The following is a 46,068-nucleotide window of genomic DNA, read 5'->3' as shown; positions in this document are numbered from 1 at the left end:
CTTCCGCATCGAGCTCGGTGAAGTCGAAGCCGCCCTCCTGCTCAACCCCTCCGTCCATCAGGCCGTCGCCACCGTCCGCACGGAGGCCATGGGCGACAAGCGCCTCGTCGCCTACGTCGTCGCCGACAGTCTGGACGTCGTCGCCCTGCGCGAGTCGCTGAAGCTGCGCCTGCCCGAGCACATGGTGCCGTCCGCCATCGCCGTGCTCGACGCGCTCCCCCTCACGCCCAACGGCAAGGTGGACCGCAACGCGCTGCCCTCGCCTGACGCGTCGCTCTCCGCGCCGGTCCGCGAGTACGTCGCGCCCAGGACCCACGTCGAGGTCCAGCTCGCCACCCTCTGGTCAGAGCTGCTGCACGTCGAGCGCATCGGCATGCACGACGACTTCTTCGAGCTGGGTGGCCACTCCCTGCTCGCCACGCAGGTCGTGTCGCGTGTCCGCGCGGCCTTCGGCGTGGAGCTCGCGCTGAGAGACTTGTTCGTGAAGCCCACGGTCGAAGCGCTCGCGCAGCGCATCGACGCGGCCATCCTCTCCGGTGAGAGCGTCCAGCTCCCGCCGCTGCTCCCCGTGCCTCGCGACAGCGGCGCGCTGCCGTTGTCCTTCGCCCAGCAGCGCCTCTGGTTCCTCGACCGCTTCCAGCCGGACAGCGCCTTCTACAACATCCCCTCCGCGCTCCGGCTCGACACCGCCGTGGATGTCGATGCGCTCACGCGGGCGCTCCAGGAGCTGGTGCGTCGCCACGAGGCGCTGCGCACCAGCTTCCTCACCCGTGAGGATGGCGAGCCCTTCCAGCTCATCCACCCGCGCGTGGAGCTGTCCGTCCCCGTCGTGGACCTGAGTCACCTCCCGGAGTCGGAGCGCGAGGCCAAGGCCCTGGAGCTCGCCACCGCCGAGGCCCAGAAGCCTTTCGACCTGACCCGCGTCCCCCTGCTCCGCACCACGCTGCTCCGGCTCGCCGCGGAGCAACACCTGTTGCTCGTCACGGTGCACCACATCGTGTCGGACGGCTGGTCCAGCGGCATCCTCGCCCGCGAGGTCGGCGCGCTGTACACCGCCTTCAGCCAGGGCCTGCCCTCGCCGCTGACGCCGCTGACCCTCCAATACGCGGACTACGCCGCCTGGCAGCGCGGCTGGCTGCGTGACGATGCGCTCGCCGCGCAGGTGGGCTGGTGGCGCAAGCACCTCGACGGCGTGCCTCACGCGCTGGAGTTGCCCACGGACCGGCCCCGGCCTCCCGTGCAGACGTCGCGTGGCGCAAGCCTTCCGGTGAAGCTGGGCACGGAGCTGACGTCGGCGCTCCATGCGCTGTGCAAGCAGGAGGGCGTCACGCCCTTCATGGCCTTGCTGTCCGCCCTCCACATCCTCCTGGCCCGCTACTCCGGCCAGGACGACATCGTGGTCGGCTCGCCCATCGCCAACCGCCGGCAGTCCGAGCTGGAGAACATCGTCGGCTTCTTCGTCAACACGCTGGCCCTGCGCGCGCGCCTCACGCCGGGGCTGACGTTCCGCACGCTGCTCGCCCAGGTGAAGGAGAGCACGCTCGGCGCCTACGCCCACCAGGATGTGCCCTTCGAGAAGCTGGTGGAGGAGATGAAGCTGGAGCGCGACCTGAGCCGGTCGCCGCTGTTCCAGGTCATGCTCGCCCTCCAGAACACGCCGCGCCACGACACGGGCCGGAGCGCTCGTGACGCCAACGCGCCGCCCTCGATGGACGTCGACAGCGGCACCTCCAAGTACGACCTGTCCCTGCTGCTGGGGGATGGCGGAGACGAAATCGAGGGCCTGCTCGAGTTCAACACCGACCTGTTCGACGTGAGCACGGCGCGGAGGATGGGCGCGCACTGGGTGCGGCTGCTCCAGTCCGCCGTCGCCAACCCGGACCAGTCGCCCTGGAAGCTGTCGCTCCTGAGCCCCGGGGAGGAGCGGCAGCTTCTCGTCGAGTGGAACGACACGTCCCGCAACGCCCACTCGGCCACGACGATGCACGGCCCCGTGGAGGCGCAGGTCGCCCGCACGCCCGACGCCATCGCCATCACCGACGGCCAGCGCGCGCTCACCTACGCGGAGCTGGACGGCCGCGCCAACCAGCTCGCGCACCACCTGGTCGAGCACGGCGTGCCCGCGGGAAGCGCCGTGGGCATCTGCGTGGACAAGAGCCTGGACATGGCCATCGCCGTCCTGGCGACGCTCAAGGTCGGCGCCTTCTACGTGGCGTTGGATCCCACGTATCCGGCGGACCGCCTCGCGTTCATGCTGGAGGACACCGCCGCGCCGGTCATCCTCACGCAGTCACACCTCAGCGGAAGCCTGCCCGCGGACAGCCGCGCGCGTCGCATCCAGTTGGACACCGAGGCCGCCGCCGTGGCCCGCCAGCCCACGCGCTCCCTGGGACGCGACGTGTCGCCCGAGGCGAACGCGTACGTCATCTACACGTCCGGCAGCACGGGCATCCCCAAGGGCATCGTCATGCCCCACCGGGCCCTGAGCTTCATGCTGGCCTGGCAGATTCGTCAGTCGCCTCGCCCGGTCGCCACGACGCTCCAGTTCGCGTCGCTCAACTTCGACGTCTCCATCCAGGAGCTGTTCGCGTCCTGGTGGGTCGGCGCGAAGGTGGTGCTGCCCTCGGACACACTGCGGCGCGACATCCCCGCGCTGCTCGACTTCATGGACCGGCACGGCGTGGAGCGGTTGTTCCTGCCCTTCGTCGCGCTCCAGGCCATGGCGGACTCCGTCTCGCACGGCGCCACGCTGCCGCGCACGCTGAACGAGGTCATCACCGCCGGTGAGCAGCTCCAGGTGAACGCCACGCTGGTGTCGTTCTTCGAGAAGCTGCCGGGCTGCACGCTGGAGAACCAGTACGGCCCCTCCGAGGCCCACGTCGTCTCCGCGTACCGCATGCGCGGCGCCCCCGCCTCGTGGCCGCGCCTGCCTCCCGTCGGCAGCCCGCTGGGCCACACGCAGCTCTTCGTGCTCGACGCGCTCGGCCAGCCCGTCCCCATCGGCGTGGCCGGAGAGGTCTTCGTCGGCGGCAGCCACCTGGCCCACGGCTACCTGGCCCGCCCCGCGCTCACCGCCGCCGCGTTCGTGCCAAACCCGTTCAGTGGCATTCCGGGTGACCGCCTCTACCGCACCGGCGACTCCGCGCGCTGGACGGCGGACGGCAACCTGGAGTTCCTCGGCCGCATCGACTTCCAGGTGAAGGTGCGAGGCTTCCGCGTCGAGTTGGGCGAGGTCGAATCCGTCCTCCGCGCGGCCCCAGGCGTGAGAGACGCCGCCGCCGCCGTGCGCGAGGATGTCCCGGGCGACAAGCGCCTGGTCGCCTACGTCGTCCCCGTGTCTCCGGATGAGGCCCCCGCTTCCGCCACGACGGCGGAGACGCTCCGCGCCTTCATGCTCAAGCGCGTGCCCGAGTACATGGTGCCCTCGGCGTTCCTCACGCTGGAGGCCCTGCCCCTGACGCCCAGCGGCAAGCTGGCCCGCAAGCTCCTGCCCGCGCCCGACGCGGAGAGCCTGCGCGGCGACACCGCGTTCACCGCGCCTCGCACGCCCGTGGAGGAGAAGCTGGCGGAGCTGTTCGCGACGGTGCTGAAGCTCGGCCGCGTCAGCGTCACCGACAACTTCTTCGAGATGGGTGGCCACTCGCTGCTGGCCACCCAGGTGACGTCGCGCATCCGCTCCAGCTTCTCGGTGGAGCTGCCGGTGCGAGACCTCTTCGAGGCGCCCACCGTCGCCGCGCTGGCCCAGCGGGTCGACACCGCCCTGCGCACCGGCGCGACGACGGCGGCACCGCCCATCGAGCGCGCGCCGCGCGACGGCAAGCTGCCCCTGTCGTTCTCACAGCAGCGCGTGTGGTTCCTGGACCAGCTCGAGCCCGGAAGCCCCGCGTTCAACATCCCGTCCTCGATGGTGCTCTCCGGCGAGCTGGACGTGGAGGTGCTGCGTCGCACGCTGGAGGCCGTCGTGCACCGTCACGAGGCCCTGCGCACCACGTTCCGCGCCGAGGCCGACGGCCCCGTGCAGGTCATCCACCCGTCTTCCCCGCTCGAGATGCCCGTCACGGACCTGCGGCACCTCGCGCCCGAGCAGCGGGAGCTGGAAGCCCGACGTCGCGCGGGCGAGCACGCCATGCGGCCGTTCGACCTGAGCACCGGGCCGCTGCTGCGCGCCGAGGTGCTGGTGCTGGAGGACCGGGAGCACCTGCTGCTCATCAACGTCCACCACATCGTCTCCGACGGCTGGTCCATCAGCGTGGTCGTCCGCGAGATGGCGCTCCTGTACGGCGACTTCCAGGCCGGCCGCGCGCCGAGCCTCCCCGAGCTGCCGCTCCAGTACGCGGACTTCTCCACCTGGCAGCGCAAGTGGCTGGAGGGCGCGGAGCTGGACCGCCAGCTCGCATGGTGGCAGCGCCAGCTGGACGGGGCGCCTCAGGACCTGGAGCTGCCCACCGACAGACCGCGCACGCACCTGTCACGGCCTCGCGGCGGCATGGTGCCCCTCGTCATTCCGACCGAGCTGGCGCAGGCCATCGAGACCTTCTGCAACCGTGAAGGCATCACCCCGTTCATGTTCTTCCTGGCGGCGTTCCAGCTCGTGCTGTCGCGCTACTCCGGTCAGGACGACATCTCCGTCGGCTCGCCGGTGGCCGGACGCAACCGCGCCGAGCTGGAGGGCCTGGTCGGCTTCTTCCTCAACACGCTGGTCCTCCGCACGCGCCTGGACGGCGACCCGACGGTGCGCGAGCTGATGACCCGCGTGCGAGAGACGGCGCTCGGCGCCTACTCGCACCAGCACCTGCCCTTCGAGCAGCTGCAGCCCTTGCGGGACCTCCAGCAGTCGCCGCTGTTCCGCGTGATGTTCATCCTCCAGAACACGCCGGAGGCGGCGGCCTCGCTGCCGGGCCTGACGATGCGCCAGGGCCCCGACGAGGGCCACGTCGCCAAGTTCGACATCACGCTCTCCATGGGCCGCACCTCCGCCGGCTTCATGGGTGAGTTCGACTACCAGGCGGACCTCTACGACGCGTCCACCATCGAGCGGATGACCCGGCACTTCCGGGCGCTCGTGGAGCTGTTCGTCGCCGCGCCCGAGCGTCGCCTCTCCTCGCTCACGCTGCTCTCCGGCGAGGAGCGTCAGCGGCAGCTCGTGGCGTGGAACGACACCCGCGCGGACTTCCCCGAGGCCTGCGTGCACACGCTCTTCGAGGCCCAGGTCCGCCGCGCCCCCGACGCGCTGGCCGCCTCCTTCGAGGGCACCCAGCTCACCTACGCGCAGTTGGACGCGCGGGCCAACCAGCTCGCCCACGTGCTGCGCCGTCACGGCGTCGGACCCGAGGTCCGCGTCGCGCTCAGCGTGGAGCGCTCACTGGATGTCGTGGTGGGCCTGCTCGGCATCCTCAAGGCGGGCGGCGCCTGGGTGCCGGTGGATCCGCTGCTGCCGCGCGAGCGCCTGGCCTTCCTGCTCGACGACAGCGGCGCCGCGCTGCTGCTCACGCAGTCCCCGCTCGTGGACCGGTTCCCCGAGCCGCACCGCGCCCGCGCCCTGTGCCTCGACACCGCGCACGAGGCCCTGTCGCAGGAGAGCATCGAGGCTCCCGCCACGGGCGTCACGCCTGGGAACCTCGCCTACCTGCTGTACACCTCCGGCAGCACGGGCCAGCCCAAGGGCACGGCCGTCGAGCACCGGAGCGTGGCCAACCTCGTCACCCACGAGGCCCCGGCCTACGGCATCGGCCCCGGCGAGCGCGTGCTGCAGTTCGCCAACCTCTCCTTCGACCTGTCGGTGGAGGAGATCTTCACCACGCTGACCTCGGGCGCCACGCTGGTGCTCGCGCCGCTGGAGAAGGTGATGCCGGGCGCGCCGCTGCACACGCTGCTGCGCGAGCAGGCGCTCACCGTCATCAGCCTCACGCCCGCGGCCCTGGCCGCCACGCCCGCCGAGGAGCTGCCCGCGCTGAAGACGGTCATCTCCGGCGGCGAGGCGCTGCCCTCGGACGTCGTCGCGCGGTGGGCCCCGGGTCGCCGGTTCCTCAACACCTACGGCCCCACGGAGGCCACCGTCGTGGCCACGCTGGCGCAGGTCGTCGCCGACGACAGCCACCTGCCCTCCATCGGTCGGCCCCTGGCGAACGTGCGGGCCTACGTGCTCGACGCGCGCGGCGAGCCGGTACCCGTGGGCGTCAAGGGCGAGCTGTACCTGGGCGGCGTCGGCGTGGCCCGAGGCTACGCGGGCAGGCCCGCGCTCACCGCCGAGCGCTTCCTCCCGGACCTGTACTCGGGAGTGCCCGGCGCGCGGCTGTACCGCACGGGCGACGTGGTGCGCTGGCGCGACGACGGCACGCTGGAGTTCGTCGGCCGCGTGGACGCGCAGGTGAAGGTGCGTGGCTTCCGCATCGAGCTGGGTGAAGTCGAGGCCGCGCTGGCCCGGCACCCGGCGGTGCGCGAGGCCGTCGTGGTGGCCCGCGAGGACGGCCCTGGCGGCAAGCGCCTCATCGCCTACGCCGTGGCGCGCGAGGGCGTGCCCACGGACGGCGCCACATTGCGCGGGGCGCTGAAGGACGCGCTGCCCGAGTACATGGTGCCCACGGTGGTGATGGTGCTGGAGGCGCTGCCGCTGACCTCGAACGGCAAGGTGGACCGCAAGGCCCTGCCCGCGCCGGACATGAGCAACGTCAGCGGGCGGCCCGACTTCGTGGGGCCTCGCACGCCCACCGAGGCGCGACTGGCGACCATCTGGTGCGCGGTGCTCGAGGTGGAGCGCGTGGGCATCCACGACAACTTCTTCGAGCTGGGCGGACACTCGCTGATGGCGACACAGGCCATCAGCCGGATGCGCGCGGTGTTCGGCGTGGAGCTGCCGCTTCGCGACTTGTTCGACACGCCGGACCTGGCGGCGCTGGCGCAGCGCGTGGACCTGGCGGTGCAGCAGGGCCAGGGCCTGGAGATTCCGCCGCTCGTCCCCGTGCAGCGCACGGGCGAGCAGCCGGTGTCCTTCGCGCAGCAGCGCCTGTGGTTCCTCGACCAGCTCGAGCCGAACAGCGCCTTCTACAACATCCCCGCCACCGTGCGGCTGGAGGGCCCGCTGAACGTGGACGCGATGGGCCGGGCCGTCAACGAGCTGCTCCGTCGGCACGAGTCCCTGCGCACGTCCATCCAGAGCAACAACGGCCAGCCCATCCAGGTCATCCATCCGCACGAGCCGGCGCCCATCAACATGCTGGACTTGAGCGCGCTGGAGCCCGCGGCCCGCGAGGCCGAGGCCCTCCGCGCCGCCACCGAGGAGACGCAGCGTCCGTTCAACCTGACGGACCGCTCGCTGCTCCGCGTCCGCCTGCTGAAGCTCGGCGCCGAGGACCATGTGCTGCTGATGTCCATGCACCACATCGTCTCGGACGGCTGGTCCATGGGCCTGCTCGTCAACGAGCTGGCCTCCGCATACACGTCCTTCGCCAAGGGACTCCCGCTCACGCTGCCGGAGCTGCCGCTCCAGTACGCGGACTACTCCGCCTGGCAGCGCAGCTGGCTCAAGGGCGACGTGCTCGACAGGCAGGTGGCCTGGTGGCGCAAGCACCTGCAAGGCGCGCCCCCGGCGTTGGAGCTGCCCACGGACTTCGCCCGTCCGGCCGTCAGCAGCTTCAAGGGAGACATGGTGGGCTTCACCATGCCGCGCGCGCTCCAGGACGCGGTCCAGACGCTGGCGCGCCGCGAGGGCGCCACGACGTTCATGGTCCTGCTCGCCGCCTTCCAGACGATGCTGTCGCGCTACTCCGGTCAGGACGACATCAGCATCGGCTCGCCCATCGCCGGCCGTCGCCACTCCGACTTGGAGAAGCTCATCGGCTTCTTCGCCAACACGCTCGTGCTGCGCACGCAGCTCTCCGAGCACCAGACGTTCCGCGAGCTGCTCGGGCGCGTGCGTGAGGCGACGCTGGATGCGTACGCGCACCAGGACGTGCCGTTCGAGAAGCTGGTGGAGGAGCTGCAGCCCGAGCGCAGCCTGAACCGCACGCCGCTGTTCCAGGTGCTGTTCGTCCTCCAGAACGTCTACAAGGAGACCTACGAGACGTCGGACCTGCGCATGTCGCCGGTGGAGGCCACCAGCGGCACGGCCAAGTTCGACCTGACGCTCTCCGTGTTCGAGTCGTCGCACGGCCTCACCGGCTACCTGGAGTACGCCTCCGACCTCTTCTCCCGCGCGACGGCGGAGCGGATGGTGGGTGCGCTCCAGCGCCTGCTCGAGAGCGCCGTCGCCCAGCCGGACCAGACGCTGGGCCGGCTGCCGCTGCTGTCGGACGGCGAGCGGCAGCAGGTCGTCGAAGGCTTCAACTCCCTGGTGGACCCGACCTACGTGCCGGGGTTGATGCACCGCTGGGTGGAGGCCCAGGTCGCCCGCACGCCGGACCGCGTGGCCGTGACGGACGGAGTCCAGTCGCTCACGTACGCGCAGCTCGACGCTCGCGCCAACCAGCTCGCCCATCACCTGCTGGCGCTCGGCGTGCCCGTGAATGGCACGGTGGGCCTGTGCCTGGAGCGCGCGAGCCTGGACATGCCCGTCGCCGTCCTGGCCACGCTCAAGGTCGGCGCCGCGTTCCTCCCGTTGGACCCGAGCTACCCGGCGGACCGCCTGGCGCTGATGCTGGAGGACACGGGCGCCCCCGTCGTCCTGGCGCACTCGGCGCTCGTCTCCGCGCTGCCTCCCGGCCTGTCCGCGCGGGTGGTGCGGCTGGAGGAGGAGACGGCCGTCGCCTCGCGGCCCACGCACTCGCCCGACGTGGACATGTCGCCGGAGACGAACTGCTACTTCGTCTACACCTCCGGCAGCACGGGCCGTCCCAAGGGCATCGTCATGTCCCACCGCGCGGTGGGCAACATGCTCTGGTGGTTGATGAAGCGCGCGGTGAAGCCGGACGCGACGACGCTCCAGTTCGCCTCGCTCAACTTCGACGTGTCCTTCCAGGAGCTCTTCGGCACCTGGTGCCTGGGCGGCAAGGTGCTGCTCATCAACGGCTCGCTGCGACAGGACCCGCCCGCCATGCTGCGCTACATGCGCGAGCACCGCGTGGAGCGGCTGTTCCTGCCCTTCGTCGCCCTCCAGGCCATGTGCGACGCGGCGCTCACGGAGAAGGAGCTCCCGCCGCTGGGTGAAATCGTCACCGCCGGCGAGCAGCTCCAGGTGACGCCCGCGCTGCTGGCCTTCTTCGACCGGCTGCCGGAGTGCACGCTGGAGAACCAGTACGGCCCGTCGGAGGCCCACGTCGTCACGGCGTGGCGCGCCCCCGCGGACCGCAAGCGCTGGCCCGCGCTGCCCCCGGTGGGCTCGCCGCTCGCCAACATGCGGATCTACGTGTTGGACCCGCACGGCGAGCCCTGCCCCATCGGCGTCGCGGGCGAGGTCTACGTGGGTGGCGCCAACGTGGCCCACGGCTACCATGGCCGCCCGGACCTGACGTCGGACCGGTTCCTGCCGGACTTCATGGGCGGCGCGCCCGGCTCACGGCTGTACCGCACGGGTGACAAGGCCCGGTGGCTCGTGGACGGCAACCTGGAGTTCTTGGGCCGCCTGGACAGCCAGGTGAAGCTGCGCGGCTTCCGCATCGAGCTGGGCGAGGTGGAAGTGGCCCTGCGCGCGCTGCCCCAGGTGCGCGACGCGGTGGCCATCGTCCGCGAGGACGTCGCGGGAGACCGCCGCCTCGTCGGCTACGTGGTGCTGCCGGCCGACGCGCCGTGGAGCACCGAGGAGGCCCGCCAGGTCCTCCGCGAGAAGGTGCCCGAGTACATGGTGCCGTCCATCTTCATGCGGCTGGAGGCGCTGCCGCTGATGCCCACCGGCAAGGTGGCGCGCGGCGCGCTGCCCGCTCCGGACGAGGAGAGCCTGCGTGGCACCGCGCCGTTCGCCGCGCCTCGCACGCCGCTGGAGGAGCTGCTGGCCGGTGCCTTCGCGGAGGTGCTGCGCACGCCTCGCGTGAGCATCACCGACAACTTCTTCTCGCTCGGTGGCCACTCGCTGCTGGCCACGCAGGTCGTCTCCCGCGTCCGGGTGGCCCTGGGCGTGGAGCTGCCGCTGCGCGCCCTCTTCGAGGCCCCCACCGTCGAGTCGCTCGCCCTGCTGCTCCAGCGCGCCCAGGAGGCGCTGAAGGCCCAGGACGCTCGCGCCAAGCCGGCCCGTCCCGCCACGCCCACCTGGTCGCCGCTCGTCACGCTGCGCCCGGGCACGGATGCGAGCCGCGTGCTCCACGTCGTCCATGGCATGGATGGACAGGTGGATGGCTACGCCGAGCTGGCGAGCCACGCCCCCGAGGGCTGGAGCGTCGTCGGCATCCAGGCCCGTGGCTTGGAGGAAGGCCGCGCGCCGCTGGAGTCCGTGGAGGCCATGGCGACGCTCTACGTGGAGGCCTTGCGTGCCTCCGCGCCGAAGGGGCCGTACCGGCTGGCGGGCCCGGGAATGGGCGCGCTGGTGGCCTGGGAGATGGCGCAGCAGCTCCAGCGAGAGGGCCAGGACGTGGAGCTGCTCCTCATCGAGCCGCTCCCCGCGGAGCCGGATGCCAGCACGGCCGCCACCACGGCGGGCGCCCAGGGCGCGCTGTTCGCGAAGCACCTGGCGACCCAGGCGGGAATCGCGGCGCCGGTGCTGGCCTCGGCGCTCACCTCCAGCAAGGACGCGGAGCCGCTGCTCGCGCACCTGCACGCCGAGGGCGCGAAGACGGGCCTCCTGCCAGAAGCGCTGTCGCTGGCGGAGCTGCGGGTGCGATTCAAGGTCTTCGCCAGCCACCTGCGCGCCGCGCGGCGCTACCTGCCGGAGCCCACCGAGGGCGCCGTGCGGCTGCTGCTCGCGACGGACGCTCCGGAGCGCGACGAGGACGCGCGCGACGGAGGCTGGGGCGAGCTGGCCGAGGGCGGCCTGGAGCTCCATGAAACACCCGGAGACAGCGTCTCCGTGCTGCGCGCACCGCACGTCGCGGGGTGGTTGAAGCGGTTGCTCGACCTGGAAGGTCGGGAATGATGACGGGCCACCTTCACGACGGGGCGGGTGGCCCCTCGCGCACCAATACGCACGGTCGCGGGAAAGTCGGCCTGTCGGAGCAGTGTCCCGGCGAAGGGGCCAGTAGGCATCCGCCTACTTCTGGCGGTATTGACCCCTTTTCCTGGGATGTGAACAAGATGCAGTCAATTTCAGGAGTCACTCACATGGCGGACGAGCGCGAGGACACGACGATCTACAAGGTCGTCGTCAACCACGAGGAGCAGTATTCCATCTGGCCGGCGGACCGGGAGAACGCGCCGGGCTGGAAGGATGCGGGCAAGCAGGGCCTGAAGGCCGAGTGCCTGGAGCACATCAAGCAGGTGTGGACGGACATGCGTCCGCTGAGCCTGCGCAAGAAGATGGAAGAGCAGGCGCTGAAGAACTGATGTGGCGGACGCCCCGCCCGACGGACCCCGGAGAATTCACTGGGGTCCGAGGGCGGGGTTCAAGGTCTCAGAGGTCCGGCGGCGGACGAACCCCCAGATGGCAGGCGCGCAACGCCAGCTGCGTGCGGTTCTCGGCCCCAAGCTTCCGGTAGAGCTGGGTGACGTGCGACTTGACGGTGCGCTCGGCGATCTGCAGATGCGCGGCGATCTTCAAGTTGTCCGCACCACCCGCGACATACGCCAGCACCTCGCGCTCCCGCTGAGTGAGCGCCAGGAGCACGCTCGCGGTGGGCGACGTGACGGGCGGATGTTCGAAGTCATTGCGCAGCAGTTGCACCGGGAAGAGCCGCTCACCTCGCACCAGCGAGTTGATGGCCGAGGACACGGCGGACGTGCCGAGCCCCTTCCGGAAGAGGTAGCCCGAGGCCCCCTCGTCGAAGCACTGGGAGATGACCTCCGGCGCACTCACCGCGGAGAGGAGCAACATGCGCACCTCCAGCCGACGCTTGCGTGCCTCGCGCAACAGGTTGATGCCTTCGGTCACCGAGCAGCCCACGGCCGCTTCACTGTCTCCTTCCACATCCATCACCGCCACTTGAGGCGGATCGGTTCCCAGCCCATCGAGAAAGAGTCGCACGTCCCTGGTCACCGAGGTGACCGCGACACCCTCGCCACGAAGACCATCGGCGAGGCTTTCCCACGCCGCCCATGGTCCTTCGAGAATGGATACACGAATCGCTGATTGATTAGTTGCCATGCGAAGGCCCCCCAGCCGCCATGGCGAAACAACTTGGACTGCAATGTTGACTGCTTCCAACCTCCGGACAGCTCAGGCCAGCGGGAAGAGGCTTCCAGGTCGTGCGTGCACGTCCGCTGAACCACTCCGGGGTCGGTCCATCGATGTAAGACCCGACTCCAGGACTGCTTTCACTTACCTACGACTCGCGGCGTCCTACCGGGCTCCACCTCCGCTGGAGCCAGCTCCAGGTTCAACGCCACGAATACCCTAACACCGGGAAAGCGCAGAGGCGAAGGCGCCCCTGCCGCGAGTGTCAAGTGTGCGCGAATCGGATTGGATTCAGCCATCGCGTCCGTTGGTTCGTCATCGCTGTCGCGTCCATGACAGCCTTTTCCGTCCAGCACCCGATACCCGCCGTCCCCCCTCGTGGGTCCGGGTGTCCACCACGCGACACCCCTCTGGGACCTGATTAGCCAGACAATCCGGCCTCAACAGGTAGGAGATGGTACGGCGGGCGGCGTGTATGCTGGATGGCGGACATGAGTACCGCATCGAGCCCGCACCTCGCAGTGGCCACGCCGGAGCGCGTGGCGCTCTCCCTCCCCGTGACTGGCATCGGCTACCGGTGTCTGGCGTGGCTGGTGGACGCCGGCCTGCTCTTCTTCTTCTGGGTGGTGGCGTACTTCGTCTTCACGCTGCTGGTGTCGGACGTGCTGGGTGTCTTCCAGGGGTTGTCGGGCCTGGGCCAGACGCTGCTGGTGGTGGGCATCTTCGCCACGCAGTGGCTGTACTGGACGCTCAGCGAGGTCTTCTTCCATGGGCAGACACCGGGCAAGCGCGCGCTGCGCATCCGCGTGGTGCGCCTGGATGGCTCACCGGTGGGCCTCTATGAGAGCGCGGTGCGCAACCTGTGCCGCGCGGTGGACTTCCTGCCAGGGGTGTACGCCGCCGGCTGCATCAGCATGCTGCTGACGCCCAGGCACCAGCGCCTGGGAGACCTGCTGGCGGGGACGGTGCTGGTGCGCGAGGAGCGCATCGACCTGGACAAGTACACCGCGCGGCCCCCCGAGTCGGGTGCGCCGGGCGTGCTCGGGCCCAAGGCCACGCGGGCGCTGACGCCGGACGAGGTGGAGCTGGTGCTGGCCTTCCTCGCACGCGCGCCGGGCCTGGAGGCGGACATCCGGCGGAAGATGGGGACGCGGCTGGTGGACAGGCTGGGCGGGCTGACGGACGAGGAGCGGACCGCCGTCCTCGCGTCGGCCGGGTCCACCGAGGCGTTCCTGCGGGCCCACGTCCAGGTGGAGCGCTGAGATGGCCGTCGCCCTGCCGGCCTTCGTCGCCAGCCGCCGCGCGAGCTGGGACTCCCTGGAGGCGCTGCTCACGCGTCAGCGCGAGGGCACCCTGACGCTCGTGGAGCTGCGCACGCTGGACACGCTGTACCGCCGCGCCGCTTCCGACCTGGCGCACGCGCAGACGTTCTACCCGGGCACCGACGCGCACCGCTTCCTCAACCAGCTCTGCGCCCGCGCCTATGCCGCCATCTACCAGCCTCCGAGCGAGCGCTGGGCGTCGGTGAAGGCCTTCTTCCGCCGCGAGTTCCCCCAGGCGCTGCGCCGGGAGCTGCGCTACGTGGGAGCCAGCGCGGGGTTGTTCATCCTGGGCCTGCTGCTGGGCGCGCTGGTGGTGCTGTGGGAGCCCCGGGGCGCGGAGCTGCTCGTGCCCGCGGGCGTCCGCCAGTACGTCTCCCAGGGCCGCATGTGGACGGACGACATCCTGTCGGTGGCCCCGCCCAACTCGGTGTCGTCGGGCATCGCCACCAACAACCTCACCGTCACCATCCTCACCTTCGCCATGGGCCTGTTCTACGGGCTGGGCACGGTGTTCATCCTGGTGAACAACGGCGTGCAGATTGGCGCCATCGCCGCGCTGTGCGCGCGCGAGGGGATGCTGGGGGGGCTGTTGGACTTCATCTCCGCGCACGGCCCGGTGGAGCTGTCCGTCATCGTCATCGCCGGTGGAGCCGGGCTGATGGTGGGCCAGTCGCTCATCGACCCGGGGGAGTTGCCCCGGGGACAGGCGCTGGCCCTGCGCGGGCGGGAGGCCGTGAAGCTGGTGCTGGGGTGCGCGCCCTTCCTCGCCCTCATCGGCGTGGTGGAGGGCTACGTGTCCCCGGGTGACTTGTTCCCCACCTGGGCCAAGGCCGCGCTGGGCCTGGCCCTGGGGGGTCTGTTCTGGGGCTACCTGCTGCGGGCGGGCAGCGCGGAGGCGGAGACGGCGCCGGAGGTCAGGGCCTCCTGACGCTTGCGCTGCTGGTGCCGGAGGATGCGCTCGTAGGCCACGTTCAGCTCGCGCATCTTCTCCGCGGAGCCGCCCCGGTCCGGGTGCCGCTCCAGCGCCAGCGTGTGGTAGCGCGCGCGGACCTTCTCCGGCGAGTCCAGCGGCGACACCCCCAGGAGCTGGTACGGGTCCTGGTCCTCGATGGCGGACAGCCAGCGCTCCAGCCGGTCCTTCACCTCGATGTGGCGCTCATCCTGGGCGGCGGTGTCCTTCACCGGGTGGGTGCGCACCTTCGCGTCCGCCCGGAGCACGTCCGTGTAGGTACTGGAGACCCAGCGGTGGCAGCCAGAACACCGGTAGTAGCGAACCCGGTTCCCCATCTGAAGGGTCATCCGGATGCCGCAGTGGGTGCACTCCACCTCTACGTTCTCCAGGGTCTGCCAGCTCGAAACCGCCGCGTTCATCAGCCCTTGCTCCCGTCAGCAACACGCCTGTAGCAGCGGCAAACTCCCATGTCGGGAGATCGCGTCAAGAAAATCTCCGCCCGCCCGGGGCCCGGCTGCGCCAGAAGCCCGGCTTTCGGGGTAGAACGCGGCCCATGAGCCCCCTGCTCGTCGCCGGACTGCTGCTCGTCGCCGCCGCCCCGGCCCGGACGCCCGCCGCCGGCCGCCCCGCCCCCACGGCCACCAAGGCCGCCCCGGAGCCGTCGTCCGCGGCCTCCGCTCCGGTGCCCTCCGCGGACGACACCGCCCTCCTACGCGCCCTCTTGTGGGCCGCCCGCCCCGCGCCCGAGGAGGTCCGCGCCATCGCCGTGGAGGACCTGGCCCTCCTGGGAGACCCGCGCGCGCTGGACTCGCTGGCCACGCACCTGTGGGACCCCAATCCCCGCACCCAGCAGGCCGTGCTGCGCGCGGTGGCCCTCTTCCAGCACCCGCGCGCGGAGGAGATTCTGGGCAACGTGGTGCGCCACCCCCGAATGCCGGACGCGCTGAAGATTCAAGCCCTCAACGGCCTCGTCTTCCAGCGGACCTCCTCCGCCCGCCGCACCGTGCAGGACGCCGCCGCCGACTCGCGCCTCACCTCGGTGGTGCAGAACGCCGCCCGCGCCGTCGCCGCGCAGTGGGATGCGCCGCCCGCGTCCCGCTGAAGGCCTCGCGCGCCGTCCCCAAGCAGGCGAGCAGGCATGGGCGGCCTCCAGGGAGAGACGACCTCCGGGGCCGATTCCTGGAGAACGCGCCGCCCTGCGCTAGACTGGCGCGCATGAAGATCACTCCGCTCGACATCCGGCAGAAGCGGTTCGACACGGCGCTGCGAGGCTTCTCGCGCCGCGAAGTCGAGGCCTATCTCGAGCTGATCGCCGGTGAGTTCGAGGAAGTGGTGAAGGAGAACATCGCGCTCAAGGAGGAGCTGAAGCGCACGCAGCTCAAGCTCGAGCAGCACCAGGAGCGCGAGCGCACCCTCCAGGAGACGATGGTCACCGCCCAGCGCATCAGCGAGGACCTGCAGTCCGCCGCCAAGAAGGAGGCGGAGATCATCATCGCGGACGCCGAGCACCAGGCCGAGAAGATCGTCCACGGCGCCCACCAGCGGCTGGTGCAGGTGGTGGAGGACATCAACGAGCTGAAGCGCCAGCGCACCCAGTTCGAGTCCCAGGTGCGCTCGGTGCTGGACGCGCACCAGAAGCTGCTGGAGACCTTCAAGGCCCCCACCTTCGCGGACCGCGACTACGCGCGCGTCGAGGACAACGTGGCCTACCTGTCCCAGAAGAAGGCCAACGGCAACGAGTAGCCCATGGCCGCGCCCTGGCTGAAGTCCCTGCCGGACGGCGTGGAGCTGGCCCTGCTCATCCAGCCCCGCGCCTCGCGCACCCGCGTCGTCGGCGAACACGACGGGCTGTTGAAAATCCAGCTCGCCGCGCCTCCCGTGGATGGGGAGGCCAACGCCGCCCTCCTCGAGTTTCTCGGCAAGCAGCTCGGGGTGCCCCGGCGACAGGTGACGCTCGTCGCCGGTGACGCATCGCGACGAAAACGCGTTCACGTGGTGGGGGTTGATGCGGCGCGGGCCGAGGCTGTTATGTCTGGGGGATAGCGAGGCCCCCGCATGCGCCACCTGGTCGTCCTGCTCCTGTTGCTGCTGGCCATGCCTCGGGCGTGGGCCCAGGGCCTGGGTGAAGGCTCTGGTTCCCATCCCCACGGCGGCGAAGCCCTGGTGGACAACGTGGTGCTCGTCCCCCACTCGCGGCCCCCCATCGCCTCTGGAGAGCTGGCGACGAAGCGCTTCCGAATCCTCCACACGGCGGCGGCCAACGTGGCGGCGAAGGAGCTGGCGGGGCAGATTGAGTCCGTGCGGGACGGCTTCGGCAACATCCTGGGGCGCGACTGGCCCGGGGTGACGGAGATTCGCCTGGGCGTGGGCCGCGAGGAGTTCGAGGCGCTGGCGCTCCCTGGCGGCCGGCCTCCGGGCTGGGCCGTGGCGCTGGCCTACCCCGCGCATCAAATCATCCTGCTGGACGCGCTCAGCCTGCACGCGCCGGACGGCCAGCAGACGCTGCGGCATGAGCTGGCGCACGTGGCGCTCGGGCAGCTCGCCCGAGGCTGGCCCCGCTGGTTCCAGGAGGGCGTCGCGCAGAACGTGACGGGAGAGCGCTTCTCCATCACCCACTACTCCGCCCTCTTCCGCGCGGTGACGCAGGAGCGCGTCTTCCACTTCGAGGACCTGTCCTCCGACTGGCCGGACCTGCCCGCCGACGTGGAGATCGCCTACGCCCAGAGCGCCGCCTTCGTCGCGCACCTGTCCACCCGCTACGGCCCCCAGGCCATGGGCCTGCTCATCGACGGCGTGCGCGCCGGAGAGCCCTTCGAGACGGCGTTCGGCAAGGCCTTCCACACCTCGCTGGACGTGGAGGAGGCCGGCTGGCGCGACGGCCTGGCGGCGCGCTACGGCTGGCTGCCGCTCACCACCAGCTCCGCCCTGCTGTGGCTGACGGCCTCCGTGTTGTGCGTGGCCGCGTACGCCCGTCGCCGCCAGCAGAAGGCCACGCGGCTGGCGGAGATGACGGCCCAGGAGGCCGCGGACGAGGCCGCCCTGCGGTTGATGATGGTGGCCCAGCAGCAGGCGGCCGAGTCCGTCACGCCCATGGCCGGCCCCGCGCCGCACCAGGAGCTGTACTGGCCCGGCCCCGCCCCTTCCGAGCCGGAGCCCGAGCACCCGGAGGCGCCGCCCCACGCGGAGTCAGCGTCGGGTGAGTTCTCCGTGGGCCCCGAGCACGAGAGCGAGCAGCCGGCCGGCGCGGACGACGCGCTGAAAGCCCGCACCGCCAAGCCCACGCTGCACTGAGACAAAGGCCCGGCCCGGGGCCCTGTCTGGACCTGCGGACAGGTCTACAAGCCGAACCCCGAAGTTTTTACCTTCCCCCGCCACGGCGCGCGCGAGTGCGTCCTCCAAGTGGCTGATTTCCCAGGGGACTCAGTTCCTCAGCCGCTGGCAACAGCCTTGCTATAGCCCCCGGTGCGATGCGGAAGGCACCGGAAATGACTGAGCGAGGACGTAAGGCAGCCGGGCTGGCGCGGTTCTTCCGCCAGCAGCCGGACCGTATCGCGGCGCTGTGGCGCCGGATGCGGATGACGACTCACGAAGCGGCGGACGGCACCCAGACTCCCCTGAGTCAGTTGGACGGACTGGTGGAGCCCTTCGTCAGGGAGCTGGGCGTGATGCTGGAGGGGGACGACACGAGCCCCTGGAGCCGTACGAAAGCGGTGCTGCGCCTGTCGCCGGAGCGTGGCGCGCGGGCCCTGCACGAAGAGTTCTCGGCGCTGCGGCGCTGCCTGGTGGACGCCGCGGAGGTGCTCGGCGGTGGAGAGTCGGAGAAGGAGCGCATCAACCGCGCCGTGGACGAGGCCGTCGACTCGGCGGTGGCGCTGCTCCAGCGACTGAGGGATTCGAGAGTCGAGGGGCCGAGGGTGCCCTTCGGAGGTTTGGTGGTCGAGTACTTCGAGCGCCCGTCACGCGTCAGACACGTGCCGCCGGGCTCGAGGGATGGACGTACCGCGATGCATTGAGGGTGGTCGGTTTTGCCGACCCGTCCGGCTTGACGCTCCAATTCCTGGGGGCGTCCGAGGCCGGCGGGAGGGAGCGTGCCAGGGGTGGGGACCTCATGGCGCGCCTTTGGGGTGGCGTGCTCCCACTGGGGAGTGGTGAGCGCTCATCGCGAGCTGCTGGCAAGACGCGTGGATGGGGGTCCGCGCGACTCGCCGGTCGGACGGGTCGGCATTGTTTGTGGGGGTGGTAGCGAAAAACGAGCGGGTCCGCGGGGGGAGCGTCTACGGGGGTGGGCGCTCCTCCCGCGTTGTTTTTCAGTGGGCGTCCGACCAGCTCCGCCCCGCGCCGACATCCACCTTGAGCGGCACCTTCAGCGTGGCCACGCCCGCCATGCCGCGCGCCACCAGCGCCTTCACCTGCTCCACTTCCGCGTCCGGCGCCTCCAGCAGGAGTTCGTCGTGGACCTGCAGCAGCATCACCGTGCGCAGGCCCTGCGCGCGCAGGTCCGCGTCCACCACCAGCATCGCCTTCTTGATGAGGTCCGCGGCGGTGCCTTGAATCGGCATGTTGATGGCGGCGCGCTCGGCGGCCTGGGCCACGCCCCGGTTCTTCGAGTTCAGGTCCGCCATGTACCGCCTGCGGCCGTAGAGCGTCTCCACGTAGCCCGTCTTGCGCGCCGTGTTGACGGTCTCATCGAGGTAGCGGCGGATGCCGGCGTAGCGGATGAAGTAGCGCTCGATGATGTCGCGCGCTGTCTCCTGGGGAATGCCCAGCCGCGTGGCCAGGCCGTGGGGCGACAGGCCGTAGGCGATGCCGAAGTTCACCATCTTCGCCACCCGGCGCTGCTCGCGGTCCACCTGGTCCGGCGCCACGCCAAAGACTTCCGCGGCGGTGCGACTGTGGACGTCCTCGTCATTGCGGAACGCCTCCACGAGCACCGGGTCGTCCGCGATATGGGCCAAGAGGCGCAGCTCCACCTGGCTGTAGTCGGCGCTGACCAGCTGGTGGCCCGGGGCGGCCACGAAGGCGCGGCGAATCTCCCGGCCCAGCTCCGTGCGCACGGGGATGTTCTGGAGGTTGGGGTCCGTGGACGACAGGCGCCCGGTGGCCGTGGCCGCCTGGTGGTACGTGGTGTGGATGCGCCCGTCGGGGGCCACCAGCGTGGGCAGCGTGTCCAGGTAGGTGCTCTTGAGCTTGGACAGGCTGCGGTACTCGATGATGGCGCCAGGCAGCGGGTGGTCCTCGGCCAGCTTCTCCAGCACCTCCTGGTCCGCGGACGGGCCTGTCTTGCCGCGCTTGATGATGGGCAGGTTCAGCTCGGTGAAGAGCACCTGGACCAGCTGCGGGTTGGAGCCGATGTTGAACTCGCGGCCCGCGTGCTTGTAGACCTCCTTCACCTGCGCTTCGACGGCGGCGTCCACCTTCACGGAGATGCGCGCCAGCTCCACCGTGTCCAGGCTCACGCCCCGCTGCTCCATCCGCGCGAGGATGGGCAACAGCGGCAGCTCCAGCTCCTTCGCGAGCTGCGCCAGCTTCGCCTCCTCCAGCTCCTTCCACAGCTCCGGCGCCAGCCTGCGCGCCGCCTCCGCGCGCACCGCGAAGCCCGACGCCACCTCCTCCGGCGAGTGGTCCGCCAGCGCCCTGTCCTTCTTGCCCCGCTTGCCCTCGGCCGCCGCGGGGAGCGCGGGCAGCTCCGTGGCCAGCCGCTCGCGCGCCAGGTCCGCCAGCGCATGCTCGCGGCGTGACGGGTTGAGCAGGTAGCTCAACAGCTCCACGTCGTCGTGCGCGCCGGCCAGGGTGAGGCCCTCGTTGGCCAGCACCAGCGTGAGGGCCTTGAGGTCATGCCCGCCCTTCTTCACCGCCGGGTCCTCCAGCACGCTCTTGAACGCGGCGGTGAAGGACTCGGGCTTCACCTGCGTGGCGCCCAGCACCGCGTGGCGCAGCGGCACGTAGCGGGTGCTCGCGTCCGGCAGCGCCACGCCCAGGCCCACCAGCTTCGACGCGAAGGGCATGCCCTCGTACGCCGGAATCAGGCTGACCGAGCCCGCCGCGCGCACGGCCTCCGCCAGCGCCAGCAGCTCCGCGTCGGTGCCCACCAGCGTGGTGGTGACGGCCAGGGGCGCGGGCCGCTCCTTCGCGGGCTCGGAGGAGGAGGACTCGGACGCGCCCTGCTGGGGCAGGTCCTTGAGCAGCGCGTAGAACTCCAGCTCCGTGAAGAGCTCGCGCGCCTTCGCGGAGTCCACTTCCTTGCGGGTCAGCTCCGCCACGCGCACGTCGAGCGGCAGGTCCGTCTTGAAGGTCACCAGCCGCCGAGCGAGCAGCAGGCTCTCCCGGTGCGAGGCGAGGTTCTCCCGAATCTTGGGCTTCTTCACCTCGTCCAGCCGGGCCAGGAGCGTGTCCACGTCGCCGAACTGCTGGATGAGCTCCGTGGCCGTCTTGGGGCCGATGCCCGGCACCTTGGCCACGTTGTCCACCGCGTCGCCGATGAGCGCCAGGTAGTCGCGCATCTGACGGGGCTCGATTCCCAGCCGCTCCTTCACGTCCTCGGGCCGGGTGTGCACGTCCTTCATCGGGTCGAAGAGGCGCACGTCCTCGTCGACAATCTGGATGAAGTCCTTGTCCCCGGTGACGACCTGGACGCAGAAGCCCTCGGCCTTCGCCTTGTGGGCCAGCGTGCCGATGACGTCGTCCGCCTCCCAGCCCGCGAACTCCAGCACCGGCAGGTTGAGCGCCTCCACCACGCGGCGGATGAGCGCGAACTGCGGCACCAGGTCCTCGGGCGGGCCCTCGCGGTGGGCCTTGTAGTTGGGGTCTATCTTCTGGCGCTCGGTGCGGCTCTCCTTGTCGAAGGCGAGCGCCACGTGCGTGGGCTTCAAGTCCCGCAGGGACTTGAGCACCATGCGCGTGAAGCCGAGCACGGCGTTGGTGGGAACGCCCTTGCTCGACGTGAGCGGCGGAATGGCGTGGTAGGCGCGGAAGATGAAGCCGGACGCGTCGATGAGGACCAGGGTGGGCGCGGTGCGCGGGGGGCTGGTGTCGGCCATGCCCCCGTGCCTAGCGCGCCCGTCCCGCCCTGTCCAACTCGCTTGCTACGGGCAGCTCCACTCCTTCTTCTTCGCGACGACCAGCTCCTCCACCCCGTCGCCCTTGACGGCGAAGTCGAGCACCGCCGCCATGTCCGGGCAGCCGCCCGCCTGACGGAACGTGGAGAGCGCCGTGGCGGAGCAGAAGCCCGCCGCCTTGTTCAGGTCCGGGTTGCCCGCGTAGAAGCCGAAGCCCAGCTTCCACAGGCGGCACGCGCGGCGCTTGTCGTCGCGGTCCGCCCAGTGCTTGCCACGCTGGTACGACTTGTCCGCCATGTCCGCGAGGATGCTGCGCCGGTAGAACGACGGCTTGGACTCCGCCAGGTCCAGCATCAGCGACTTGTCCACCTCCAGCGCCTCGCGCAGCGGCTCAGCGGCCTTCTCCGGGTCATCCGCGGCCAGGTAGCTCTGTCCGCCCTTGAAGAGCTGATCCACCGTGGACATCGTCTTGAGCATCTCGTCCGCCTGGGCGTGGAACTGCGCGGACTCGTAGTTGGCGCGCAGCTTCTGCAACGTCGCCAGCGCCTCGCTGCCACGGCCGGCCCAGTAGTCCATCATCGCCGCCTGCATCAGCTTGTTCGGGTAGCGGCCCTTCACCGCCTCGAACACCACCGTCTTCGGGTCCGTGGGCAGGTTGTCGCGGTTGAGGACCTCCGCCACCGGGCACGTCCAGGGAATCGCGTTCGGGTCCAGCTTGAGACGCGAGATGAGGAACTTCACGAACAGCGGGTCCTTGGGCCGCCACTCGTTCTTCTTCAAGCGCCCTTCCAGCTTCACATCGAAGCCGAGCGGCGGCTGCAGGTCGTCACGCGGCTGGTTCTGGCACCACACCGCCATGTACGTCTGGCACCGGGGCACGGCCGCGCTCCACTGCGAGTCGCGCAGGTAGCGCCTGCAGTCGTCCAGCGCGCGCTTCGTCACCTGCTCGGCGGCCTCGGCCGCCTTGGCGCGGGCGCGGCGGAAGTACTCGCTCTCCCTCGGAATCTTGCGGAAGGAGTCCAGCGCCTCCTCGGGCTTCAGGCGCTGCTGCAGCTTCTCGCCCTGGGAGAAGTGCTCGAAGGCGTCCTTCTCCAGCTTGATGCGGCGGATGAGCGTGTTGGCGTCGGTGTTGATGGGGTCCAGGTCCAACACCTGCGAGCAGCTCTGCTCGGCCTTCGTCCAGTTGGGCGGGCCCAGCTCGCTGGAGGCATAGGAGCGGCACTCGCTGAGCAGCTCCGACACCTGCTGCGCGGGGTCCACGGGGACGCCCTGGCCCATGGGGCCTCCAGCGTCCACGGCTGGCGCGGGCATCAGCGCCTTGCCCAACGCCGCCAGCAGCAGCACACCCACCAGACCGCCACCGGCGATGAACAGCTTCTTGCGCCGGGCCTCCGGGTCCGCACCGCCGCCGCCCTGGGCGACGCCGCCCCGCCGCGACGGAGGCGCTGAACCCGCGCCCCGCCGGGCCGGTGCGTCGGACTGGGGCGTCTCGAAGGTCATCTCCACCACGCCGAACTGGAGCTGGTCCCCGGGCTGCAGGTCCACCGACTCCGGGCCCAGCGGGTCGCCGTTGAGCAGCGTGCCGTTGGCGCTTCCCAAATCACGCACCGACACCACGCCGCCGACGGACTCCAACTCCGCGTGCTTCCGGCTGACCGAGTCGTCTTCCAGGATGATGCCCGCGGGAGGCAGGCGCCCCACGAGCACCTTGCCCTTGAGCGGATAGGTCTTCCCCGCCCACGGCCCCACGGTGCCGCGCAAGAGGGGCCCGCCGCCACCACCAGGAGGACCGCCCGCGGCCTTGGGTCGCCGCGCCGGCGCCGCGCCCGCGGGGGCACTGCCTCCAGCGGGCTTCGCCTTGATGCTGGGCAGGGCCCGGGTGGCGCGAGCACCGCCGCCCTCCGCGCCCACGGGCATGGCCTCCGGGCCCGCCGGCTTGGCCGCGCGACGCGCGCCAGTGGTCCTGCCAGCCGACGCCTTCAGGCTCAGCGTGTAGTCGCCGAGGATGACCTCGGACTGGGGCGTGAGCGCGGTGGGCTCGGCGATGCGCTCGCCATCCACGAAGGTGCCGTTGGCGCTGCCGAGGTCCTCGATGAAGACCCCACCCGCCTCGGTGAAGACGCGCGCGTGCGTTCGCGAGACGCCGCCCTCGGTGAGCAGGACTTCACAGCCCTGCTGGCGGCCCAGCTTCAGCTCGCCGACGACCTCGTGTTCCTTCTCCGTGCCATCAGGCAGACGGACGACCAGTGTAGGCATGGCGCGTCAGTCCTCGCGGAAGATGCTCATGTTGACGGGGATGCCCTTGCGCTGAAGCTCGTCGTAGAACTTCGGCACGAAGCCGGACGCCACGAAGCGGCCACGCACCTTGTGGTCCTCCGTGAAGCCGTCCTGCTTGTAATAGAAGATGTCCTGGAGCGTGACGATGTCGACCTCCATGCCGGACACCTCGGTGACGTAGCAGATCTTCCGGGTACCGTCGGAGAAGCGCGTCTGCTGCACAATCATGTGAACCGCGCTGGCGATCTGCTCTCGGATGGCCTTCACCGGCAGGTCCATGCCGGACATCAGCACCATCGTCTCCAGCCGGGCGATGGCGTCACGCGGCGTGTTGGCGTGCAGCGTGGTGAGCGAGCCGTCGTGGCCCGTGTTCATCGCCTGGAGCATGTCCAGCGTCTCACCCGAGCGGCACTCACCCACGACGATGCGGTCCGGCCGCATGCGCAGGCAGTTCTTCACCAGGTCTCGGATGGTGATGGCGCCCTTGCCTTCGAGGTTGGGCGGCCGGCTCTCCAGCTGCACCCAGTGGTCCTGGGGAAGCTGCAGCTCCGCGGCGTCCTCCACCGTGACGATGCGCTCACTGTCCGGGATGAACGAGCTGATGATGTTGAGCGTCGTCGTCTTGCCGGAGCCGGTGCCGCCGGAGATGACGATGTTGCGCCGGGCCTTGACGCACATCTCCAGGAACTCGGCCATCTGCGCGGTGAGCGTCTTGTACTTCACCAGGTCCGAGATCTTCAGCGAGTCCTTCTTGAACTTGCGGATGGTGATGCAAGGACCCTTCAGCGCCAGCGGAGGGATGATGGCGTTGACGCGGCTGCCGTCCTTCAGGCGCGCGTCCACCAGCGGGCTGGACTCGTCGATGCGCCGGCCGATGGGCGCCACGATTCGCTCGATGACGCCGAGCACCGCCTGGTTCGAGGAGAAGGTCTTCTCCGACAGCGTCAGCTGGCCCTTGCGCTCGATGTAGATCTGGTTGGCGTGGTTCACCATGATCTCGCTGATTTCATCCGACGCGAGGAACGCCTCCAGGGGCCCCAGGCCCAGCGCCTCGTTGATGACGTCGGTGAGCAGCTCCTCGCGGTCCACGTCCTCCGGAAGCTCTCCGTCCGCTTCCATCTGGTCGATGATGTCGCGGATGGCCTTCTCGGTGCGTCGCCACAGCTCGTCGTCGCCCAGCCGGTCCATGTCCATGCGACGCAGGTCGAGGTACTCGATGAGCCGGTCGTGGATCTCCTTCTGGAGGCGCGTGTAGCGCTCCATCCGGGGGTCCACCTTCTTCTTGTTCTTCGCCAGCGCGGAGGCCATGGACGCGGGCATGCGTCCGGCCACGGGAGCCTTCGGCGCGGGAGCCGGAGGAGGTTCCTCCTCGTACGGCTCCTCCTCTTCGTACTGCTCCTCCTCCTCGTACGGCTCTTCCTCGCCACCGTCCTCGTAGGCCTCCTCGGCCTGGCCGGCGCGCGTCATCTGCGGACCCGCGTCCTCCAGCGGCTCCACGTTGATGATGTAGTCACCGATGTAGATCTGGTCGGTGGGCTTGAGCACCTGTGGCGCGGCGATCTTCTTGCCGTTCACGAAGGTGCCGTTCGTGGACTTCATGTCCACGATGATGCACTTGCCATCCTTGGCGACGATGCGGGAGTGGTACTTCGAGACATTGCCCTTCGCGAGCATGATGTCATTGCCGGGCAGCCGACCGATGGTGATTTCCGGCTTGTGGTACTCACGCTGCTCGGTCCCGCCGCCCTTTTCCGCGAGGGTGATCAAAAACATGGGACGGATGCTAGCAAGCACCCCTTCCACCTCAAAGCGCCAGCCGCACTCGACGTGCCCGCCCGCAAGGCGACGGGCCGGCACCCACCCCGGAAAAGGGAGGAAACCGGCCCGTCCAGGACCCCAGGGGCCCGGCTCCAGGCGCCTTCAAGGCGCCCCGAGCGTCAGTCGAAGATGTTGAAGTTCACCTCGGACCGGGCCTGCTTGTAGCGGCTCTTCACGTCCTCGATGATGGTGCGGACCTTGTCCGAGTCCGGGTTGACGATGCGCGGAGTCACGAAGATGACCAGCTCGCGCTTGGTGGAGTCGAACCCGCGGCTCTTGAAGAGCTCACCGATGATGGGGATGTGACCCAGGCCGGGAATCTTCGAGATGGACTTCTGCTCGTCGTGGCTGAACACGCCGGACAGGACGATGGTCTCTCCGTGGCGCACGGTGACGTTCGTCTTCACCTTGCGGGTGCGGAAGCCGGGCACCGTGGAGGAACCGCCGATGGACACGGCCACGGAGGTGTCGATTTCAGAGGCCTCGGCCTCGATCTCCGTCTGGATGTTGCCGTTGCGGTCCGCGGTGGGGCGCAGGTTCAGGATGACGCCGTACTTCTTGTACTCGATGGAGAACTGGTTGTTGGTGATGAGGGGGATGGGAACCTCGCCACCGGCCAGGAACTCCGCCTTCTCACCGCTGGCGCACACCAGCTTGGGCTGCGCGAGCAGGCGGCCGTAGCCGTCGTTGCCCTGGAAGCCGATGGAGAAGTCCGCGCCCGCCGTCAGGCCCAGGTTGGAGCCGCCCTGCCCGAAGGTGCCCGGGAACAGCTCCTGCGTCACCGTGGCCGCGGCCGTCGCAGAGCCCGTGATATCCAACGGGTAGCGGATGCCGTAGCGATCTCTGCTGTTGCGGCGGATTTCGACGAACTGGACCTCGGAGAGGATCATCCGCTTGATGCCGACGACGAGCAGGTTCTCCACCTTCTCGCCAATGGCCTTCGTGATCAGCTCCGCCTTCTGGAGGTCCTGCTGGCTCTCCACGGAGCCCTCCAGGAAGATGGTCGCGCCGACGACGTTGGCCTGCACGTTCTTCAGGCCCGCCTTCTGGAACGCCGCGTTCAGGTTCTGCGCCACCAGCTTCTTGGCGTTGGGGGCGATCTTCACGAACGACTTCACGTTCGGATACAGGCCCACCACCTGGTCGATGCGGTCCGCGTCCTGCGTGGTGTACGCCTGACCGTCCAGGTAGATGCGGTCACCCACCATGCGCACGGAGACGCCTTCGATTTCGCCCAACAGGCGCTTGATCTCCGAGATGACCTCGTTGGGGTCCTGCTTGCGGACGTTCACGAGGTAGCTGACGCGCTGCCCCGTGGTCTTCCAGATGAGCAGTGTCGTCTTGCCCTCGGCCTGGCCGGTGATGAGGAGCTGACCGGAGCCGAGCGTCTTCACCTCGGCGATGGCGGGGTCACCGAGGGCCACCTTGCTGAGGCCTGGAATGGTGAGAACCTTCTGGGCGCCTACCCCGAGGCTGACGCTGGTGCCATCCTGGGCCAGGGCGGAGCCACTGGCCACCATGGCAACGAGTGCGCCAAGCGCGGCGGCATGCGTGAAGCGTGTGAACATCGTGCGTGTCCCCTCTTCCAAGTCCCTGCGCTAACCCAAGCTTTCGTGCTGCCACCACAGCGCCCAGAAGGTTCCGAGCGCGATGGCCACCCCGTAGGGGATATGACGCCGCGCGGCAGGCTGCGCGTCCGAGCGCGCCAGGTGCAGTCGCACCGCCCATCGCCGCAACGCCGCCGACACCGTGTCCCAGACCGCCCCTTGCCACAGGAGCGAAACCACTGCCTGGGCCGCGCCTGCCAGGGAGATGAACGCGGCGGCCGCCATCGACGCCGGAAATCCCAGGACAGCGCCCACCCCACCCATCAACTTCACGTCACCCCACCCCATCTGCCCCCGCGCCGCCGCCGGCACCAGCAACAGTGCCATGCCCACGCCCGACACCAGGCCGCTGAGCAGCCCGTCTCCCAGCCCTCCCACCCCCTCGGTGGCGAGGCGTACTCCCAGCCCCACCGCCATCAGCGGGTAGGTGACCACGTCGAGGATCTCCCGGCGCATGACGTCCGTCACCACCGAGATCACCAGGGCTACTCCAAGGACCGTCCACAGCGCGATGTGTCCAGGCGTCATCCGTCGCCTGTCCCATTCGCGTCCAGGCGTCCGGTATCAAACCAGGGACGCCTGGAGGCCGTCAATTGGCGAACAGCGGGTCGCCCCGGAAGACGGGGTCCACTCACCGGACCACGAGGCGGATCTTCTCGCTGCAGATGAAGTACTCGTCCCCGTCTTCAATCTTCCGGCGCTTGATTCGCTGCTTGTTGAACCAGGTGCCGTTGGAGGAGCCCAGGTCCTCGATGATCCAATCGTGGCCTTCCTGGGAGATGACGGCGTGCTCGCGGGAGACCTTCCCGGAGTTGATGACGAAGTCGCAGTGCTTGCCGCGGCCGATGACGAAGCGCTCCTTGATGATGCGCTCCTGGTCTCCCGACTCCGTGACGAGGTACAGGGCGGAGCCCTCGTCCTCCTCGGGGAGCTCGTCGACCTGCTCCTCCTCCTCGGGCTCGGCCTGCTCGTCCTCGAGCCCCGGGTCGTCCTGATCGGGCAGGGGCTCCTCATCCTCCTCGACCATGTCGTCGTTGGGAGGGGGCGGCTCGTTCTTGCCCTTGATGAGGCGCTCCAGCTCCGCGGCCGTCTCCAGGACGCGCTCGGCCACCTCGCGGCGCACCGGGTCGTTGTCCAGGCCGTTGGCGGAAGCGCGCTCCTCCGCGGCGGCCGAGCGGCCACCGGGACGAGGCGGGGGAGGCGGCTCCGCCTTCGGAGCGGGCGCGGGCGCCAGCACTGGAGGAGCGGAGGCACGGGGAGCGGGAGCCGCGGAGACGGGGGCCGGACGCGCGGGCGCGGCCACGGCGGCGGGCGCGGCGTGCGCCTCCGCTCGGGAGCGTGCCTCGATGAAGCCGTTCAGACGCGCGAACATGAAGAGCGCCTGGTTGATCAGCGCATCGCGGTCCGAGCCCATCTGCTGGGCCATCTCTTCGTACGTGTCCCACAAGTGGTCGGCGATTCCGACCTTGCGGGCGGGGCGTGAGTTCTGATCGATCATCGGTCTTGACTCGGACGGTACAGGATGACCCGGACTCTATCAGACACCCCAGGCCACGCCCAATTAGTCGAGCCTCACCAGGGCCTGGGCGTTGAGGGCGTTGGGGAAGAGCAGCTCCAGGTTTACCTGTAGAATTCCATCAGCGGAGGGGTAGGCGATGTAGGCCAGCCCCGTGCCGCCTGCCTGGGAGGCCGCCACCGGCCCGGGCAGCGTGTAGAACTGCAGCGCCGCTCCCGAGTTGTTGGAGGTATCCACTCCGGCGACGTAGGTGGCGACGCCCGAGCCCACCGTCACCACGTAGCGGTCGCCTCGGGTGAGGCTCTGGATGGGTTCCGCGCGCAGGCGCACGGGAGGCGGCGTCGACGGATAGAGGGGCACCGTCAGTGCGCCGGAGGCGCAGCCCAGCAGCGACGTCGTCGACAGGAAGTCCGTCGGGTGGAAGGAGTAGGCCGTCGGAATCTCATATCCGGAGCCGACGCCGGTCACGTCTCGGGACAGCAGGGTGCCGTTCTGGTCCACCAGCAGGAAGGGCTGGTCTCCCAACGCACGCACCGTGAAGAGCGGCAGCTGCGAGCAGCTCTCCGGAATGGCGGTGAGCGTCTCCAACCGCACCTTCCCCGCTTCCGCCGCGGGCTGGATCGACGACACGATCAGGTCCGTCGTGCAGAGGATGTCCAGGCTGGCCAGGACGATGGCGTCCCCTACCCTCACCTGCCGGCTGGCCTCGGCGGCCTGGGGGACCTCGAAGGTCGTCGGCGTCGACAGGTCACGCTGCAGGTCGATCATCCCGGGGAACGCGCCCTGGTAGACGAAGCGGAAGATGCCGTCCGGCACCGAGCCCTCGAAGAGGCCCTTCTGGTCGTCGGTCCTGGGCCCGGTGGGGTTTGCCGGATCGCACGGGTAGCTCTGGGTCTGCGACACGTCGACGAGCGTGGCCACGTTGCCGATGTCGATCGCCTCCTCCGACGCGTTGCGGGCCACCGCGGTGAAGAACGCCTTGCGCGCGTCCAGGTCGAAGTGACGCCGGTCTCCCGCGGAGAACATGGTGATGGTGCCGTTGGACGAGGGCAGCACGCCGAGCAGCGGCACCGAGCCGACGGCGTTCGTCACCACCGTGCCGCCCTCGCCAATGACGATGAACTGCAGGTTCGCGCTCGGGACGAGCGCCAGGCCCGTGGGCAGGCCGTCCGGGGGACGGATGGGGAACATGGGCGCGCCGCTCAGGTCCACGGCGCGCAAGCCCGTGGCCGTGTCCACCGCGAGCACGCCGGTGCACTCCGGCGCTCCGCCACAGGCGACCTCGTCCTTGATGCCATAGACGAACTGACCCGCGAGCATCTCGGCGAACTCGTTCACGGTCGTAGTCGACGGGTCGTCCTGCCGGAGCACCACGCGAGGATGGGAGACCACGAAGCGCACGGGCGTGTTGTCGAAGCCCGCGGACAAATCCCGCGTCGCCGCTGAGGGCGTGAGGCAGTCCGCGCTCACCGTCGGATTCGTGTCCGTCACCACCAGCGTGCGCCCGGCCTGCCCGGACGCCTGCCGCGTGGCCACCACGAGCTGGTTGCCGGGCAGCACCGTCATCGCCTGGACGGACTCTCCCACCTGGAGACAGAACAACGTCACCGAGGGCGGAGCGACCTCTCCGGCCTCGAGCGCCTCGGGGCCTGGCACCAGCTGGCGCTCGATGCGCGCCCCGCCAGTGTCCGTGTCCAGGAGCGCGTCGGGGTCCTGGATGGCGTAGTAGAGCACGCTCGGCGCGGGCGGCTCGCCCTCGGGGCGCACGTCTGGCGAGCGGGCCGCGAAGGCCGTCACCAGGCTGCGTCCGGTGAACCGCTGCATCTGCACCAGCCGCTCACGGGCGGCGGCCACCACGGAGATCTGCGAGGCGCCGGCGCTGCGCGCGTAGACATACGGCCCCGGAAGCTCCGAGCCGTCCGCCTTGAAGCCCACGTCGTGCGTGAGCGAGTCCGGCCGGTCCAGCACCGGGATGGCCAGCGTCTGGAGCGGGTTGGGCGCGGAGATGAACTGCTTGGGGTTGGCCGCCAGGTCCAGCACCTGGAGCTCGTCACGGTCCGAGGACGTGACGAAGACCAGGTCGCCGACGAGGGTCAGGTCATAGGTGCCGGACAGTCCGGCGAAGCCCGTCGTGGCCTGGGTGTCGGAGCAACCGACGGTCAGCCCGGCGCACGCGACGAGGACGGTGAGGGTTGCGCGCTTCACGGCGAGGACTCCTGACACACACTGGTGCCCTGCCGCGTGTCGCGGAGCTGCTGCACGCCGAGCAGGGCGACCCGCCGCGCATCCTGCGGCCGGTCGAGGTTGGGAATATCGATGACGGCGACACGGCCGTCGCCAAACGTCGTCGCGAACAGGCGCGCCGCGTTGTTTCGCACGTCCGCCGTCAGCCCGAAGGGCTGGCTGGGCTGGGCCGGGTCCTGCTCTCCCACGAGCACCTGGGCGACGAGCTGCCCCACCTCTTCGTCGTAGATGGAGACGGCCTCGTCGCCGCTGCCCGTCACCGCCACCAGGCTGCCCCGGCCCGGCCCGCGGTTGATGACCTCCAGCTCGCTGGCGCCCTCCGGCAGCGACTGCGCGGACACCACCCGCAGCGTGGGCAGGTCCGACAGCGCGTTCTCGATGTCGAGCACGAGCAGCGTGTCAGGGCCACGCGCCAGCAGGTAGACGCGCTCGCGGTTGGGGTCCACCTGCGTGGGGTTGTCGCGCATCATCAGCGGGGCCACCGCGATGCCGCGCGCCTCGCGGATGGAGTAGATGGCCCGCAGGTCGGACTCGAGCACCCGCTCGGTATTCGTGCGGTCCACCAGCCTCAACACGTAGCTGGCGGCGAGCGCCCCCAGCTGGTTCGTGGAGGAGTTGCGCCCGGAGGCGTAGAGGTACCGGCCGCCGATGGCCACCGAGTGCGCCGCGCCCGCCAGAAGCCCGTTGACGCCCAGCGGGACGAAGCTGGACGTGCTCAGCTCCGCGCGGTCGGGCGCCGAGGCGGGAAGGTCGACCAGGTACGACTGGAGCTCGCTCTGGGACTCGGCGGTGGGCGGGCCCACCAGCTCCGTGTGCGTCACCCACACCCGGGCGTCCGGGTTGGTGCGCTCCACGGCGACGCCCATGGGGGACGGGGCGCCGGGCACGCCGTCCTTCGACGACCCCGGGACGCCCACCAGCGACAGGGCATCCACCCGGCAGTCGCGTCCGCCACCACCCTGCTCACAGCTCAGGTTCGCGCCGTCATCCGACACGTCGATGACCTGGAGGAAGCTGCTTTCGTCGCGCGTCGGGATGAACAGCCGGGGTGGGCGGCCGGGCGGACTCCACAGCGCCATCTCACCCGCGAAGCTGTCGATGAAGACGAAGGCTGGCTCCGTCACGTGCAGGTCGGTGATGCGCGCGGGGAAGGCTTCCACCTCCGCGGCGTCGGTGAAGTCCTTGCCGAAGGGCCGCAGGCCCAGGGCGTCGAGGTCCAGCGCCGTCACCGCGCCGGAGCCGTAGCACTTGTCGAAGTTCGCCCCCGCCACGTACAAAAATCCATTCGTGGAAGTGGTGGCCTCGGGGCGCCAGAAGGCGACACCGCTCGGATAGACGAGGCGAGTGGACGGCGGAGGCTTCGGCTCGGAGTCGACGGAACACGACACGAGCAGCAGCACGGAGGTGACAAGGTAGGCGCGCATCAGAGGGGGGCGGAGTGTAGGAAGGGGCCTCCCCCCGGGCAACCGGAAAGGGGCCCCTGCATTCCCGGGAGCCCGCAAACCGACGAACCGGCGCCCCCGGGGACGTGCTTCATCCCCCGGGGAGCAGGCAACCTCGGGACGGCCGTCAGGCGGCGGCTTCGGCCTGGATCTTCGAGAAGTCGGCCACCTGGTTGAACAGGGCGCCAATCTCCACGAGGAGCCGGATGCGGTTCTCCCGCAGCTCCTTGTCCTCGGCCATCACCATCACCTTGTCGAAGAAGGTGTCCACGGCGGGCTTCAGGCCGGTGATCTCCTTCAGGGCGCCGGAGAAGTCGTCCGACTGGACGAACCCCGCCACGGCAGTACGGGCCTGGGTGAAGGCGGAGTGGAGCTGACGCTCGGCGTCGTCCACCAGCTTCTGGGCCTGCGTCTGCCCGCCCGCCACGTCGCGGCCCTGCTTCTCCACGATGTTGACCACGCGCTTGAAGGCCACGGCCAGGGGCTGGAAGTCCGCGCGCCCGACGATGAGGCTCAGCGCCTCCAGGCGCTTGTGCGCGGCGACGAGGTCGTCGAACCCGGCCGCCAGCACCGCCTCCACCACGTCCGTGCGGTGCTGCTCACCCCACAGGGACTTGAGGCGCCCCCGGAAGAACTCCAGCACCTGCTCACGGGGCGCGGCGTCACCGGCCTTGCGCTTGACGTTGGCCAGCTTGGGCGCGAGCAGCCGCAGCGCCTCGTCCACCGCGGCCGCCAGGCTGAAGCGGTAGCCCCGCCCCAGCACCAGCCGGATGATGGCGATGCACGCCCGGCGCAACCCGAACGGGTCCGCCGCGCCGCTGGGCGCCTTGCCGATGGCGAAGATGCCGCACAGCGAGTCCAGCCGGTCCGCGATGCCGATGAGCGCGCCCGCGTCCTGCGTGGGCAGCGCGTCCTCGGCGCCGCGAGGCAGGTAGTGCTCGAAGATGGCCTGGGCCACCGCCTCCGGCTCGCCACTGGCGCGCGCGTACTCGCGGCCCATGACGCCCTGGAGCTCCGGGAACTCGCCCACCATGCCGGTGACCAGGTCCGCCTTGGCCAGCGTGGCGGCGCGTTCAATGGTCGCGCTCTCCCCTGCCCGCTTCGTCTGGACCGCCAGCCACACGCCCAGCGTGCGGAAGCGCTCGACCTTCTCCAGATACGTGCCCAGCTGCCCCTGCCACACCACGCGGCCCAGCTTCTCCACGCGGTCCATCAGCGGCGTCTTGCGGTCCTCGTCGTAGAAGAACCGGCCGTCCGCCAGACGCGCGCGCAGCACGCGCTGGTAGCCGCGCAGGCTCAGCTGCTCGTCGCGCACGGGCGTGTTGGAGACGGCGATGAACTTGGGCAGGAGCTTCCCCGCCCCGTCCACCAGCGAGAAGTAGCGCTGGTGGCTCTTCATCTCCTGCACCAGTACCTCCGGGGGCAGGTCCAGGTGCCGCTCCTCGAACGTCCCCACGACGGGGCTGGGCAGCTCCACCAGGTTCGTCACCTGATCGACGAGTCCCTCGTCCTCCAGCAGCTTGCCGCCGGCCGCCTTCGCCGCCGCCGCCAGCTTCTCCACCAGTTGCGCGCGGCGCTTGGCGATGTCCGCGACGACGTTCGCCTTCGCCAGCGCGGCCTCGTAGTCCGCGGGCGCCTTCAGCTCGATGGCGCCGGGCGAGAGGAACCGGTGACCATGGGTGGTCCGGCCGCTCTTCACGTCGCCGAAGACGACGGGAATCACGTCCCCGCCCAGCAGCGCCACCAGCCACTGCACCGGGCGCGCGAAGGACGACTCCACGTCACCCCAGCGCATGGACTTGCGGAAGTTGATGGAGTGCACCGCGACGTGCAGCGCGTCCTTCAGCGTGTCCGCCGCCGGGCGCCCCTTCTCCTCCACGCGCGCGGACAGGTACTCGCCCTTGGCCGTCTGCGAGCGCCCCAGCTTGTCCACCGACAGCTTGAGGCTCTCGGCGAACTTCTCCGCCGCCTTGGTGGGCTTGCCCTCGGCGTCGAACGCGGCCTTGGCGCTGGGCCCCAGCACCTCCTTCACCACGTCCTCGCCCGCGTCCGCCACGTCCCGCACCAACACCGCCAGCCGCCGGGGAGTGCCGTAGACGCTCACCTCTCCGTGCTTCAGGCGCGCCTCCGTCATGCGCTCCGTCAGCACGCGACGCAGGTCCTCCAGCGCGGGGCCGATGAACGACGCGGGAATCTCCTCCGCGCCGATTTCCAGCAGCAGATCACGCGCCACGAGTCACCTCCGCCTTCTCCTTCTTCTCCACCGGCTTGTTGAGCTGCACCGTCTTCCAGTACTCGCTGGCGGGCTTGCCCTCGAGGATGGCCGGCTGCTCTCCCACCGTCCACGGCGTCTTCAGCAGCGGGTAGCCCAGCCGCTCGCGCATCTGGAGGTAGCCCTCCGCGCACAGGCGCGCGTTGTCGCGCACGCGCTTGATGAACGCCGCGCGCTCCGTGACGGAGATGGCACCACGCGCATCCAGCAGGTTGAACGTGTGCGAGCACTTCAGCGCGAAGTCATATGCCGGCAGCGGCAACTGCCGCTCGATGAGGCGCTTGCACTCCTTCTCGTACGCGTCGAACAGCGCGAAGAGCATGGACGCGTCCGACTCCTGGAGCGCGTACCGGCTCATCTCCACCTCGTTCGGGTGGAACACCTCGCGGTACTTCACGCCCTTGACCCATTCAATGTCGAAGACGTTCTCCACGTTCTGCAGGTACATGCAGATGCGCTCCAACCCGTAGGTCAGCTCCGCGGAGACGGGCTTGCAGTCGAAGCCGCCGCACTGCTGGAAGTAGGTGAACTGCGTCACCTCCATGCCGTCGCACCACACCTCCCAGCCCAGGCCCCAGGCGCCGAGCGTGGGAGACTCCCAGTCGTCCTCGACGAACCGGATGTCGTGCTCCAGCGGGTCGATGCGAATCTTCCGCAGCGACTCCAGATACAGCTCCTGCACGTTCTTCGGCGCGGGCTTGAGGATGACCTGGAACTGGTGGTGCTGGAACAGACGGTTCGGGTTCTCACCGAACCGACCGTCCGCGGGGCGACGCGAGGGCTGCACGTACGCCACGTTCCAGGGCTCCGGGCCGAGGGCGCGAAGAAACGTGTACGGGGCCATGGTGCCGGCGCCGACCTCGAGGTCGTACGGCTGCGTGTTGATGCAGCCCTGGTCGGCCCAATGCTTCTGGAGCGTGAAGATCAGATCCTGGAAATACATAGCTTTGGGTGTCCTTCTCGCGGTGCGTCGAAGGAGGAACCCGCAGACCCTAGTGAGGGGGTCCGGGAGCGTCAAGGACGGCGCTCACTCCTTGTACAGAGGGAGGTCCTCCAGTCGAATCTGCAGCTTCGTCACCTCACCGGGACGGATGGGCGCCGACAACCGACGGCTCACCACGTCCGCGTTCGTGGGGTCGACCAGCCTCAACGTGTAGGTCCCCACCGGCAGCGGGAACTTCTGCAGCGGCGAAGTACCCAACTGGGTGGCGCCGTCGAACACGGCCGCCCGAGGCACCGTGTAGAGGGTGATCCACCCCATGCCCGCCGCCGCGGCGCCCTTGGGCGTGCTGGTGTCGATTACCTTCGTGAGGTCTTCTTCCTGCGTCACGGTGGTGACCGGCTCGGGCACGTCCTTCGCCTTGCTGTCGACGCGCCTCGGGGTCGGCTTGCTGGAGGCCTCCGCCCCACCCTTCCCGGTCGGCGACGTCGCGGCGTCCTTCCCCTTGCGCACAGACGTGGCGGACGCGGTGCGCACGGCGGGCGGAGCGGCGGGCTCTGGCGACGGGGCCTTCTCGACGATCTCCGGCTCGTCGGGAGCGGGCTCGGGGATGGCGGCCTGCGCGCCCGGGCGCGGATCCACCGGAGGCGTCGTGCCCGGGAAACCCGGCGGAGGTCCCGGCTTCTGCTGCGGCGGCCAGGGCGCTGCCTCCGCGGGGTCCTTCGCGGGCTGCGAGTCCATCTCCGCCTTCACCCAGGCCTTCGCTGAGTCGAGGGCGGGCGCGAACTGCGCGCGGACGGCGGGCAGCGTCGCCGCATAGCCCAGGCCGCCCAGCACCAGGAGCAGCACCAGCCGCCCCATCCAGCGCGAGGGAGGCTTCGCCACGGGCGTCTCTCGGGGCGTGTCCGAGCGCTCGGGCCCACCGCGCGCGGCGCCTCGCGCGCCACTCCGGGCACCCGCCTGGGCCGCGCCAGGACGCGGAGGACGCGTGCGGAACTGCTGCGTCGACAGCTCACTCGGCTCGTCGAGCGACTCCGAATCCTCCCCTGCCTCCTCGGCCTCCGAGGGACGGGGCCTGGGCGTGCGAGAGAGTCCCGACTCCAGGGCAAGCCGGGGCTTGCGCGGCGTCGCCGAGCTGGCCTCCGAAGCGCCCCTGCGCTGCGGCACGGCCTTGGGCCCGCTGCCAGCACCCGCGCGCGTCGGAAGCTCCGGGTCCATCGCCGTGGCCGGACGCCGCTGGGGCATGGGCTTGGGCGCACTGCCGACGCCCACGCGCGTGGACTGCTCCGAGTCCGAGAGCGCTGCCGGACGCCGCTGCGGCACCGGCTTGGGCGCGCTGCTCACATCCGTGCGGGACTGCACCGTCGTTGACGGCGCGGCCCTGGCGCGCGGCGTGGGAACCCGCGTCGCGGCCCCGGGCTCGGCCACTTCGTCCTGTTGCAGCGCGCCGGCCGCCTCGCTGACACGGGCGTCCTCGGCGCTGCTGGCCAGCTCCAGCAGCGTGCGCGTCTTCTGGCGCTTCTCCTGGAACAGCTCGCCCATCACCTCGGTGATGCCGTCCTCGTCGAACAGCTCCGGGCCCAGCGCCGCTTCGATGGCGCGCGCCATCTCCCGGCCGCTCGCGAAGCGCTGCGCCACGTCGCGCGACAGCGCGCGCATCACCACCGCGTCCAGCGCCTCCGGGATGTCCGGGTTGCCCGCGCGGGGCGAGACGACGTTCGCCTCGACAATCTGCAACATCACCGCGGCCTCGTGCGGACCGTTGAACAGCCGCTGGCCGGTGAGCATCTCGTGCAGCATCACCCCCACGGAGAACAAGTCACTGCGGCCGTCCATCCCGTGGCCGCGCACCTGCTCCGGGGACATGTATCCGCTGGTCCCCTTCACCGTGCCTACCTGGGTGCGCCCCAGCCGACCGCGCGCCTTGGCGATGCCGAAGTCGATCACCTTGACGACGCCGTCATAGGTGAGCATCACGTTCTTCGGAGACACGTCGCGATGCACCACCGAGACGGGACGCCCGGAGGGGTCCGTGAAGTGGTGCGCGTAGTGCAGCCCCAGGCACGTATCGCGAATCACCCGGCCGATGAAGCCGAGCGGCAACGCGTACTGCTGGCGCGCGGCGGCCTTGACCACCTGCTCCAGGTTCTGACCGGGCAGGAACTCCATGGCCAGGTACAGCTCGCCGCCGTCCTCGCCCAGGTCGAACACCTGCCCGATGTTCGCGTGCGAGAACGCCGCCGTGATTCGCGCCTCATCCAGGAACATCTGGACGAACTGCTCGTCCTTCTTGATGTCCGGGAGGATCTGCTTGACGGCGACGAACTTGCGAAAGCCGCCCGGCCCCGAGGTGAAGGCGAGGAACAGCTCCGCCATTCCTCCCATCGAGAGGCGGGTGAGGATTTCGTACTTTCCAATGCGCCGCCCCCGGTCGGGATCTTCGCTGGCGCCATCCTGCCTGGCCATGAGCGGCGGCATGTTATCCGCGCGATTCACCCCCGTCGATGACAGTCGCGCGAAAAGGACCCACCCCCTTGGGTGGGGCAGGCCGCCGAGCACGCCTCCACCCCCACGCCCGGAAGGAGTCCTCTACACTGACCTGTTCAAACCACGGCGGAGCCACCGGGCTCCGCGCCGAAAGGACGGCATATGCTTCGCCACGCGCAGCGGCTGGGACTCGTCATGGGACTGGTGACGGCGGTGATGCTCGCCTGTGCTCCCGCCAGTGCGGAGGGCCCCTCCTCCAACAAGACACAAAACAAGAAAACCCAGACGAAACCCGCCGCGCCGCCCAGCGACGCGGAGGACGGAGCGGCGAAGGAGGCGCCCGGGAAGGACGGGGCCGAGAAGACCGAGGACGACGCGGCGCCGAGTGGAGGCGCGGGCAAGTGCACCGGCAAGGCGACCTTCTGCGGCGTGTACTCGAGCGTCTTCTGCAACAGCCAGCCCGGGTGTTCCTACTCGTATGCCTCCAAGATGTGCATGGGCATCGCCATGGACTGCGAGAAGGCCGAGAACGCGACCTTCTGCGAGAAGATCAAGGGCTGCGCCTGGAAGTGACGCCGTGACAACGCGGCGTCACGAGCTCAAGGCCCGCACCCGCTCCGCGAGGTTCTGGGTGAAGAGCCGGTAGATGCGCAGCGCCGCGGCTTCATGGGTGTCCAGGTAGTGCTCGAAGGCGGCACGGCTGATGCGCAGCGCGCGCACGGCCGTGCGTGCCCGCACGTGGGCGGACACCGGCGCGTCCTGCACCAGCGAGATTTCGCCCAGGTACGCGCCCGGCCCCAGCGAGTTGAGCTGGCGCGCATCCGCCTCCGGCCCGCTGAACACGTCCACCGTCCCCTCCAGGAGCACGAGCAGTCCGACGCCGGGCTCGCCCTTCTCCAGCACCACGGCGCCCTGCGCGAGCACCACCTGCCGCGCCTGCCGGTAGAGGTCCTTCATGTCCTCCAGGCCCAGCTCGCTGAAGATGGGGATGGCCTTGAGGAAGCGATACCCGTTGGCCGCTGGCGTGGCGATGGCCGCGTTGCGCCGGCCGAGCACCGCCTCCGCCTCCGCGTTCATCCCCATGCGCCGCAGGAGTCGCGCACGCTCGGTCACCATGGCGGGCTCCGCGCGAGCCACCTCGGAGGTGGCCAGCGCGTCCACCAGCACGGCGAGCGCCCGGTGCGTGAAGCCCTCCACGTCGAGCAGCCGGCACATCCGCAGCACGGCCTCGATGTAGCGCGGGTCCTCGGGCGTCACTCCGCCCAGCGCTTCGACCTCCGCGTGCGGCTGGCCCAGCTCCCGGTAGAGGTCCGCCGCGTCGAAGAGCCGCTTGAGCCGGACCAGGCACTGCGCCATGGACTCGCGCGCGCCCAGGCCGCGATAGACCTCCAGCGCCCGCTCCAGGGCTCCGCCGCGCTCGAAGGCCGCCGCCGCGCGCTCGGAGTCTCCCGCGCGCAGCCACGCCTCCGCCGCTTCCATGTACTGGCCGCTCTGGCCATAGAGGTCCGCGGCCGCCGCGTCGTCGCCGCTGCCATCCATCAGCCGCGCGGCGCCCAGGAAATCCCTCGCGCGGCGCAGCACCTCCACCAGTCCGCGCCGCTCCTTCACCGGCCCTTGGGCCGCCTGCTTGCGAAGCCGCTCTCGTTGCGAGGCCCCCAGTTCCTCGTAGAGCTGCGCCGCCTCGTCCGTCTCGTCCAGCTCCACGAGCGACCGCACCGCGCGCAACGCGCCCTCAGCATCCGTCCCCATGCGTGCGCCCCCCACGCTCTGACCGCCTGTGGCTCCTGGCATGTCTCATCCTCCGGCCCGGTAGGCCGCCAGAAAAGGCCCGGTTCAGCGCTTTTACCGCGCCCCCCCGACTGTCACGACGCCCCTTACCTCGTGAAGCACCCTAAACGTGAGATAGAAAGCATCAAGGACGAAACACCATGCCACACGCGCGCCCCGCCACCGTCATCACCTGGCGCCCTCTCTCGGTTCCCGAGATGCAAGTGGTCCGAGTGGAGAATGACACCCGCCTGTGGACGGGCCATTCCACGGGCTACGGCCTCACCGTGACGTATGGCGGCGCTTTCGACTTCTGGTACCGCAAGCGCACCTGGACCCATGGGCCCGGCCGGAGGATCAAACTCAAGGAGCCGGGCGAGGTGCATCGCGACGTGCGGATCCACGCGCCCGTCACCGCGCAGTCCGTCACCTTCTCGCCAGTCCTGGTGGAGCGAGCGGCACACCAGCTTGGCCTCGCGCGCACACCGCACCTGAGCCCCGCGCTGTCCCTCGGCCAGGGACGCCTGGAGCTCGCTGCCCTCGCGCTCCATGACGCGCTGGCCCTGCGGACATCAGACTCCCTGGAGTGCGAATCGCTGGTCGCGGAGACGCTCGAGGCCCTGCTCACCGAGTACGGAGAGACGAAGCCCTCACCCTCTCGTGCACCGCATCCCACGGCGGTGTCACGCGCCCGGGACTTCCTGCACGAGAGCTTCACGCGAAACGTGGAACTGGAGGCGCTCGCGGCGGCGGTGGGGCTCAACAAGTTTCATCTGCTGCGCGTGTTTCGCGCGGAGCTGGGACTGCCGCCTCATGAGTATGTGACGCACCTGCGCGTGGCCCGTGCGAAGACGCTGCTCGAACAAGGCCTCGCCGCGGGCACCGTCGCGGTGGAGGTCGGGCTCTATGACCAGAGTCAGCTCAACCGCCACTTCGGCCGCATCGTCGGGATGACCCCGGGCCAGTACGCCCGAGCGAGTCAACGTCAATAGCGCCCAAGCCCGCAGCCCCGCCCCTCCCCTATTCCTCGGTGCATTCCCAGACGGCACGCGCCCCCGAAGGTCGCGAGGCAGTCCTTCCGAGGAGTGAACATGAGACGCCCCCACGCCTTCGTGCCGTGCCTGCTGCTGTCGCTGTCGTTCGTTCCGACAGCCCACGCCGCGTCGGACTCCCCAGCGCCGACCACACCTGTGGCCCGAGCGGGCTCGGCGCCCGAGCCCTCCAGTGGCCTGCGCGTGACGTGGCTCGGTCACGCCGCGTTCGAGGTCATCTCTCCGGGAGGAACGCGCCTGCTCATCGACCCGTGGCTGACGGACAACCCGAGCACGCCCACCGCGTGGAAGTCCCTCGCTCGCTTCGCCGAGGAGAAGCCCGCGGCCATCCTCGTCACGCACGCCCATGGAGACCACGCGGGTGATGTCCCGGAGCTGGCCCGCGTGACGGGGGCGCTCGTCGTCACGACGGGTGAGCACCTGCGGGCCATGAAGATTCCCGAAGCGCAGCAGCACAGCGTCAACGTGGGCGGTGGCTTCACGCTCGGAGACGTCCAGGTGCACGCCGTGCCCGCGATGCACTCGACGGAGCCGGGAGGAAGACCGCTGGGCTACGTGCTCACCTTCGCGGATGGACGCTCGCTCTACCACACGGGTGACACCTGGCTCTTCGGCGACATGTCGCTCATCCAGGAGCTGTTCCATCCGGACATCGTCCTGCTCGCCGCGGGAGGTGGACGCTGGGCGCTGGGGCCCGACACCGCGGCGCTGGCCATCAAGAAGTACTTCCGTCCGTCCCTCATCATCCCCATGCACTACGGGACTTTCGAGCCCCTCTCCACCGAGGCCCAGGTGCGCGCCGCGTTTCGAGGGGACCGTCGGGTGAGGTTCCTCACGCCGGGACAGCGGACCGCGCTCTAGCCAGCACGCTTCAGCGAGGCGTCCGACGAGACACCCGACGACGGCGCGCGGGAGGCTTGCCCCTGCGCGCCTGAGGCGGAACTGCTCGGGTGACGCGCGCAGGTGACGCTCTCCCCACGCGAAGCTCGTGTCCGTCGTCCTCTGAGCATCCCCGTCGAGTTCCCTGTCGAGCGCGTGACACGCGACGCCCGCCACACCGTGCCCACACCCGAGCCGTCTCTTCACCGTGGTGAGGTTTCCCACGGGATGGCCCCCATCCACCGGGGCTGTCCTTCACGCAACACGCTGGTCGAAGCGCGGGAGCCCGAGTCATGAGGACGTCGTTCCAGGCCTTCACTCTCATGGGGTGGGCCCTGCTCGGGCTCGCCTGCGGAAGGAGTCCGCCTCCCGCCGCGCCGCCCACCGCCGTGCGCATCGCCACCGTGGGGCGCTCCGGGACGACCGCGGACGCGCGCTTCTCCGCCGAGATTCAGCCCGCCACCCGCGTGGACCTGGCCTTCAAGGTCGGCGGCTACGTGGAGTCCATCGCCAAGGTGCGGGATGTCGACGGCCGCCCCCGCATCCTCCAGGAGGGCGACAACGTCCGCGAGGGCATGGAGCTGGCGGCGCTGCGCAAGACGGACTACTCACAGAAGCTCACCGAGGCCCGCGCCGCGCTCGCCCAGGCCCGCGCCGCCGAGGAGCAGGCGCAGATCAACTTCGACCGCACGACGAAGCTCGTCACCGCCGAGGTCCAGACTCCCGCGCAGCTCGATGCCGCGCGCACCCAGCGGGACAGCGCCGCCGCGGCCGCCGCCGTCGCCCGGGCGCGCGTGGAGGAAGCCCGCACCGCGCTCGATGACACCCAGCTGCGCTCGCCACTGACGGGCGTGGTGCTCAAGCGCGCGGTGGAGGTCGGCGCCCTGGCCGCGCCCGGCACCGTCGCCTTCTCCGTCGCGGAGACGCGGAGCGTGCGCGTGGTGTTCGGCGTGCCTGACACGCTGCTGCCCAGCGTCCGGCTCGGCGCCCCGCAGGCCGTCATCACCCAGGCCTTTCCCGGCCAGCAGTTCGAGGGACGCATCTCCCGAATCGCGCCGTCCGCGGACCCGAAGAGTCGCGTCTTCGCCGTGGAGGTCTCCATCCCCAACGCGGACCAGCGGCTCAAGCCCGGCATGGTGGCCGCGCTGTCGCTGCGCGACGGAGGCACCGCCCGGCTCCAGCCCGAGCTGCTCGTGCCGCTGTCCGCCATCGTCCGCGCCCCCGGCAAACCCGACGGCTTCGCGGTGTTCATCCTCCAGGACCAGGACGGCAAGGCGCTGGTGCGGGCCCGCGAAGTCACGCTCGGCGAATACCTGGGCAACGTCATCCCCGTGAAGCAGGGGCTCCAGGCCGGTGAGCGCATCGTCGTCACCGGGGCCAGCCTCCTGTCCGACGGCGAGGCGGTCGAGGTGATTCCTTGAGCGCTCCCACCGGCGAGCCTGGCACGCCTCCCAGTCCGGAGCAGTCGGAGCGGGCGCGCGACGAAGCCCTGGTGCGCCACAAGCACAACACCGCGCGCTACTTCACGGAGAAGCGCCAGGTGGCGTGGGTCTTCCTCGCCTTCACCCTCGCGTGGGGCGTCTACGGCTACTTCAAGATGCCCAAGGCGAAGGACCCCGTCATCGCCGTGCGCGTCGCCGTGGCCACCTGCCTGTGGCCAGGGGCCGAGGCGGAGAAGATTGAGCAGCTGGTCACCCGCCGCATCGAACAGAAGATCTCCGAGAACGCCAGCATCGAGAAGATTGAGTCCATCAGCCGCACCAGCCTGTCCGTCGTCTACGTCACGCTGAAGGAAGACGTGACGGACCGGGCCAAGGAGTTCGACGACATCCAGGGGCGGCTCGACACCCTTCGAGACCTGCCCTCCGGCGCCGGGCCCGTGCAGTTCCTGAAGGACTTCGGAGACACCGCCACGCTGATGCTCACGGTGGCCAGTCCGAAGGCGAACGACGTGGAGCTGGAGCTGCGCGCTCGCGCCGTCGCCCGCGCCATCGAGGACGTCCGCGCCTCGACAACATCCCGTGACTCGCGCGCGACGGTGGTCGTGAGCTTCCCCCCCGCCATCAACGCGACGTCCATGCAGCGGCTGGGAGAGCAGGCGCGTCGGTTCTTCGACACCTTGGAAGAGACGGATGACGCCCGCCTCATCCAGAGCCCCGGCTTCATCGGCGTGGACCTGGCGACGTCACTGGACGACGGCGAGCTGCTGGCGCACCTGCGCGCGTTCGCCCAGGACCACCTGAGCCTCTCCGAGCTGCATCCCGACGTGTGGCGCCCCATCGTCGTGCGCTCGCCGAACGAGGCCCTGGCGCGCCTGACGGAGAACGCCGGAGACCGCTACAGCCACCGGCAGCTCGACGACTTCACCGACACCCTCCAGCGGCACCTCCAGCGCCTGCCCGTCGTCTCCAAGGTGACGCGCACGGGAGTCCTGCCGGAGAAGATCTATCTCGAGTACTCCCAGGAGCGCCTCGCCTCCTACGGCGTCAACCAGTCGGGGCTGGCCAACCTCATCTCCTCGCGCAACATCACCGCGCCCGGCGGCATCGTGGAGATTGGCGGGAAGAGCATCACCATCGACCCGTCCGGCGAGCTCACCAGCGAGACGCAGCTGGGTGACATCCTCGCCATGCCCAGCGGCGGGACACCGGTGTACCTGCGAGACCTGGTGGACATCCGCCGCGACTACCAGAGCCCGCCCCGCTTCCTGAACTACCTGGACGCGCGCGACGCCCAGGGCCACTTCGTCCGCAACCGCGCCATCACCCTGGCCGTCAACATGCGGCCCGGAGAGCAGATCGACTCCTTCGGGAAGGCGGTCGACGCGGAGCTGGCCCACGTCAAGCGGCTGCTCCCCGAGGACCTCGTCATCCGCCGCACGTCGGACCAGCCGCTCCAGGTGAAGGAGAACGTCGACCTGTTCATGTCGTCGCTCTACGAGGCCATCCTCCTCGTCGTCCTCGTCGCGCTCATCGGCTTCTGGGAGTGGCGCACCGCCCTGCTGCTGGCCCTGTCCATCCCCATCACCCTGGCGATGACCTTCGGGCTGATGCACGTGTTCGGCGTGGACCTCCAGCAGATCTCCATCGCCTCGCTCATCATCGCGCTGGGCCTGCTGGTGGACGACCCCGTCGTCGCGAGCGATGCCATCAAGCGCTCGCTGTCCATGGGCTGGAAGCCGCGCATCGCCGCGTGGCTCGGGCCAACGAAGCTGGCCACGGCCATCCTCTTCGCCACCCTCACCAACATCGCCGCCTACCTGCCCTTCCTCTCGCTGCCAGGAGACACCGGCCGGTTCATCCGCACGCTGCCCATCGTCCTCACCCTGTCCCTGGTCGCCTCGCGCATCGTCTCCATGACGTTCATCCCGCTGCTGGGCTCCACCATCCTCCGCGCGCACGAGCACGCGGAGGTGCCCATTGACCAGCAGAGCCCTCGGAGCTTCGCCCGGCGCTACCAACGCGTCGTGGGCTGGGCCGTCGACCACCGGCTCCTCGTCGTCGGCGTCTCCCTGGTCATCCTCATCGCGGGGGCGTTGGTGGGCACCCGCGTCAGGTCCGCCTTCTTCCCCAAGGACCTGTCGTACCTGTCCTATGTGGACGTCTGGCTGCCCGAGGACGCCACCCTCACCGCGACGCGAGACACGGCCCGCGAGGCCACGCGCATCCTCCAGGAGGTGGCGGCGGACTACGGCAAGGCGCACGCGAAGGGCGACGACAAGCCCCACGAGATTCTCGAGTCAGTGACGGAGTTCATCGGAGGTGGCGGCCCGCGCTTCTGGTTCTCCGTGGCGCCGGAGCTTCAGCAATTCAACTACGCGCAGCTCGTCGTCCAGGTCCGAGACAAGGAGGACACCCGCCTGCTGGTGCCGCTGTTCCAGGAGGCCTTGTCGCGGCGAATCGCGGGGGCGCGCATCGACGTGCGAGAGCTGGAGACCGGCAAGCCCGTGGGCATCCCCGTGTCCATCCGCATCTCCGGCGAGGACATCTCCCTGCTCCGCTCCCTCGCCGAGCGCGCCAAGGCCCTCTTCCGCGCCGTCCCAGGGACGGCACGCACCCGGGATGACTGGGGCAGCGACACGTTCTCCGTGAAGCTGGAGGTGGACTCGGACCGCGCCAACCTCGCTGGCGTCACCAACCTGGACGTCGCCACGTCCTCCGCCGTCGCCATGAATGGCATGACGGTGGGTCAGCTTCGCGAGGGCATCCATCAAATCGACATCGTGGCCCGGCTCCGCGCGGAGGAGCG

The 46,068-nt window shown here is 70.0% G+C and carries 28 protein-coding genes (1 of these 28 cut by a window edge); 14 read left to right on the top strand and 14 right to left on the bottom strand.

All coding sequences use genetic code 11. The features are described 5' to 3' along the window. Positions 1-7 precede the first annotated feature (7 nt). Positions 8-10,996, top strand: coding sequence for a non-ribosomal peptide synthetase (locus LZ199_RS02735; protein WP_323389100.1), 10,989 nt, complete (start codon positions 8-10; stop codon positions 10,994-10,996). Positions 10,997-11,181: 185 nt separating this feature from the next. Next, positions 11,182-11,403, top strand: coding sequence for an MbtH family protein (locus tag LZ199_RS02730; RefSeq protein ID WP_141648541.1), 222 nt, complete (start codon positions 11,182-11,184; stop codon positions 11,401-11,403). A 67-nt stretch (positions 11,404-11,470) separates the two neighbouring features. On the opposite strand, the gene fruA is transcribed toward LZ199_RS02730, so the two are convergent. Continuing rightward, positions 11,471-12,160, bottom strand: coding sequence for a response regulator transcription factor FruA (gene fruA, locus LZ199_RS02725; RefSeq protein ID WP_163870672.1), 690 nt, complete (start codon positions 12,158-12,160; stop codon positions 11,471-11,473). Positions 12,161-12,681: 521 nt separating this feature from the next. Here fruA and LZ199_RS02720 point away from each other — a divergent pair. Next, a complete protein-coding gene (locus LZ199_RS02720) occupies positions 12,682-13,452 on the top strand; it encodes an RDD family protein (RefSeq protein ID WP_253992048.1) in 771 nt (256 codons plus the stop codon). Position 13,453: 1 nt separating this feature from the next. After that, positions 13,454-14,440, top strand: coding sequence for a stage II sporulation protein M (locus LZ199_RS02715; RefSeq protein WP_253992047.1), 987 nt, complete (start codon positions 13,454-13,456; stop codon positions 14,438-14,440). Here LZ199_RS02715 and LZ199_RS02710 read toward each other — a convergent pair. Then, positions 14,380-14,883, bottom strand: coding sequence for a J domain-containing protein (locus LZ199_RS02710; protein ID WP_253992046.1), 504 nt, complete (start codon positions 14,881-14,883; stop codon positions 14,380-14,382). The two genes, LZ199_RS02715 and LZ199_RS02710, sit on opposite strands and share 61 nt — an antisense overlap. Positions 14,884-15,017: 134 nt before the next feature. Between LZ199_RS02710 and LZ199_RS02705 the strand changes: the two genes are divergently transcribed. The 5 genes from LZ199_RS02705 to LZ199_RS02685 all read left to right on the top strand — a co-directional run bounded on the left by LZ199_RS02705 (position 15,018) and on the right by LZ199_RS02685 (position 18,477). Continuing rightward, positions 15,018-15,566: a HEAT repeat domain-containing protein gene (locus tag LZ199_RS02705; RefSeq protein ID WP_253992045.1), complete on the top strand. Its 549-nt coding sequence runs from the start codon at positions 15,018-15,020 to the stop codon at positions 15,564-15,566. Between the two features lie 113 nt (positions 15,567-15,679). Continuing rightward, positions 15,680-16,207 carry a DivIVA domain-containing protein gene (locus LZ199_RS02700; RefSeq protein ID WP_163870667.1) on the top strand — a complete coding sequence of 176 codons (528 nt, stop codon included), beginning with the start codon at positions 15,680-15,682 and terminating at the stop codon, positions 16,205-16,207. A gap of 3 nt (positions 16,208-16,210) precedes the next feature. Beyond that, a complete protein-coding gene (locus tag LZ199_RS02695) occupies positions 16,211-16,507 on the top strand; it encodes a DUF167 domain-containing protein (RefSeq protein WP_163870666.1) in 297 nt (98 codons plus the stop codon). 12 nt (positions 16,508-16,519) lie between these two features. After that, entirely contained in the window at positions 16,520-17,755 is a 1,236-nt protein-coding gene (locus LZ199_RS02690) for a peptidase MA family metallohydrolase (protein ID WP_253992044.1), read from the top strand. A gap of 176 nt (positions 17,756-17,931) precedes the next feature. Further along, positions 17,932-18,477 (top strand): hypothetical protein, encoded by a 546-nt coding sequence (locus tag LZ199_RS02685; protein WP_253992043.1) that lies wholly within the window; start codon positions 17,932-17,934, stop codon positions 18,475-18,477. 294 nt (positions 18,478-18,771) lie between these two features. Here the strand turns inward: LZ199_RS02685 and polA are convergent, their stop codons facing one another. The 11 genes from polA to LZ199_RS02630 all read right to left on the bottom strand — a co-directional run bounded on the left by polA (position 18,772) and on the right by LZ199_RS02630 (position 38,101). Beyond that, on the bottom strand, positions 18,772-21,501 hold the full coding sequence (gene polA / locus LZ199_RS02680) for a DNA polymerase I (protein ID WP_253992042.1): 2,730 nt from the start codon (positions 21,499-21,501) through the stop codon (positions 18,772-18,774). A 45-nt stretch (positions 21,502-21,546) separates the two neighbouring features. Continuing rightward, positions 21,547-23,775 carry an FHA domain-containing protein gene (locus LZ199_RS02675; protein ID WP_253992041.1) on the bottom strand — a complete coding sequence of 743 codons (2,229 nt, stop codon included), beginning with the start codon at positions 23,773-23,775 and terminating at the stop codon, positions 21,547-21,549. Positions 23,776-23,781: 6 nt separating this feature from the next. Next, positions 23,782-25,569 (bottom strand): ATPase, T2SS/T4P/T4SS family, encoded by a 1,788-nt coding sequence (locus LZ199_RS02670; protein ID WP_253992040.1) that lies wholly within the window; start codon positions 25,567-25,569, stop codon positions 23,782-23,784. 164 nt (positions 25,570-25,733) lie between these two features. Continuing rightward, positions 25,734-27,182 (bottom strand): type II and III secretion system protein family protein, encoded by a 1,449-nt coding sequence (locus LZ199_RS02665; RefSeq protein ID WP_253992039.1) that lies wholly within the window; start codon positions 27,180-27,182, stop codon positions 25,734-25,736. Between the two features lie 30 nt (positions 27,183-27,212). Beyond that, the gene (locus tag LZ199_RS02660; protein ID WP_253992038.1) at positions 27,213-27,749 is read right to left on the bottom strand and encodes an A24 family peptidase; all 537 of its coding nucleotides are present in this window, start codon (positions 27,747-27,749) and stop codon (positions 27,213-27,215) included. A 103-nt stretch (positions 27,750-27,852) separates the two neighbouring features. Beyond that, on the bottom strand, positions 27,853-28,719 hold the full coding sequence (locus LZ199_RS02655; protein ID WP_253992037.1) for an FHA domain-containing protein: 867 nt from the start codon (positions 28,717-28,719) through the stop codon (positions 27,853-27,855). A 63-nt stretch (positions 28,720-28,782) separates the two neighbouring features. After that, positions 28,783-30,942: a hypothetical protein gene (locus LZ199_RS02650; protein WP_253992036.1), complete on the bottom strand. Its 2,160-nt coding sequence runs from the start codon at positions 30,940-30,942 to the stop codon at positions 28,783-28,785. Beyond that, positions 30,939-32,405: a YncE family protein gene (locus tag LZ199_RS02645; RefSeq protein ID WP_253992035.1), complete on the bottom strand. Its 1,467-nt coding sequence runs from the start codon at positions 32,403-32,405 to the stop codon at positions 30,939-30,941. The genes LZ199_RS02650 and LZ199_RS02645 overlap by 4 nt, the downstream gene beginning before the upstream one ends. A 145-nt stretch (positions 32,406-32,550) precedes the next feature. After that, the gene (gene glyS, locus LZ199_RS02640) at positions 32,551-34,656 is read right to left on the bottom strand and encodes a glycine--tRNA ligase subunit beta (protein ID WP_253992034.1); all 2,106 of its coding nucleotides are present in this window, start codon (positions 34,654-34,656) and stop codon (positions 32,551-32,553) included. Continuing rightward, positions 34,646-35,638 (bottom strand): glycine--tRNA ligase subunit alpha, encoded by a 993-nt coding sequence (gene glyQ / locus LZ199_RS02635; protein WP_253992033.1) that lies wholly within the window; start codon positions 35,636-35,638, stop codon positions 34,646-34,648. Before glyQ ends, glyS begins: the two co-directional genes overlap by 11 nt. An 84-nt stretch (positions 35,639-35,722) precedes the next feature. Then, a complete protein-coding gene (locus tag LZ199_RS02630; RefSeq protein WP_253992032.1) occupies positions 35,723-38,101 on the bottom strand; it encodes a protein kinase domain-containing protein in 2,379 nt (792 codons plus the stop codon). 183 nt (positions 38,102-38,284) lie between these two features. On the opposite strand from LZ199_RS02630, the gene LZ199_RS02625 reads away from it, so the two are divergent. Continuing rightward, positions 38,285-38,695, top strand: coding sequence for a hypothetical protein (locus tag LZ199_RS02625; RefSeq protein WP_253992031.1), 411 nt, complete (start codon positions 38,285-38,287; stop codon positions 38,693-38,695). 18 nt (positions 38,696-38,713) lie between these two features. Here LZ199_RS02625 and LZ199_RS02620 read toward each other — a convergent pair whose 3' ends face one another. Then, complete coding sequence (locus LZ199_RS02620) at positions 38,714-39,913, bottom strand: cyclic nucleotide-binding domain-containing protein (protein ID WP_407667155.1); 1,200 nt, start codon at positions 39,911-39,913, stop codon at positions 38,714-38,716. A 137-nt stretch (positions 39,914-40,050) separates the two neighbouring features. Here LZ199_RS02620 and LZ199_RS02615 point away from each other — a divergent pair, with 137 nt between their 5' ends. The 4 genes from LZ199_RS02615 to LZ199_RS02600 form a co-directional block, all read left to right on the top strand. Beyond that, positions 40,051-40,881 carry a helix-turn-helix domain-containing protein gene (locus tag LZ199_RS02615; RefSeq protein ID WP_253992029.1) on the top strand — a complete coding sequence of 277 codons (831 nt, stop codon included), beginning with the start codon at positions 40,051-40,053 and terminating at the stop codon, positions 40,879-40,881. Positions 40,882-40,980: 99 nt separating this feature from the next. Beyond that, entirely contained in the window at positions 40,981-41,802 is an 822-nt protein-coding gene (locus tag LZ199_RS02610; protein WP_253992028.1) for a metal-dependent hydrolase, read from the top strand. A 311-nt stretch (positions 41,803-42,113) separates the two neighbouring features. Continuing rightward, the gene (locus LZ199_RS02605) at positions 42,114-43,241 is read left to right on the top strand and encodes an efflux RND transporter periplasmic adaptor subunit (protein WP_253992027.1); all 1,128 of its coding nucleotides are present in this window, start codon (positions 42,114-42,116) and stop codon (positions 43,239-43,241) included. Further along, positions 43,238-46,068: the 5' portion of an efflux RND transporter permease subunit gene (locus LZ199_RS02600; protein ID WP_253992026.1), read on the top strand. It continues 823 nt past the right edge of the window; the window shows 2,831 of its 3,654 coding nt (coding positions 1-2,831); the start codon lies at positions 43,238-43,240; the stop codon falls past the right edge of the window. The genes LZ199_RS02605 and LZ199_RS02600 overlap by 4 nt, the downstream gene beginning before the upstream one ends.

Origin of the sequence: Myxococcus qinghaiensis, from assembly GCF_024198215.1 — a bacterium.
Taxonomy (GTDB): Bacteria; Myxococcota; Myxococcia; order Myxococcales; family Myxococcaceae; genus Myxococcus; species Myxococcus qinghaiensis.
Note: the sequence above shows the minus strand (reverse complement) of the source record. Positions and strands in the feature narration are given on the sequence as shown.

Coding starts and splice junctions, on each gene's coding strand:
- LZ199_RS02730 (WP_141648541.1), top strand. CDS start 11,182: ATGGCGGACGAGCGCGAGGACACGACGATCTACAAGGTCGTCGTCAAC.
- fruA (WP_163870672.1), bottom strand. CDS start 12,160: ATGGCAACTAATCAATCAGCGATTCGTGTATCCATTCTCGAAGGACCA.
- LZ199_RS02720 (WP_253992048.1), top strand. CDS start 12,682: ATGAGTACCGCATCGAGCCCGCACCTCGCAGTGGCCACGCCGGAGCGC.
- LZ199_RS02715 (WP_253992047.1), top strand. CDS start 13,454: ATGGCCGTCGCCCTGCCGGCCTTCGTCGCCAGCCGCCGCGCGAGCTGG.
- LZ199_RS02710 (WP_253992046.1), bottom strand. CDS start 14,883: ATGAACGCGGCGGTTTCGAGCTGGCAGACCCTGGAGAACGTAGAGGTG.
- LZ199_RS02705 (WP_253992045.1), top strand. CDS start 15,018: ATGAGCCCCCTGCTCGTCGCCGGACTGCTGCTCGTCGCCGCCGCCCCG.
- LZ199_RS02700 (WP_163870667.1), top strand. CDS start 15,680: ATGAAGATCACTCCGCTCGACATCCGGCAGAAGCGGTTCGACACGGCG.
- LZ199_RS02695 (WP_163870666.1), top strand. CDS start 16,211: ATGGCCGCGCCCTGGCTGAAGTCCCTGCCGGACGGCGTGGAGCTGGCC.
- LZ199_RS02690 (WP_253992044.1), top strand. CDS start 16,520: ATGCGCCACCTGGTCGTCCTGCTCCTGTTGCTGCTGGCCATGCCTCGG.
- LZ199_RS02685 (WP_253992043.1), top strand. CDS start 17,932: ATGCGGAAGGCACCGGAAATGACTGAGCGAGGACGTAAGGCAGCCGGG.
- polA (WP_253992042.1), bottom strand. CDS start 21,501: ATGGCCGACACCAGCCCCCCGCGCACCGCGCCCACCCTGGTCCTCATC.
- LZ199_RS02675 (WP_253992041.1), bottom strand. CDS start 23,775: ATGCCTACACTGGTCGTCCGTCTGCCTGATGGCACGGAGAAGGAACAC.
- LZ199_RS02670 (WP_253992040.1), bottom strand. CDS start 25,569: ATGTTTTTGATCACCCTCGCGGAAAAGGGCGGCGGGACCGAGCAGCGT.
- LZ199_RS02665 (WP_253992039.1), bottom strand. CDS start 27,182: ATGTTCACACGCTTCACGCATGCCGCCGCGCTTGGCGCACTCGTTGCC.
- LZ199_RS02660 (WP_253992038.1), bottom strand. CDS start 27,749: ATGACGCCTGGACACATCGCGCTGTGGACGGTCCTTGGAGTAGCCCTG.
- LZ199_RS02655 (WP_253992037.1), bottom strand. CDS start 28,719: ATGATCGATCAGAACTCACGCCCCGCCCGCAAGGTCGGAATCGCCGAC.
- LZ199_RS02645 (WP_253992035.1), bottom strand. CDS start 32,405: ATGCGCGCCTACCTTGTCACCTCCGTGCTGCTGCTCGTGTCGTGTTCC.
- glyQ (WP_253992033.1), bottom strand. CDS start 35,638: ATGTATTTCCAGGATCTGATCTTCACGCTCCAGAAGCATTGGGCCGAC.
- LZ199_RS02630 (WP_253992032.1), bottom strand. CDS start 38,101: ATGGCCAGGCAGGATGGCGCCAGCGAAGATCCCGACCGGGGGCGGCGC.
- LZ199_RS02625 (WP_253992031.1), top strand. CDS start 38,285: ATGCTTCGCCACGCGCAGCGGCTGGGACTCGTCATGGGACTGGTGACG.
- LZ199_RS02620 (WP_407667155.1), bottom strand. CDS start 39,913: ATGCCAGGAGCCACAGGCGGTCAGAGCGTGGGGGGCGCACGCATGGGG.
- LZ199_RS02615 (WP_253992029.1), top strand. CDS start 40,051: ATGCCACACGCGCGCCCCGCCACCGTCATCACCTGGCGCCCTCTCTCG.
- LZ199_RS02610 (WP_253992028.1), top strand. CDS start 40,981: ATGAGACGCCCCCACGCCTTCGTGCCGTGCCTGCTGCTGTCGCTGTCG.
- LZ199_RS02605 (WP_253992027.1), top strand. CDS start 42,114: ATGAGGACGTCGTTCCAGGCCTTCACTCTCATGGGGTGGGCCCTGCTC.